68 protein-coding genes and 4 pseudogenes (2 of these 72 cut by a window edge) are annotated in these 54347 nt (G+C 51.3%); 14 read left to right on the top strand and 58 right to left on the bottom strand.

What is annotated here, in order from left to right; genetic code table 11:
* From KGP26_RS29175 to KGP26_RS29155, 5 genes and pseudogenes are all read left to right on the top strand, one after another.
* Nucleotides 1-55: the 3' portion of a sulfotransferase gene (locus tag KGP26_RS29175; protein WP_223498414.1), read on the top strand. Its footprint begins 956 nt before the window's first position; the window shows 55 of its 1011 coding nt (coding positions 957-1011); the start codon falls outside the window, past its left edge; it ends in the stop codon at nucleotides 53-55.
* A gap of 48 nt (nucleotides 56-103) precedes the next feature.
* Nucleotides 104-922, top strand: coding sequence for a 3'(2'),5'-bisphosphate nucleotidase CysQ (gene cysQ, locus KGP26_RS29170; protein ID WP_223538567.1), 819 nt, complete (start codon nucleotides 104-106; stop codon nucleotides 920-922).
* A complete protein-coding gene (chrA, locus tag KGP26_RS29165) occupies nucleotides 919-2079 on the top strand; it encodes a chromate efflux transporter (RefSeq protein ID WP_223498415.1) in 1161 nt (386 codons plus the stop codon). The genes cysQ and chrA overlap by 4 nt, the downstream gene beginning before the upstream one ends.
* A gap of 136 nt (nucleotides 2080-2215) precedes the next feature.
* Nucleotides 2216-2722, top strand: a pseudogene (locus tag KGP26_RS29160) (IS6 family transposase); the annotation flags it as partial.
* A 90-nt stretch (nucleotides 2723-2812) separates the two neighbouring features.
* Complete coding sequence (locus KGP26_RS29155) at nucleotides 2813-3787, top strand: IS30 family transposase (protein ID WP_223498416.1); 975 nt, start codon at nucleotides 2813-2815, stop codon at nucleotides 3785-3787.
* 37 nt (nucleotides 3788-3824) lie between these two features.
* Here the strand turns inward: KGP26_RS29155 and KGP26_RS29150 are convergent.
* The 15 genes and pseudogenes from KGP26_RS29150 to KGP26_RS29080 all read right to left on the bottom strand — a co-directional run.
* A pseudogene (locus KGP26_RS29150) lies at nucleotides 3825-3935 on the bottom strand (IS6 family transposase); the annotation flags it as partial.
* Between the two features lie 55 nt (nucleotides 3936-3990).
* Nucleotides 3991-4686, bottom strand: a complete 696-nt coding sequence (locus KGP26_RS29145) for an IS6 family transposase (protein ID WP_223498400.1) — start codon at nucleotides 4684-4686, stop codon at nucleotides 3991-3993.
* Between the two features lie 57 nt (nucleotides 4687-4743).
* Nucleotides 4744-4995, bottom strand: a pseudogene (locus KGP26_RS29140) (transposase); the annotation flags it as partial.
* 144 nt (nucleotides 4996-5139) lie between these two features.
* A complete protein-coding gene (locus KGP26_RS29135; RefSeq protein ID WP_223499798.1) occupies nucleotides 5140-5634 on the bottom strand; it encodes a GNAT family N-acetyltransferase in 495 nt (164 codons plus the stop codon).
* A 992-nt stretch (nucleotides 5635-6626) separates the two neighbouring features.
* Nucleotides 6627-7709 (bottom strand): Replication protein, encoded by a 1083-nt coding sequence (locus KGP26_RS29130; protein ID WP_371822220.1) that lies wholly within the window; start codon nucleotides 7707-7709, stop codon nucleotides 6627-6629.
* Between the two features lie 272 nt (nucleotides 7710-7981).
* A complete protein-coding gene (locus KGP26_RS29125; RefSeq protein ID WP_115160188.1) occupies nucleotides 7982-8248 on the bottom strand; it encodes a replication regulatory protein RepA in 267 nt (88 codons plus the stop codon).
* Between the two features lie 145 nt (nucleotides 8249-8393).
* Nucleotides 8394-8861: a phospholipase D family protein gene (locus KGP26_RS29120; protein WP_223538561.1), complete on the bottom strand. Its 468-nt coding sequence runs from the start codon at nucleotides 8859-8861 to the stop codon at nucleotides 8394-8396.
* Nucleotides 8862-9074: 213 nt separating this feature from the next.
* Nucleotides 9075-9812 (bottom strand): type-F conjugative transfer system pilin acetylase TraX, encoded by a 738-nt coding sequence (traX, locus tag KGP26_RS29115; protein WP_223499800.1) that lies wholly within the window; start codon nucleotides 9810-9812, stop codon nucleotides 9075-9077.
* A 1-nt stretch (nucleotide 9813) separates the two neighbouring features.
* Nucleotides 9814-15060, bottom strand: a complete 5247-nt coding sequence (gene traI / locus KGP26_RS29110) for a conjugative transfer relaxase/helicase TraI (RefSeq protein WP_223499801.1) — start codon at nucleotides 15058-15060, stop codon at nucleotides 9814-9816.
* Nucleotides 15060-15716: a hypothetical protein gene (locus tag KGP26_RS29105; protein ID WP_223499829.1), complete on the bottom strand. Its 657-nt coding sequence runs from the start codon at nucleotides 15714-15716 to the stop codon at nucleotides 15060-15062. The genes traI and KGP26_RS29105 overlap by 1 nt, the downstream gene beginning before the upstream one ends.
* Entirely contained in the window at nucleotides 15703-16269 is a 567-nt protein-coding gene (traE, locus tag KGP26_RS29100; protein ID WP_223499802.1) for a type IV conjugative transfer system protein TraE, read from the bottom strand. The genes KGP26_RS29105 and traE overlap by 14 nt, the downstream gene beginning before the upstream one ends.
* A gap of 14 nt (nucleotides 16270-16283) precedes the next feature.
* Nucleotides 16284-16589 (bottom strand): type IV conjugative transfer system protein TraL, encoded by a 306-nt coding sequence (gene traL / locus KGP26_RS29095; RefSeq protein WP_065684418.1) that lies wholly within the window; start codon nucleotides 16587-16589, stop codon nucleotides 16284-16286.
* A gap of 149 nt (nucleotides 16590-16738) precedes the next feature.
* Nucleotides 16739-17089, bottom strand: a complete 351-nt coding sequence (gene traA, locus KGP26_RS29090; protein WP_223499803.1) for a type IV conjugative transfer system pilin TraA — start codon at nucleotides 17087-17089, stop codon at nucleotides 16739-16741.
* Between the two features lie 64 nt (nucleotides 17090-17153).
* Nucleotides 17154-17483: a TraY domain-containing protein gene (locus tag KGP26_RS29085; RefSeq protein WP_245398332.1), complete on the bottom strand. Its 330-nt coding sequence runs from the start codon at nucleotides 17481-17483 to the stop codon at nucleotides 17154-17156.
* A 252-nt stretch (nucleotides 17484-17735) separates the two neighbouring features.
* Nucleotides 17736-17894 carry a TraY domain-containing protein gene (locus KGP26_RS29080; RefSeq protein WP_223538575.1) on the bottom strand — a complete coding sequence of 53 codons (159 nt, stop codon included), beginning with the start codon at nucleotides 17892-17894 and terminating at the stop codon, nucleotides 17736-17738.
* A 295-nt stretch (nucleotides 17895-18189) separates the two neighbouring features.
* On the opposite strand from KGP26_RS29080, the gene KGP26_RS29075 reads away from it, so the two are divergent.
* Nucleotides 18190-18969 carry a helix-turn-helix domain-containing protein gene (locus tag KGP26_RS29075; RefSeq protein ID WP_223499806.1) on the top strand — a complete coding sequence of 260 codons (780 nt, stop codon included), beginning with the start codon at nucleotides 18190-18192 and terminating at the stop codon, nucleotides 18967-18969.
* Between the two features lie 237 nt (nucleotides 18970-19206).
* Here the strand turns inward: KGP26_RS29075 and traM are convergent, their stop codons facing one another.
* Nucleotides 19207-19602: a conjugal transfer relaxosome DNA-binding protein TraM gene (gene traM, locus KGP26_RS29070; RefSeq protein ID WP_223499807.1), complete on the bottom strand. Its 396-nt coding sequence runs from the start codon at nucleotides 19600-19602 to the stop codon at nucleotides 19207-19209.
* A gap of 421 nt (nucleotides 19603-20023) precedes the next feature.
* On the opposite strand from traM, the gene KGP26_RS29065 reads away from it, so the two are divergent.
* Nucleotides 20024-20506 (top strand): transglycosylase SLT domain-containing protein, encoded by a 483-nt coding sequence (locus KGP26_RS29065; RefSeq protein ID WP_223499808.1) that lies wholly within the window; start codon nucleotides 20024-20026, stop codon nucleotides 20504-20506.
* A 391-nt stretch (nucleotides 20507-20897) separates the two neighbouring features.
* Here KGP26_RS29065 and KGP26_RS29060 read toward each other — a convergent pair whose 3' ends face one another.
* Complete coding sequence (locus tag KGP26_RS29060) at nucleotides 20898-21761, bottom strand: LPD29 domain-containing protein (RefSeq protein ID WP_223538560.1); 864 nt, start codon at nucleotides 21759-21761, stop codon at nucleotides 20898-20900.
* Nucleotides 21762-21826: 65 nt separating this feature from the next.
* Nucleotides 21827-22492: a hypothetical protein gene (locus KGP26_RS29055; RefSeq protein WP_223499811.1), complete on the bottom strand. Its 666-nt coding sequence runs from the start codon at nucleotides 22490-22492 to the stop codon at nucleotides 21827-21829.
* A 260-nt stretch (nucleotides 22493-22752) separates the two neighbouring features.
* On the opposite strand from KGP26_RS29055, the gene KGP26_RS29050 reads away from it, so the two are divergent.
* Entirely contained in the window at nucleotides 22753-23013 is a 261-nt protein-coding gene (locus tag KGP26_RS29050; protein ID WP_223499812.1) for a hypothetical protein, read from the top strand.
* Between the two features lie 31 nt (nucleotides 23014-23044).
* Nucleotides 23045-23212 carry a hypothetical protein gene (locus KGP26_RS29045; RefSeq protein ID WP_223499813.1) on the top strand — a complete coding sequence of 56 codons (168 nt, stop codon included), beginning with the start codon at nucleotides 23045-23047 and terminating at the stop codon, nucleotides 23210-23212.
* A 46-nt stretch (nucleotides 23213-23258) separates the two neighbouring features.
* Here KGP26_RS29045 and KGP26_RS29040 read toward each other — a convergent pair whose 3' ends face one another.
* The 16 genes from KGP26_RS29040 to KGP26_RS28965 form a co-directional block, all read right to left on the bottom strand.
* Nucleotides 23259-23519: a hypothetical protein gene (locus KGP26_RS29040; RefSeq protein WP_371822222.1), complete on the bottom strand. Its 261-nt coding sequence runs from the start codon at nucleotides 23517-23519 to the stop codon at nucleotides 23259-23261.
* Between the two features lie 88 nt (nucleotides 23520-23607).
* Complete coding sequence (locus KGP26_RS29035) at nucleotides 23608-23955, bottom strand: hypothetical protein (RefSeq protein WP_223499814.1); 348 nt, start codon at nucleotides 23953-23955, stop codon at nucleotides 23608-23610.
* A gap of 59 nt (nucleotides 23956-24014) precedes the next feature.
* Nucleotides 24015-24383, bottom strand: a complete 369-nt coding sequence (locus KGP26_RS29030; protein WP_223499815.1) for a hypothetical protein — start codon at nucleotides 24381-24383, stop codon at nucleotides 24015-24017.
* Between the two features lie 740 nt (nucleotides 24384-25123).
* On the bottom strand, nucleotides 25124-25483 hold the full coding sequence (locus KGP26_RS29025; RefSeq protein WP_050313121.1) for a type II toxin-antitoxin system HigA family antitoxin: 360 nt from the start codon (nucleotides 25481-25483) through the stop codon (nucleotides 25124-25126).
* Nucleotides 25484-25487: 4 nt separating this feature from the next.
* Nucleotides 25488-25790 (bottom strand): type II toxin-antitoxin system HigB family toxin, encoded by a 303-nt coding sequence (locus KGP26_RS29020; RefSeq protein ID WP_050313120.1) that lies wholly within the window; start codon nucleotides 25788-25790, stop codon nucleotides 25488-25490.
* 126 nt (nucleotides 25791-25916) lie between these two features.
* Nucleotides 25917-26738, bottom strand: a complete 822-nt coding sequence (locus KGP26_RS29015; protein WP_223499827.1) for an N-6 DNA methylase — start codon at nucleotides 26736-26738, stop codon at nucleotides 25917-25919.
* 92 nt (nucleotides 26739-26830) lie between these two features.
* Nucleotides 26831-27076: a hypothetical protein gene (locus tag KGP26_RS29010; protein ID WP_223499816.1), complete on the bottom strand. Its 246-nt coding sequence runs from the start codon at nucleotides 27074-27076 to the stop codon at nucleotides 26831-26833.
* A gap of 43 nt (nucleotides 27077-27119) precedes the next feature.
* Nucleotides 27120-27554 (bottom strand): hypothetical protein, encoded by a 435-nt coding sequence (locus tag KGP26_RS29005; protein WP_223499817.1) that lies wholly within the window; start codon nucleotides 27552-27554, stop codon nucleotides 27120-27122.
* Nucleotides 27555-28244: 690 nt separating this feature from the next.
* Complete coding sequence (locus tag KGP26_RS29000) at nucleotides 28245-28451, bottom strand: hypothetical protein (protein ID WP_115160158.1); 207 nt, start codon at nucleotides 28449-28451, stop codon at nucleotides 28245-28247.
* 101 nt (nucleotides 28452-28552) lie between these two features.
* Nucleotides 28553-28873, bottom strand: a complete 321-nt coding sequence (locus KGP26_RS28995) for a theronine dehydrogenase (protein ID WP_223499818.1) — start codon at nucleotides 28871-28873, stop codon at nucleotides 28553-28555.
* Nucleotides 28870-29220, bottom strand: a complete 351-nt coding sequence (locus tag KGP26_RS28990) for a conjugation system SOS inhibitor PsiB family protein (RefSeq protein ID WP_223499819.1) — start codon at nucleotides 29218-29220, stop codon at nucleotides 28870-28872. The genes KGP26_RS28995 and KGP26_RS28990 overlap by 4 nt, the downstream gene beginning before the upstream one ends.
* A 39-nt stretch (nucleotides 29221-29259) precedes the next feature.
* Nucleotides 29260-31293, bottom strand: coding sequence for a ParB/RepB/Spo0J family partition protein (locus KGP26_RS28985; protein WP_371822223.1), 2034 nt, complete (start codon nucleotides 31291-31293; stop codon nucleotides 29260-29262).
* An 87-nt stretch (nucleotides 31294-31380) separates the two neighbouring features.
* Nucleotides 31381-31590, bottom strand: coding sequence for a DUF905 family protein (locus KGP26_RS28980; RefSeq protein ID WP_223499821.1), 210 nt, complete (start codon nucleotides 31588-31590; stop codon nucleotides 31381-31383).
* Nucleotides 31591-31645: 55 nt separating this feature from the next.
* On the bottom strand, nucleotides 31646-32203 hold the full coding sequence (locus tag KGP26_RS28975; protein ID WP_223499822.1) for a single-stranded DNA-binding protein: 558 nt from the start codon (nucleotides 32201-32203) through the stop codon (nucleotides 31646-31648).
* A gap of 947 nt (nucleotides 32204-33150) precedes the next feature.
* Nucleotides 33151-33726, bottom strand: coding sequence for a methyltransferase (locus KGP26_RS28970; protein WP_223499823.1), 576 nt, complete (start codon nucleotides 33724-33726; stop codon nucleotides 33151-33153).
* A 45-nt stretch (nucleotides 33727-33771) separates the two neighbouring features.
* Complete coding sequence (locus tag KGP26_RS28965) at nucleotides 33772-35148, bottom strand: DUF3560 domain-containing protein (protein ID WP_223499824.1); 1377 nt, start codon at nucleotides 35146-35148, stop codon at nucleotides 33772-33774.
* 700 nt (nucleotides 35149-35848) lie between these two features.
* On the opposite strand from KGP26_RS28965, the gene KGP26_RS28960 reads away from it, so the two are divergent.
* Nucleotides 35849-36424: a hypothetical protein gene (locus KGP26_RS28960; RefSeq protein ID WP_223499745.1), complete on the top strand. Its 576-nt coding sequence runs from the start codon at nucleotides 35849-35851 to the stop codon at nucleotides 36422-36424.
* 4 nt (nucleotides 36425-36428) lie between these two features.
* Here KGP26_RS28960 and KGP26_RS28955 read toward each other — a convergent pair whose 3' ends face one another.
* Entirely contained in the window at nucleotides 36429-36587 is a 159-nt protein-coding gene (locus KGP26_RS28955) for a hypothetical protein (protein ID WP_223499746.1), read from the bottom strand.
* Nucleotides 36588-37003: 416 nt separating this feature from the next.
* On the opposite strand from KGP26_RS28955, the gene umuD reads away from it, so the two are divergent.
* The 3 genes and pseudogenes from umuD (at nucleotide 37004) to KGP26_RS28940 (ending at nucleotide 39237) form a co-directional block, all read left to right on the top strand.
* Nucleotides 37004-37426, top strand: coding sequence for a translesion error-prone DNA polymerase V autoproteolytic subunit (gene umuD / locus KGP26_RS28950; RefSeq protein ID WP_223499747.1), 423 nt, complete (start codon nucleotides 37004-37006; stop codon nucleotides 37424-37426).
* 11 nt (nucleotides 37427-37437) lie between these two features.
* A pseudogene (gene umuC / locus KGP26_RS28945) lies at nucleotides 37438-38698 on the top strand (translesion error-prone DNA polymerase V subunit UmuC).
* Entirely contained in the window at nucleotides 38695-39237 is a 543-nt protein-coding gene (locus KGP26_RS28940; protein WP_223499748.1) for a hypothetical protein, read from the top strand. Before umuC ends, KGP26_RS28940 begins: the two are co-directional and overlap by 4 nt.
* Nucleotides 39238-39653: 416 nt before the next feature.
* Here the strand turns inward: KGP26_RS28940 and KGP26_RS28935 are convergent, their stop codons facing one another.
* The 21 genes from KGP26_RS28935 to KGP26_RS28830 form a co-directional block, all read right to left on the bottom strand.
* Nucleotides 39654-39935 carry a helix-turn-helix transcriptional regulator gene (locus KGP26_RS28935; RefSeq protein ID WP_223499749.1) on the bottom strand — a complete coding sequence of 94 codons (282 nt, stop codon included), beginning with the start codon at nucleotides 39933-39935 and terminating at the stop codon, nucleotides 39654-39656.
* Nucleotides 39922-40245 (bottom strand): type II toxin-antitoxin system RelE/ParE family toxin, encoded by a 324-nt coding sequence (locus KGP26_RS28930; protein WP_059202210.1) that lies wholly within the window; start codon nucleotides 40243-40245, stop codon nucleotides 39922-39924. Before KGP26_RS28930 ends, KGP26_RS28935 begins: the two co-directional genes overlap by 14 nt.
* Nucleotides 40246-40363: 118 nt before the next feature.
* Nucleotides 40364-40669, bottom strand: a complete 306-nt coding sequence (locus KGP26_RS28925) for a hypothetical protein (RefSeq protein ID WP_223499750.1) — start codon at nucleotides 40667-40669, stop codon at nucleotides 40364-40366.
* 370 nt (nucleotides 40670-41039) lie between these two features.
* Nucleotides 41040-43130 carry a DEAD/DEAH box helicase gene (locus KGP26_RS28920; RefSeq protein WP_223499751.1) on the bottom strand — a complete coding sequence of 697 codons (2091 nt, stop codon included), beginning with the start codon at nucleotides 43128-43130 and terminating at the stop codon, nucleotides 41040-41042.
* Nucleotides 43131-43144: 14 nt separating this feature from the next.
* Complete coding sequence (locus tag KGP26_RS28915) at nucleotides 43145-43498, bottom strand: DUF1870 family protein (protein WP_223499752.1); 354 nt, start codon at nucleotides 43496-43498, stop codon at nucleotides 43145-43147.
* A gap of 44 nt (nucleotides 43499-43542) precedes the next feature.
* Complete coding sequence (locus KGP26_RS28910; protein WP_223499753.1) at nucleotides 43543-43749, bottom strand: hypothetical protein; 207 nt, start codon at nucleotides 43747-43749, stop codon at nucleotides 43543-43545.
* Between the two features lie 260 nt (nucleotides 43750-44009).
* Complete coding sequence (locus KGP26_RS28905; RefSeq protein WP_223499754.1) at nucleotides 44010-44273, bottom strand: hypothetical protein; 264 nt, start codon at nucleotides 44271-44273, stop codon at nucleotides 44010-44012.
* A gap of 42 nt (nucleotides 44274-44315) precedes the next feature.
* Nucleotides 44316-44636, bottom strand: coding sequence for a hypothetical protein (locus KGP26_RS28900; RefSeq protein ID WP_223499755.1), 321 nt, complete (start codon nucleotides 44634-44636; stop codon nucleotides 44316-44318).
* Complete coding sequence (locus tag KGP26_RS28895; RefSeq protein WP_223499756.1) at nucleotides 44633-45082, bottom strand: hypothetical protein; 450 nt, start codon at nucleotides 45080-45082, stop codon at nucleotides 44633-44635. The genes KGP26_RS28900 and KGP26_RS28895 overlap by 4 nt, the downstream gene beginning before the upstream one ends.
* Entirely contained in the window at nucleotides 45083-46411 is a 1329-nt protein-coding gene (locus KGP26_RS28890) for a ParB/RepB/Spo0J family partition protein (protein ID WP_223499757.1), read from the bottom strand.
* 2 nt (nucleotides 46412-46413) lie between these two features.
* Nucleotides 46414-47262, bottom strand: a complete 849-nt coding sequence (locus KGP26_RS28885) for a ParA family protein (protein ID WP_223499758.1) — start codon at nucleotides 47260-47262, stop codon at nucleotides 46414-46416.
* A 48-nt stretch (nucleotides 47263-47310) separates the two neighbouring features.
* Nucleotides 47311-47649: a hypothetical protein gene (locus tag KGP26_RS28880; RefSeq protein WP_223499759.1), complete on the bottom strand. Its 339-nt coding sequence runs from the start codon at nucleotides 47647-47649 to the stop codon at nucleotides 47311-47313.
* A 159-nt stretch (nucleotides 47650-47808) separates the two neighbouring features.
* Nucleotides 47809-48279, bottom strand: coding sequence for a hypothetical protein (locus KGP26_RS28875; protein WP_223499760.1), 471 nt, complete (start codon nucleotides 48277-48279; stop codon nucleotides 47809-47811).
* A 151-nt stretch (nucleotides 48280-48430) separates the two neighbouring features.
* Nucleotides 48431-48751 (bottom strand): hypothetical protein, encoded by a 321-nt coding sequence (locus tag KGP26_RS28870; protein ID WP_223499761.1) that lies wholly within the window; start codon nucleotides 48749-48751, stop codon nucleotides 48431-48433.
* Nucleotides 48748-49215: a hypothetical protein gene (locus KGP26_RS28865; protein ID WP_223499762.1), complete on the bottom strand. Its 468-nt coding sequence runs from the start codon at nucleotides 49213-49215 to the stop codon at nucleotides 48748-48750. Before KGP26_RS28865 ends, KGP26_RS28870 begins: the two co-directional genes overlap by 4 nt.
* Before the next feature lie 41 nt (nucleotides 49216-49256).
* Nucleotides 49257-49766, bottom strand: coding sequence for a hypothetical protein (locus KGP26_RS28860; RefSeq protein ID WP_223499763.1), 510 nt, complete (start codon nucleotides 49764-49766; stop codon nucleotides 49257-49259).
* Nucleotides 49756-50442, bottom strand: coding sequence for a PspA/IM30 family protein (locus KGP26_RS28855; protein WP_223499764.1), 687 nt, complete (start codon nucleotides 50440-50442; stop codon nucleotides 49756-49758). The genes KGP26_RS28860 and KGP26_RS28855 overlap by 11 nt, the downstream gene beginning before the upstream one ends.
* A 247-nt stretch (nucleotides 50443-50689) precedes the next feature.
* Nucleotides 50690-50965 (bottom strand): homeobox domain-containing protein, encoded by a 276-nt coding sequence (locus KGP26_RS28850; protein ID WP_223499765.1) that lies wholly within the window; start codon nucleotides 50963-50965, stop codon nucleotides 50690-50692.
* Nucleotides 50966-51006: 41 nt separating this feature from the next.
* A complete protein-coding gene (gene radC / locus KGP26_RS28845; RefSeq protein ID WP_223499766.1) occupies nucleotides 51007-51486 on the bottom strand; it encodes a DNA repair protein RadC in 480 nt (159 codons plus the stop codon).
* 987 nt (nucleotides 51487-52473) lie between these two features.
* Nucleotides 52474-52731 carry a hypothetical protein gene (locus KGP26_RS28835; RefSeq protein ID WP_223499767.1) on the bottom strand — a complete coding sequence of 86 codons (258 nt, stop codon included), beginning with the start codon at nucleotides 52729-52731 and terminating at the stop codon, nucleotides 52474-52476.
* An 80-nt stretch (nucleotides 52732-52811) separates the two neighbouring features.
* Entirely contained in the window at nucleotides 52812-53240 is a 429-nt protein-coding gene (locus KGP26_RS28830) for an antirestriction protein (RefSeq protein ID WP_223499768.1), read from the bottom strand.
* Between KGP26_RS28830 and KGP26_RS28825 the strand changes: the two genes are divergently transcribed.
* Complete coding sequence (locus KGP26_RS28825) at nucleotides 53239-53448, top strand: hypothetical protein (RefSeq protein ID WP_223499769.1); 210 nt, start codon at nucleotides 53239-53241, stop codon at nucleotides 53446-53448. The two genes, KGP26_RS28830 and KGP26_RS28825, sit on opposite strands and share 2 nt — an antisense overlap.
* Nucleotides 53449-53632: 184 nt before the next feature.
* Here KGP26_RS28825 and KGP26_RS28820 read toward each other — a convergent pair whose 3' ends face one another.
* Nucleotides 53633-54277 (bottom strand): hypothetical protein, encoded by a 645-nt coding sequence (locus KGP26_RS28820; RefSeq protein WP_223499770.1) that lies wholly within the window; start codon nucleotides 54275-54277, stop codon nucleotides 53633-53635.
* A 49-nt stretch (nucleotides 54278-54326) separates the two neighbouring features.
* On the bottom strand, nucleotides 54327-54347 hold the 3' end of the coding sequence (locus KGP26_RS28815; protein ID WP_223499771.1) for an IS66 family transposase. It continues 1551 nt past the right edge of the window; only the last 21 of its 1572 coding nucleotides appear in the window; its start codon lies beyond the right edge, outside the window; it ends in the stop codon at nucleotides 54327-54329.

Raw genomic sequence — 54347 nt, 5'->3', positions numbered from 1 at the left:
GGAGACTCAAGCCTCTTTGATTAAAGAAATTAAAGCACGGCAAGCCTCCGTTTAAAAAAATGTAGCTCAATGTAATCCCCTGATAGAGCATAAGGAACACAGAATGACTAGTCGAAGCAAAGAGCGTTTTATGTTGGAGTCTGTGATTGAAATTGCTAAAGAAGCAGGAGCCGCCATTCTTAATATCTATCAAAAAGGCGATTTAGGAGTGACAACAAAGGAAGACGACTCGCCACTTACATTGGCGGATATTGCAGCCCATCAAATAATTGTGGACAGACTCAAAGAAATATATCCCAACCTCCCGATCCTGTCCGAAGAAGCACCTAAACAGGATTTTGAGGAACGCCAATTTTGGGATAGCTATTGGTTGATTGATCCTTTGGACGGTACGAAAGAATTTGTGAAAAAAAACGGAGAATTTACCGTTAACATTGCGTTGATTCAAAATAAAGTACCTATTCTGGGCGTGGTGTATGCCCCCGTGTTGGACATATGCTATTTCTCATTAGAGGGGTTAGGCTCCTTTAAGCAGGTCGGTCATGGGGCTCCAAAGCTTATACAAGTTCAGATCCAAGGCGAGGGGAATTCCATCAAAGTCGTAGCTAGTCGTTCGCACAGTGATGAAAAAACCGTTTCGTTGCTCCAAAAATTAGGAAATTGCGAATGTCTGAGCATGGGAAGTTCTCTCAAACTGTGCCTGGTCGCAGAAGGCGCCGCTCATTTCTATCCACGTTTTGCACCCACCATGGAATGGGACACGGCTGCAGCTCATGCTGTCGTACTGGGTGCCGGTGGCGTCGTGTGGGATTTAAACCGTGCACCTCTGGTTTATAACAAGTCGAACTTGCTGAACCCCAGTTTTATCGTCCTTGCACCTTCCAACCTTGATATCTTGAATAGCCTGGGTGATCTGCCATGAGTGAAAAACCCTCTCTCTGGTCGTTGTTCTGCGTGTTCTTACGGATTGGAAGTACCGCTTTCGGGGGCTTCATGGCTCTGATCGCGGTCGTGGAAAATCAAGTAGTGGAACGTCGAAAATGGATGAAATCCGAAGAGTTCTTGGATGGACTTTCCCTAGCAACGGTATTGATGGGAGCGGTGGCTGTGAATACGGTAGTTTATGTCGGGTATCGACTACGAGGAGGTACTGGAGTCCTTGTTTCTATGCTGGGGATCATCCTACCATCGTTTTTCTTGATGCTTATCTTGACCTGGGCTTATCTTAGCTATGGAAGTATCCCTACAGTATCAAAACTGTTTATGGGCTGCATTCCGGCTGTTGCTGCAATTATTCTAGTGGCCGCGTTGAATATGGGGAAGAAAGCGATCCTCGGACGAAAGGAAGCTATTCTGACTGTGATTGCAGCGGCATTGATGATTTCAGAAGGGAGCTTCTGGATGTCCATATTGGTTATAGTGGGATCAGGTGTGTCCGGTATATGGTTGTTCCGAACGCCTCTATCCCAAGACACCTTTGAATGTCCTTCAGTTTCCCCAGAGAAGATTTCTCTTAAAGGGATCGCTGTTGCTTCTCTGCTCTCTGTTCCCTTCCTCGCTGGAACTCTCACTGCCAAGCTATTTTTAACATTTGCCGGGATGAGTCTGCTTTTGTTTGGGGGGGCGTACGCATTCATTCCTCTGATTCATCAAACCGTAGTTGAAACGAATGGCTGGCTGACTCAACAAGAATTCGTGGATGCAATTGCTATGAGTCAAATAATGCCCGGACCGATTGTATTAAGCACCGTTTTCATCGGATATAAGCTTGCCGGAGTATGGGGCGCTATGGCCGCAACCGTGGGGATCTTTTTACCTCCAGCCTTATTGATGGTCATCGCTACTTCCTATTTGAACAAGATTAAAACGTCATTGGCAATTAAAGCAGTATTGAAAGGAGTTAGACCAGCAGTGATCGGAATGATTGTCTCAGCGGTAGTGGCTGTTGGAGCAACGGCTCCTTACACCGGGGTCTCGGTAATGATTTTTGGAACTACGCTATTTACTCTTCTCAAATTTAAATTGGATGTTGTTTGGATAATTCCAACTGCAGGCCTGTTGGGCCTCTTGGCATATTGAGGGTTCTTGTGCAAAATGGCGTCTGAATCGATCACGGTTTGGCATGCCTCCGATCAGGGTTTGGCATCCTGCCGAGGCTCTGTCGCGTTAAGGCGGCGTCAGGTAATATGCTGTTTTTTTGTAATGTTGCCTATTAATGTCTCTGATCAGAAATGCCTTTAAACGCTTGCATTATCCCATCGATATCATCGCGCAATGTGTTCGTTGGTATCTGGCTTATGCCCTTAGCTTGCGCAATCTCGAGAAAATGATGGCTGAACGCGGCATTGCTGTTGACCATGCCACACTGCATCGCTGGGTTATCCGTCTGGTGCCGCTGTTGGACAAGGCCTTCCGCCGGCATAAACGTTCGGTGGGGCGTCGATGGCCAATGGATGAAACCTACATCAAAATCAACTGTCAGTGGAAGTATATGTACCGGGCTGTTGACACATCAGGCCAGACAATCGACTTTCTGCTCACTGCCAAACGGGATGCCGCCGCCGCATTGCGCTTCTTCCGCAAGGCCATACGTCATCATGGCGAACCTGAGGTGGTCACTATCGATAAAAGTGGGGCCAACACAGCGGCTTTGGCCACGCTCAACGTCGACAAACCCGATGAGGAAACGATTACAGTGAGGCAGAGTAAGTACCTGAACAATCGCCCCATTCCCAGTTGAAATGCAACAAAGTGACCCACTGGCTAGACCCGGATAAAATCACCGTTCTGGCCCTACTGGAGATCCCTTTGCATGCAGGGAAAACATCTGACTCAGAAAGAGCGGTTCTACATCGAAAAACGTCGTGATGATGGGGTTAATCAGGCCACCATTGCCAGGGAGCTCCAGCTTCCGCGCTCTACCATCAGCCGGGAACTCAGACGCAATACCGACGCCGCTTTCAACGGCGTTTATTCCTGCAGAAGGGCAGAAAAACTGGCCAGAGGACGGCGTCAGAAAGCACGTCCGGATAACGTGGTTAACCAGTTTGAACCGCACATTCAAGAATTTATCAGGCATGCGCTATCTACCCACACTTCACCTGAAGTCATCAGTGGACGCCTGTTCCTGGAATTGGGTTTATCGGTCAGCAAGAACTCGCTCTATCGCTATATCCAGCAGGAGCGCCAGGCCGGCGGAGACCTGTATCAACAGCTCCCCCATCGGGGTAAGCGGTATAACTATCAGACCGACCAGGCCAACCGTGGTCCTATTCCCAACCGCGTTGGCATTGAGCACCGGCCTGCCGAAGCGGACCTCAAACAACAGCCCGGACACTTTGAAATTGATACCATTTTTGGCAAAGACCAGAAGTCATTCCTACTGACCGTGGTCGATAAAGCCGTCAAGCTGGTCATCATTCGCAAACTGCCCAACAAGCGTGCAGAGACGGTGGTCGCCGCGTTCAGGGACATCGTCGCCAATACTTTCTGCGAGTTTAAAACCCTGACCGCCGATAACGGCCCTGAGTTTTCGCAGCACGAGGAAATAACGAAAATAACGGGAGCCACGGTCTACTTTGCCCGGCCTTATCATTCCTGGGAGCGTGGATTGAATGAGCACACTAACGGGCTGATACGGCGGTTTTACCCGAAAGGAACAGACTTCAATCAGGTCACCCATCGCAAGGTCGCAGCACTCGAACACCTGCTCAATACGCGAGGGAGAAAATGTCTGGGCTATCGCTCTCCGAATGAGGTATTTTTAACGCACTTACAGGCGGCATAATGCCCTACCGTTTTGTTGCGTTTCGACTGGGAATGGGGCGGCGGAATGCCTTGTCCAACAACGGCACCAGACGGATAACCCAGCGATGCAGTGTGGCATGGTCAACAGCAATGCCGCGTTCAGCCATCATTTCCTCGAGATTGCGCAAGCGGTTCTGTCGCATTAACGGGCACAGGCCAGCCAAAGTGGGTGTTGCCGATTATTTAGGCAGCCAACAGATAAAATTGTTCCGCAGGTGACAATACCTCACTTTCCGGATGCTGATATTGTCCTTTGCGTATCATGTGGATCAATTCGATGCCCGCCAAAAGCCCCTGTGCCCGTCGAAACGATTTGAATCCCAGCATCGGTCTTATCCGGCGTTTGATATTGCGGTGATCTTGCTCAACCAGATTGTTTAGGTACTTACTTTGCCTCACTGTAATCGTTTCCTCATCGGGTTTGTCGGCGTTGAGCGTGGCCAAAGCCGCTGTGTTGGCCCCACTTTTATCGATAGTGACCCCCTCGGGTTCGCCGTGATGACGTATGGCCTTGCGGAAGAAGCGCAATGCGGCGGCGGCATCACGTTTGGCAGTGAGCAGAAAGTCGATTGTCTGGCCTGATGTGTCAACAGCCCGGTACAGATACTTCCACTGCCCGTTCATTTTGATGTAAGTTTCATCCATTCGCCATCGACGACCCACCGAACGTTTATGCCGGCGGAATGCCTTGTCCAACAACGGCACCAGACGGATAACCCAGCGATGCAGTGTGGCATGGTCAACAGCAATGCCGCGTTCAGCCATCATTTCCTCGAGATTGCGCAAGCTAAGGGCATAAGCCAGATACCAACGAACACATTGCGCGATGATATCGATGGGATAATGCAAGCGTTTAAAGGCATTCCTGATCAGAGACATTAATAGGCAACATTACAAAAAAAACAGCATATTACCTGACGCCGCCTTAACGCGACAGAGCCCATCCTGCAACATCGCCTTGTCGAGGCTCAGATCAGCAACCAGCCTCTTCAGCCTGAGATTTTCTTCTTCGAGCTGCCGCATGTGCTTCAGCTCTGAAGGGGAAATCCCGCCGTATTTTTTACGCCACGTGTAAAAGGTGGCATCAGAGATACCCAGTTTACGGCAGACTTCAGGCACCGATGTACCCAGCTCGGCCTGTTTCAGGGCAAAGACAATCTGTTCTTCGGTGAATCGTGACTTTTTCATCGGCACAACCTCCACTCAGGGGAGTGTTTATCATGCCGGAATTCTGTTTCTGAATGGAGCAGGATGTTGGGGTAGGGTCAAATTTCCGATGTCCAAACTGACCCCATGTAGTCCCTTAGTAACATTGTGGCGATCGTCCGTCGTTTATTCTGACTCCAGGCAAAGAAACTCAGAGCCTCTTTCAGACGTTCCCATAACGTCAAAGCCTCGCCGCTTAAGCATCCCTGCCATCTGGACTGATCCCGGATAACACTTGGCCGTTACGATATGAGAACGATATTCATCGAGTGCGATGGAAAGCAGTCGGGTACCACATGCTTTACCCCGCATTGATTTTGTGATGTTGATTATCCGGATTTCGGTACATGGTCTGCCAGCCAAATCCTGCGCTGCGCATAGCCATAAGAAACCCACTTTACTGTCATCCGATTTGCGGAGCAGCATGAGAATGGTATGACCGGTGTACTGGCCAGAATCATTCATTTGAATGACTTGGCGGATCTGTTTTTCAAAAATCTTGTTACTTTTCGGTATCAGGAGCTCCTGATGTAAATGTCCATTTCTTGCGCTGTCTTCACATTCACTCATGAAAAATGGAATGTCTGACAGCGAAATCATTTTTGTATAAAAATCATTCATTAATATGTCCCTTTTAATGATGCTTATTTTACGGGTATATCACACAAGTGTTTATAAGCACAGTCGTTTATATAACGTACAATCCGGACTGGCGAGCAGTGCGCAGCCGGTCTTCTGAATGCCGCATAGCGGCATGAAGGCGCCAGCAGGTATTACCTATAACTCTGCTGATAATTGGCGCCGATAGCCCGGCGTAGCCGGTTCCGGTTTGATAGGTTTCACCTATACTACCCCTCGCCCTGTAGAGCCAAACCCACTAATAGCTCCACTAAACTCTTTTTGCGCGGTCGGAGTGGGCACGGCAAGGCGTAGCCGCCGCCGGGGCGTATCTCCGCGTTAGCGGGCCTTTAGGGCCGCTTACGAGCGTGTAATCTAAAGCTCCCGCAACACTTCCTTCAGCCACTCGATTATTAGTTACAACACCCATTTCAAAGCCACTGCTGTTCCCGGCCTTTGGCCGGGGCGGCGGCGGCTTTGCAGTGGGTGGGGAGTTGTTTGTAGCCGAGGCTGGCGACGATGTGTTTTGACCACAATGGTTTACTGTTATCGAGCAATTAGACTCAGCGACATGGCCCGCTTTAGCGGGAGCTACTTTACCGGCGTAGCCGGTGGGGTTCTTGTTACAAGAGCTGCGTGTTTGCTCGGTATTTGATTTTCCAGGGGTGTTCTGCCTGAGCAAAGCGAAGGAGGTATCATCGAGCGCTGTTGAGCGCGATGACATCCCCTTTTTTAAAAGGCTTATTTTGTTATGGATTAACGTTCGAAAATAAGGATATCAGTACGTTATGGTTCGAAATTAACTGTCTTCTTCGAAATTAACTGCTGTTGTTAACGCTCCCGAATATCTGGATCCGGAAGAGGATGGCCAACCCGCCTCATTTTCGCCATCACCGGCGCCCACATCCCTTGCAAAAACAGCAATTCCTGAACGCCAGGCAGCACAAAACCCGCGTCGGGCTGGACACGGTTTTTTCAGTCTGGGTTTTTGGTGACTAGAGTTTGCCGGCGCGTTCCAGCAGTCGTTGATAATAGGCTTCCGGATCGCTGTGAAGCAGCCCCGGATTATCGCGCTGGAGCGCCATTTCCAGCTGCACGACCTCGTGACGCATGGTTTTGTTCGACCAGGCGACATAAGCTTGATACATCAGGTTCTGGGCCTTTTTGTGGCCTTTGCCATCAGCTTTGATTTTGCTCTGTAGACCGTCCAGGAGCAGATCGAGACGATCACCTTGCTCAAGCGTATCGAGAGCATCTTCGAGCTGGCCAACCACCTGCTCTTTCTTGCGAGCCAAATCCGGGTTGACCACCCAACGTCGGATCTGCTTGAGCCGGTTACGCAAGGAGTGACGGTTCTTGATATCGATACCAATGTGCTCGATACGCAGTAAATGGCGCTCATATTTGGTGCGCAACGTTTCCGTCAGGCCGTTCTTGATCGCCCAGGTACGGAATTGGCCGAGCCACTGACGGATTTCATCGACGGCAATACCACGGCTAGTGAAGAATCTTTCACTGAGCCAGACACGCAACGGCTTGTTCTGCCCACTGTCGGTATCTTTGCCATGCAGGACGATCGCGTACTGCAGCTGTTCCATCACCGACAGTGCATTAAGCGCCACATCATAGGCTTTGCGCCCACTGTCGTAGACATGCAAGACACCCATGTAATGCGCCAATTGCTCCATCGGAGCCATGATTTCGAAAGGATAGTCGCTGTCCGGGTTAAAGTCGCAGTTGGCCGCCATCACCTGTGACAGAGCCGTCAGCGCCTCACAGGCCTCGGAACGTGCGTGAACGCGCATCGGTTTGGGAACGTAATAGGGATCGTTGCGTTTGGTATACGGAACATACCCATTTTGACGCAGCTCGACCAGGTCGGGGTTGCGATGCCAATTGTGACTGCTGACACGGGCGACCACTTTCGACGCCATGCCACGCGGTACGGCACATCTCAGCCCTGGCTGATAGCGGCGATGGATTTTAGACGTCCCTTTGCGTAAGGCATTAGCCTCCCCGCGGCGGGTACGATTGGGTTCGATTATCGGAGCATCAGACGCGTAATTCAGGCTAGTCAAATAGCCCTGCGCTTATGCTGCACGATAGGAGTTGAATTTTTTTTGGCACAATTCTATACTCCCTGCATAGAGCAACGCTTCTATACAGTTTTGAGTGAGCCCCGTTAATCTTTCCGACCGCCAAGTTAGAGAAGATTATCGGGGTTTTTGCTTTTCAGAATCCGGAGAACTTGCTCAACGTCTTCTGTCCCTGCCACCATACTGGCGTGGCCAACCTAAAAATATTTAAACGATCAGCACATTAGCACTGAGTGAACCAACGATCAAGAAGGTCACCCCATTACCAAACATTCTTTGCGTTCCACTTCACGTTCTATCAAGCGTTCGATCAACTCAGCTTGAGTCAACCCATACTCTTCACATAGATCGATCAAATGATCCTTCAGTGGCTTCCGTACAAATATCTTAACTTCTTTATGGGTTGATTTCTTTCTAGCTACGGATGCTTGCTGCTTTTCTGCAGGACTCAAAGGGTTACCTTTACGATACACACGTTTTGCATTCGATGAAGGAGTAACAATACCTATCGCCTGTGACATCTCCGCCTCCCCAAGGATCTAAAAAGGATCGATTAGGCAAAGACTACTACAGTTTCCGACAGTTAGCAGCAAATGATCGTGATCTGCGACTCATGTTGGCGCATGAGCAATGATGTTCTGCAGATCTGATGGCTTGAAGAAAGGATCAGTAATTCGAATTTAGCGGTGTGCCTTCAGCCCAAAGGCGTTCAAATTCCTGCTGGTAGGCGCGCGCCACAGCTGTTTCGTCGCGGATCACCACCACATTCTCGGCATTGCGACTGAACGCTGATGCTGTGTAGTTCGCAGAACCGGTCTGGACCGTCCGCCCGTCAACCACCACAAATTTCGAATGCTGCTTAGCATATTTACTGTTCAAGCGAACGGGGACCCCTTGATTGGCCAGAAAAGTCACAGCACTGTACGGAGCACGGCTGTCTTTATCGTCTGCCAATACGCGTACCTGGACACCACGCTGCTGCGCATCCACCAGAGCCAGCGCCACCGGTTTTGAGGTAAAGCTGTATGCAGCCAACTCAATACTACTCCTGGACTGCGCCAACGAATCAAGTACCAGGGTCTGCGCCTGCCCGGGGGTAAACGCGGCTTCGACGGTAGCACTAGCAGGTTGCATTACGAGTAGGGGCCCGCTCAACAAGGTCAGACACACCAGGCTGGGCAATGACCGTCTGCTGACGAAATACAATTCCATGAGAACCTCTTGTTATTGAAGTACCAACTGAAACCCCGGAAGAGAAGAAAACTTGTTTTTCCTCTTTTCCGGGGTTGGACAACGGAGCAACGCGAAGGCGTCAGGATGGTGTACCCTATCTTTCTGGCCGTTGCGTTACATCGCAATCAGTCCCAATACCGCCAGATGTACGGTGTAGAACAGCGGAAAAAATTCCCGGGGCCGGAAGCGGGTGACCAGACGACAGGAGCGGCTCAGCACTGTCAGGATGACGCCCGGTATCACTAGCCCCGCTATCACCATCGCCGCACCGTCGCTGGCGTTCAGCGCCAGCATCACCAGCGCAAGACAGCACGCCAGTCCGGTGCGCGTGGTGCGCCTGGCCGTCATGCACACCCCGCAGGCCAGTAACAGCATCATGATGCCGGCAAGGCCATAGCTGCCGCCCGAAAAGGGATACCACACCAGAACCAGTCCCAGCGACAGCGGCCACACGCGGGGACCGTGCTGCTGCATCAGCGCCAGCGCCTGCCCGCTGACCGCAAAGGCAAACAGGATATTGCCCTCATACGGCTGCAGCCCGGCGAGTATCCAGCCGCCCTGTGCCACCACAGCCCACCCCCACAACCGGTTCAGCGACGACTGACGGATGCGAGGATGGCGGGCCAGATTCATCGCCCAGACCAGGCCGAACAGCGGGAAAGCACCCCGTCCAAGTAGCCGTAGTGCGTCGTTATCGAGCCCGAACAGCAGGCTGGTGTGGTCTGCCACCATCAGTAGCAGCGCCACGGTTTTAATCAGGTCGGTTTGCCCCGGTGTCCAGATCAGCAACCGTTGCAGCCAGTTGTCTGTAACCACCACCAGGGGGAAGAACACGTTATCCTCTGCCCGCATCTCAGTCTCCGCTCAGTGTTTTTTCCCGGTCGAGGTCACGCACCACCTCGCGTTCCATCTGTTGCAGGCGTTCACGTTGCACGTTCTCATGTGCCACCTGTGCCACCGCGTCATCGCGGCGGCGCTCCTCATGATTGTCCGGTACCCTGACCGCGTCAGGGGTGGGTTCCTGCGTCCCTTCCAGTTCACGCGCCACTTCCCGTACCGGGTCTGTTCCTTCTCTGCCCTTATCACCGCTGCGCGCCATTTCCCGTACCGCCTGCGCGGCCCGTTCTTCCATTTCGCGGCGTTGCTGTTCGGCCTGCGCCTGCTGCGCCACCACCTCTGGCGGCAGCTTTTCGCCATGCTGTGAGCCGGTGACCACATCGTCCGATACGCCATCAGCCCAGATCCGGCCCCCGGTGATGGCACCGGGGTTCCAGGGACGCCCCTCGCTGCCAGGCAGACGCACCACCACGCCGCTGTGTGGATTTTCCCGCGCCAGCTTCAGCGCAGCCGGCATATCGGCCGCCAGCAGTGATTCCCCGTTACGGCTCACCTGCAGGCCGGCAAAGGTGGCTGCCTCACTGCCCATCACGCGGCCTTCGTCCGTTAAGCCCCGCACTTCACCCTCAACGGGCATCAGCGAACTCAGCCAGATACCTGCCGGCTTACCGTTGCCGTCAAAGGCAGGCAAAGCCACATGCGGCTGCGGATATTTACGGCCAGGCGAGATGAAACGCGCCATCGACCCGTCCGGCGACAATCCGGCCTGGCGCAGCACTGCGCGTCCAGCTGCCACCTCTCCCAGCGGCTTTGCCGTGCCCATCAAACGCTCGGCATTACTGACTGCTCGATCACCGCGAGGCTCCAGAATGTCATGCGCCGTACTGCGGGCGCGGGATTTTCCCATCGCCTCAACCCAGGCCGCACGGTTGTCGGTATACACCTGCGCATGCTGCTTCATACGGCTCAGCGCCACGTAGGCCGATTCGAAGCTCGCCATGGCTTTTCGTGCCCCTTCCGTGCCCAGCAGGGCAATCGCAAACGGCTCACTGGCCCCCTGCGCCCCGTGTGCAGTGACGGCGTAGGCTAGGTCGATATGCTGTTCTGCCCGCTCGGCAGCGGGGTTCACCGTCCGGGTCTGCTGCCCGTCTGTCAACGTGACCCTGTCACCGTCAATCTCGGATATTGTCCAGACGCTGTTGGCCACAAAACCACGCTCATTGTCGCTTTTGGAGAAACGCATCCGGTCGCCGGGCGATACAGTGAGAGTATCCGGGCGATACAGCGTCACCCCCTCTGTCGCAGCCTGGGTGGGCGACAGCGAGCGGGTGTTGCCCTGTTCATCTTTCAGGGTGACCAACTGCCCATCCTTATCCAGGCTGTCAATCCGATAGTAGGTGTTGTCCAGCAGCACCAGATTGTCTTGCGCCGCCTGCCAGGTGGCCATTTTACGCAGCTCACCGTCACGCAGGTTGGCGGAGGTCAGTACCGGTAGTCGGGCCTCCTGCTCACCCAGTTCACCGGCCGCCTGACGAGCCTCATGTATCTGCGCGTTCAGCGCCCGCCGGTCGGCGTTCAGGGTCGTCACCACGATGGTCTGTGCCTGCGCCTGCGGTGTGCGCCCGGTGTAGTCCCGTACAATGGCTTCATAGAGGGTGGCGGGCTGTGCGCCGGGCGTCAGGCTCCCGTCGGCCAGACCTTTCTCGATGGCCTTCTCCTGCGCCGCGCCGAACTCCACCACCGAACTCTCCGGCTGCCAGGCACCCGCCTGACGCGGCACCTGTGCGGGTGCCACCTGCTCAATGGTGTTGAGGGCGCTGTCGATGTCCCGGTCAATCAAACTGTAGACCGCCGGTTTCAGGGCAGGAGTCTGGCGAACGATCTCCTGCATCACCGCGACGTCGATGGCGCTGCGGTTTTGCAGCAGACGGAACGGTTGGCCAGGTGCGATGGACTGCAACTGATCGGTGTCGCCACTGGACACCGCCCTTCCGCCGCCCCCAGCGATCAGGCCATAGGCCCGGGCCATATCGGCATTGCCGACCATTGAGCTTTCATCCACCAGGAACAGCACGTTGCGAAAATCCGGCTTTTCGCCGCCGCGCAGCTGCTGTTGCGTGTCGTGAATAAACGCAGCGAGCGTCTGCGACTCCGGCACGCCGGCATCGCGCATTTCGCTCACGGCTCGGTGGGTGGGTGCCACGCCAATGACGCGGGGCCGCTGCTCCTCCGGCAGTGTGCCGATAGCCGACATTACCGCCCGGAACTGGGTCGTTTTCCCCACCCCGGCGTAGCCCTGTACCAGGGTGAAACGGTCGGAGGACTCCAGGATCATCCGCGTGGCATTGCGTTGCCCGGATGTAAGCCCCTCCATCTGCGCCACTGGTACACGATGCATCAACGGCGCAACGGCATCCTTACCTTCCAGCACATGGCGGATAATGCTTTTCTCAGCGTTATAGGATGCACGGGCAACCAGCAGTTGCAGACCGTTCCCCGGTGAGACCGGCACCGACATCAGCGAACCCTCCCGGGTTTGCTGGTCTATCTCCCGCTCAATCGCCGCCAGTCCTGGCCCTGTCGGCGCTGCCTCGCTGGCCTCCGCCATCAGCTGCGGTTTTGTGAAGGCAAGGTTGCGACTTTCCAGTGCCGGGATGGCCAGATGAATGGCCTGCTGAGCCGGGGTGTGCAGCGCGTTTTTCTGGTGTGTGAGCGCCTCTTCCAGTCTGTCATGCCCGGCGGCTTCCTTGATTTGTGCCGACACCACGCTAAAGGCCGACTGTCTGGCCAGTTTCTCCGTGGTTTTCGCTTCGGTTTGCGCCGAGTACAGCCGCACCTGCGGACCGCTCAGGGCCAGCTTGTTGAGGGTGGTGGTGTCCATCTCCCGCAGGCTCAGCGAGGCAAAGACCGTGGCGTTATCACTCACGCTGCGCCCGGGCGATCCCACCCAGCCTTGCCCGACTTTCGGCGCCGTAAACGGGCTGTCTCCGGACGGCAGCGTCACCGTTCCCTTGCGACCGGGAAGGGTCACGGCTATGCCTTTATCATCAAAGCCGGTGACGGTCACGGTATCGCCACCCTTAAGCCGTGCGCCTGGCGTTTTGCCCAGCACCGCCAGTCGGTCCCCTTCCGACACCGGGATTTGCGTGGCACGAAGCAACGACCAGCTGCTGTCGAGCGATGCCAGCCGGATCACCTGACTTTCACCCTGCACATTGCGCAACGTCAGGCTGTTATTACGGGCGGTAACGCGGTCAATCACAAACCTTTCATGACGTCGCGCCTGAGCATCCCAACGCTCCATCACCATCCCGTCGCGGTAGTGGTCGCGCACCTGCTGATGGCGACTGTCCAGCCACACCGGCTCGAGCGCGGTGATGGTGTGCTCTTTCTCGCCCAACACGCGTTCTGCACGCAGGGCATCACGCACCGCACCTGTGAGCGCCGCCTGTTCGCGGGCACCAGTGACCTGTGCCACGCTGTGTTCTCCCGCCCGTATACTGCGGGCAAAGTCGGTGGCCAGCCGGTCATAACGTTGACGCCGGTCAGGCTCGCTGATGACGTCCACCCGGGTTTTCTCCCCCTGCTGCCAGCTCAGCGTATTCACGCCCGTTTCTTTCATCACTGTCAGGGCGCTGCCGGTGCCGCTGCGTTGCCCGCTGTCGGTCATCAATAGCTGCACGTTATGACGCAGGGCACCATCGAGCAGCGTCAGCGTCTCTTTGAGCGTCAGCTTTTCGGCCTGGTCGACAATCAGCGTGCTGCCCGGCAAAAATGTCATCCCCTCCGTCAGTGCCCGCCGGTCGGTAATGTGCTCCCCGCCAAGGCGCTCATCCTGCGCAAGGCTGCGGGCCGAGCGGCGATCTGCCGCCACTATCTGCACCTCACGCCCCTGTTCGTGCGCCATCATGGCCAGCTCTGCTACACGCTCACGCTGGCCAGCGGCCCCCCCTTGACCGGCCACAATCGCCACCGGCAGACGGTCCTGCGCCAGCACACTGACCGCGTCAGAGTAAGCTCGGGTTCGGGGCTGTGCTTTATCCGCAAAGGTATCAATCGGCCCGGCCCGCTGCAGGTCGCGGGTCAGGGCCGCCACCGACAGTTCGTCGAGCACATGAATGTTTGAGGTGAACAGGCCTTTTTCTTTATCGAGCGGAATAAGCTGTTCGTTTTTAATCGCCGACTCGATGCCCTCGCGCGCCTGCGCCACTACCCCCGGCTGCGCGGGCAACTGACCGATTGTGGTAGCCAGCAGTTCAGAGTAAGTGAAGCGCGCCCGCCGGTCGCTCAGCATGCCGATGGCCAGGCCGACCGACGCACTGATGTCGACGGCCTCCACGGACGGGGCCGGGATGTCACCCGCCTGCGCACGCTGGTCAGCGTCCTCGCGGTAGCCCCGGATATCGAAGCCGGTGGCTTTCAGTGTGTGCATCCACTCGCTCATCCGTTGCTCTGGATCGACCTTTTCTTTCGGGCGCCGCGTATCCAGCGCGGCCATGTCGCGTGATTTTAGCGATGCATCTTCCCCTACGGCCTCCTTAATCGCCTGAGTGCGACTGGAGAATTCGACGACCGGTACGTCTTTCAGCTCCCACATGCCGTGCTTCCCCACGACCTCCGTCTCATAGCCCAGCGCCGTGACATCCTGATGCAGTGTGGCGCGGTAAATTTTGCCGAAGGCTATCTGGTTGGCGTACACGTTTTCGATGAAGCCGGTTTTGCCGACCTTATCGCTGCTGAGCGTCCGCCAATCATCACCGTACCGGGTGAGGTTGGCCACCACGGCATGGGTGTGCAACAGCGGCTCCTGGTCACGGCTGGTATCGTGGTTAAACAGCGCCATCACCAGATTGCCGGTCAACTCGGTCTGACTTTTACCGTCGGTCATCACCCGCGTCGAGGCCAGTGCCTCCACCTGCTTCACAGCGGTATCCACCGCGTGGTTGTGTGCGTCAATCAGCCGTGTGTCGCCGCCGAGCATGGCCATCACTGAAATACTTTTGGGGGCTGAGAAGGTCAGGTCATAGCCCGGTCGGTGCTTGTTGGCACCCTCCTGCATACGGCTGAGATCACTCCCGTCCGGCAGGCGGCCTTCCAGCAACTGGGTGAAGGTTTTCTGGTCCACTTCCCCTTTAAGCCCCAGCTCAGCAGCCCCCTCGCCCGCCCAGCGTTCTCCCATACTGCCAATGACGTAGTAGTTATCCTTGTCGGTGTAGTAGTTTCCGGCGCTGCCGGCCGATTTTACTGTCGCCAGACTTAACATCAGAGGTTATCTCCTGGTTCGAGGTCTTTTTCAGGCGAACGATGCACATTGATGTTCACCTCTTCACGGCGCTGCATATCCTTCCCTGACAGCCTATCTTGCTCAGCCTGCCAGGCTTCAAAGGCATCCCAGTCCACCACTTCGCCGCTGACATCAATACCGGGCGGCAACTTTTCAGCGTCTTCGGCTTTGGTGGCCAGCTCTTGCTCGGTACCGCCAACGCCCACCGCTGCTGCCGATGAACCGGATGTAGCCGCAGGTGCGCCACTCGTCGCTGGGCGCTCCATGGGCGCAGCAGGGGCAACCGGCGCGACAGGGACGTCCACAGGCGCGGGAGGTGCGCTGGCTACCACTGACACAACCGCTTCAACCGGAATATCCGGCGTAAACAGCACTGCCAGACTGCGAGATTCGTCTTCGCGTGCGGCCAGGGCGAGGTTCAGACGCGCATCCGCCTGCTCATCCAGGGTGCGCGGGATGAATTCGGGTGCGACCTTCGGTCGTGGCTGGTACTTCAGGGCCATCTTCACTGCCGGATAGGGTCCCGGTAGCGTGACATAACAGGAGAGATCCGGCAGCGTCTGGATGTCGGAGTAGCTGACAAGCGTCACGCGCTCCATGTCCTTGCCCAGCGTAATACGGCTATTTTTGTGCATCGCTAATTTCTCCGAAGTGAACCAGCCAGCTAACCCCGTCCTGGCGTTCGAACTGCAAGACGTACTGCTTCAGCTCAGGGTAAGGTTTGGAATCGCCAATCCAGGTCTTCAACTGTCCGCGAACGTCAACGCGGCTGCTGCCCGGATACACCTTCACGCTGGTCATGTAGAAGGCCGAGTTAACGTTGTTGTCCTTGATCCGCGTGGCGTCTTCTGCCAGTTTGATTTTTAACGCATTCTGGGACGCCGGACGGACATACATCAGCAGTTGTTCGTGTGAGGCATCCACGGTTTCCGGCGTGACGTTGACGCGCAAGGCAATGAGAGAGAGGGCCATTTGTTGCAGGTACGATGCATCGGCCTGATTCTGTGATACGGCGAACGGTGCGTTGTAGAGCATCGGCGTAACCGCCACCTTTTGTTCGTTCTGCAGGCGATAATTATTAATCCCCTGAATGACGTTGGTACTGAGGCTCAGCAGCAATAGCGTCCCCAGCGAGAGAAACCCGATGGCGATAACGCGCTGTGTACTGAGGCGTGCTCCATGATCCATCTGAATAATCCTGTCTATTTGATCCACTGCCGATAGCAGGAGTCTGGTACGTCGTGGAAAATGCCCCTCAACAGGGAAGTCGGCATATACCAGTACACCAGGTCCCGCAGCCATGTACTGCCACGCCCTTTTTTCAGTTTCTTAATGGCCAGATACGCCAGGACGCCCGCGACAATCCCCAAAAGGTAATGCTGCGACCAGATCCCCCATCCCAGGCAAATAATGGCCGGGATGAGTTCGTCCACAGGCAGACCAAACCAGCGCCCTTGATTGGTGAGCGTTTCGGGGAATCGGTATTTTTTGAGAGACTCGTCTGCCATTTAAATAGGCCTCCGGGTAACTGGTGGGCAGCCGCGAAATCTCTGCCCACCAGAATTCAGGCAAAGCAATCCCGTGAACGCGAATAAACGCATTCGAAATTAAAAAAAATTAATAAGCAGGGACGCTTTCTACTTCCACTAACGCGGAATTAATACCCGGCGACAGACATACCGATGGCGACAAACACCGACAGAATGGCGAAGCCGGCAAGGAACTTGAGGTTCTTGGTGGTCATATACATCACCGCCCCGACCAGCACCTCGGCCAGGATGACCCATTTCACCACGCTTGAACCGGACCCAAAGGTGCTCTTAACGGTACCGTCGCCGCTTGCCATCAGGTCTTTACCGGCTCCAGCTGCCATCACCGTTTCTGGGAAGGCAGCCGACACCGCCGCAATCGGCAGTGCGAACTTCAGCGCTTTGAGAAGACCAACTTTACTGAATTTCTTTTTAGCAGCGGGTGCCTGTGCTGCATTCATCACAGAGATTTCTGTCATTTCATTATTCCTTCAACATAACAGTTAGATTTAAAAAGCGGTTGAAATTACAAACTTCATTACCTCAGTTGAAATTATTGGGTATCACCTCCACCATTTCTGCATTGTAAAAATCGGGAAACTTCTTCAGATGATCGTGAAGCCGTTCCCGTACCTCATAGGATTTACACCAGCCACTGCGATTTTTCGCGTTGATGAGTTTAAGGTTTGTTTCATCATCAAACCTGACGGTGGCATAGTGCTTCCGTGAAAAATCCGGGCTTTCCATGACGCTGAACATCGGAAAACGGTTAAGGTGATCTCGCACACGGAAGAACACCTCAAACCCCCGGCTTCTCCCACTACGTTGAACGGCAGCGCTTAATAAATCTTCCGTTGCCGTATCAAGTTTCACTCTTACCGTTTTCCCAAGAGCAGGAGCGCTGCTATATCTCCTCACAACCCCCTCCATTCTGTTTTTGACACAAGGTGATCATAACTCAGAAGCACCTCCGGACGTTTGTCCCAAAGGCCCCGCCCTTTAACATAAAAGTAATAATTTAATTACCACTCATTCAGCAAACTCTTATTTTTAATTATTTCAAGTTAAATTAAATAGATTCCCTGGCACTGCAAAAGGCCATGGTTGTTTGCCACGAAAAATTAATTACTTATCGTTCCTTAAGAATCTTTTACCTTCAGACGCAATATCTTCGAAGTTAATGAGATGGTCAGTTAAACGGAGTAAAGCCTCTTGTGTTTTACTGCGTCCTGTTCGTAGAGCCGACTCGGTAAGCAGACGATTTACGTTGGGACTCAATCTCATCACAAGCTGTACTGCTTTCCATTGTTCATCAGTCATAGTTGTAATTCCAAACTGAAACTAAAGGTATGAGTGGTAATTAAACATAAACTTACAAACATGTGAAGATCTTTTGAGTGTTTTTTTCTATTAATTTGAGCCTGTTTTGAGAATATTAATATAAATCATACTCATAAAGCACATATTGGTTCCCATTTCACCTATGATGCAGGTGTAAGGTAATGCCTGATGCTAGTGCCTGTATGAGCATCTATGCTCAGGAAGTGCTCAAAAACGAAACAGGAAGAGTCTTAAGCGCATGAAAAAAAATATAAATTACATAGAAAAAATCAGTAACCTGCTAACCCAAAAAGGTGTCGGGTACAGAAAGCATGCGTCGACAATGGCAACAATACTGGGGCTGCAGTACAACAGCGCCAAACAAAAGCTAGATGGCAAGAGGGGTATAACACTCGAGGAGGTAAGAAATATATTCAAATATTTCAATGAGCCTTTTGAAGGGCAAAGGGTACATAATTGTGTTTTTATTATGAACAACATCCACAAGCGATGCGTTATAGAGGTTAATGATAGCCCAGTGATTAATACCGAGGAAAATGAGACTTATGCGGTGAAAAAAGACGGTCTTTTTGTAATTAGCACAAAAAATGAGAACCCTCTTGATGTGGAAATATACAAGGTCAATTCAATAGACTTCTTGCCAGCTCCAAAAATTGCATTATTAGACAACGACCGTGATACTCTTGAACTTCTTAAGCTAGTTACAGCCCGATATGGGATAGAAGCAGATACGTATCAAAATAAAACCGAAATTATTGAGGCTCTAAGCAATAATCAGTATGAAGCATATATACTTGATTGGTTGCTTGATTTTGGTGAAACATCTGAAAGCGTAGTCAAAAAGTTAAGAGAAAAAACGGCCTCCTATAGCAACATAATAATTTTAACGGGGCAACTGAACCATTATGAAAAAAATATCGGCGATATGATTTTAAACTATGATGTAAAATTAATAGAGAAACCAGCAAAACCATTCATTATATCATCACTATTATTATCAACTTTATTTTTTAATTAATTCAACAAGGGTAAATATAAAGAATGAAGAACCTGCGCCATCTACTGGTTTTACACGAATTCTACGCTTGAGTGATTTCACGTAGTTTTTAATAATTGTTAACTGTAACGGCCTGACATCGAAAACCGCCCGACCTGCAATCAAGGGCGGTTTTCAACCCACATTAGGTGATTCTCACCGAACCTGAAACCCAGATTAAATGATAATGAGCCAGCATTATTAAATTTATTACATCAATCAAACATCATCTTCACCACCCTCATCTTTAGGGAAGAAGTTTGATACAATTTGGTCTACATCTTCGCGGATTGTTGTGACCATATCTTTAAATATGAACTTCTCGTTCCCTTCTAAATATGGACTGAGAGACACCATGCCTAAAAGCTTACTTGTCGCCATCTGCGATTTCAGCACATTCTCCAGCAACGTCTTATTAAAGAGGGCCTGATTGAATCCTGTCTCTTTATTGTTCATCTGGGCCTCATAGACCCTAAGCCCCAGTTCAATGAGCATCGTGGTGACACTCGAAAAACTGACATCTTTATCCTTAGCACCTTCCTGACGGCGTTTTTCTACTATTGCCATTATCTTGTCTGCCACGTCATCGCTGGCGTACACTTGGATCTTAGCCACGGCACCTTTCCTTATATTATTGTGGTTTTATTTGACACTGAAATATCAAAAACATGACGAATCGCCAAAAAATCGAATCGCAAGTCGAATCTAGATATACAGCAAGTCATGTAGCGAATCGTAGCAGGGGTCGACTCTAGGGTCAATTCGCACTAACAGTCTGATTTATAAAAATCGATTCGTCTACGACTTTTCACAGAGTCATAGACGAGTCGCTTAGATTCGTTGGCGATATATTTAGACTTCCACATTGGAATCGAACGGAATTAATAATTCCTAACCCACTGTTTCAACAACCAAATCAGCAAAAAGTAAATTTTGCGTGGGGTGTGGTGATTTTTGTGGTGAAGAGTGCATATATATTGAACTGCGAACTTGTATAGATTAAAATACTACCTAGAAATCAGACCGGAGGAAGTATATGAATAAAATGGCCGCTTTGACTGTATCTCTGCTTTTTTCAGGCATGGTAAACGCATCGGATTGTTTTGATTTGGCAGGAAGGGATTACAAAATCGATCCAGACTTACTCCGCGCAATAGCCTGGAATGAGTCCAAGTTCAATCAATATGCCGTAGGTAATAATTATGATTCTAGTGTTGACACTGGTATCATGCAAATTAACTCACAGCATGATCAAGAGCTCTATAGCTATGGCATAACGAGACATCATTTAAAAAATGATGCCTGTCTTAACATCTATACAGGTGCCTTTTATCTTGCTATAGCTTTCAAAAAATGGGGAGTTTCCTGGGTTTCTGTTGGTGCATATAATGCAGGTTTTAAAGACTCTCCGAAGCAAGCATACCGTAGATACATATATGCAGAAAAAATCCATAGAACTTACAAAACAATTAAGCTTAACAAGAAAAAGCCTCTTACTTATCCGATAGCTAAAAATTAGCACATTCTCTTATCCACATATGCACATGAGATAAAGCCAGTGAAATACTATCCTTTCATTAGGGTGGAATGAACGTGAGCGATTCCTTCACCTCTACAAGGTGAAAGAATATCGATTGTGTATATGTGGATAAGTTATCATGCCAACAGCACATTCTCAGACGATGACAATAGGTTTTTCATTGTCATCGTGCAAGCCAGGGAGCCCCTCTGGGGCAGCGGCAGGATGAAAATTTTTGTTATTTTCATCCGGGTGGGAGGGGAATAAACTGATACTCTCTCAACGGGGGTATCACTTTAAAGGGACGCCGAGAAGTATTACAGAAATGCAATTCTACATCATAAAAAAACCGGAACGAGGAGGTGCCCTCCTCATTCATGGGTTGAACTGATTAGGCGGTCAACTGCGCTCTCATTCTGTTTATTTCATCTTCGACACCATGACCATGCCAAAAATCACGAAAACCCACACGCCATAGCTCACCAGATTTATAGCGTTCAATGTTGACATTCTCAAATCGATCGCCAAACTTGACATTGAATTCCTGGATGGCTTTCTCTGTTAGAGCGTCGCTATACTCTCTCTTTGTGAAAAGATAATTAACACCGCCATAAACTTTATTGAACGGGGACTCACAATATTCATAGATATCTTCCATGCTGTTAAAGTGGCCATCTTTATACTTACCAATAATGGCTTTAATCTCATCCTCTTTAGGGCCATCTGTCCAACTAATATTGACACTAGAAGTATGCCTTTTGCGGACACTAAACTTTACGCCTGGGCATGCTTTTTTCAACTCCTTCCGAACATTAGCAGTAACTTGAGTAATTCCTTTTTGTTCTTGTGAAAGCCCGATATATTCAGGAGCTTTTTTTATGCGTTCAACTTCATCTTGAAATGCTTTTTGAGCCCGTTTTTTTTCTGTGTTTCTCCTTTCTTCTTCATCGCGCGCATTGCTTAAAATTCGCAGGACTTCATCTTGGCCCAGAACTTCATCATGGATCGTCCACTGAACTCCATACAAAATGCACTCATGTAATTGATGCGTCATTGTCCCACACTCAAAAGCAATATCAAAAGTTGCGTTACCACCTGTTGCCATTACACCGCCCAAACGATGGGTTACTGTTTCCGGACTTTGTTTACCCTGGATCATGTATATGACACCACGACCGAGACCATATAGACTTGTGCTGACAACTTGCCCGACTACAACCACCTTTTTTTCGATCCCAATTTTCATAACACCCATGGCTTTATCTCCTATTTATTGGCCTGCTTTCTCAGGAACGGGCCGTTGATTACATTGTTTAATGATCACTCTGTCGCAAACATCTGTGCTTCCTCTTCGATGAAGTCTGCACATTCACGGCGGTAAATTTCATCGAATATCTGTACTATCTCAGGATGCCCCCTATAGATCGGAGCAACAATTTCCAATGTCATTACTTCGGCGATTAACCATAATTCATCCGCTTTACTTAGGTTTCCTGCGTTAAGCTCATCCCTGGCGGCGTAATTTGTTCTTTTCACTTTCGTGGTCAGAACCTCAATTTCTCCCGTTGTTTTTATCGGTTCACACCACTCAATTTTGGTACCTATCGTCCCACCCAATACCGCCCTCCCATTGCGGTCCGTAATTTGGACGTACTGAGCCAAATAATCCAGAACTGTTGTATCACCCAGTACGTCCGCATCCTTGTACTGCCAGGCGTTTTCACTGTGTACTTTATTTACCTGATTTACGGCATCCGTAATTGTTGATGCTGTAAGTACGTAGAAACTGATCTGTTTTTTCTCAAATGCCGCATCATTTGGGAACGTAGCCAGGCCTCTAACAAGCACCTTAAACTGTTTATTAAAGATATCTTCCCTGATCGAGACACCCTTTTCATAGGGTGACGGAATGAATTTAGGGGTTGCCTTTTCACATATCCTGCTAGTCCCCGTCGCGCTGTTGACCTTGACGTTTTGTGTGTGCATGTTATTTGTCCCGTTAGTGTTTATTGTCACATCCCACTGAGCCCCTCGCCGCAACCGCTAAACTCACCTTCCAGGAATGAGGATGAAGTCAAATTTGGCGACAAAGCCGCAGCGCAAGCGACCACAGGGAGTGCGAACGGGTGCCGGCGACAGATTTGACTTCAGACGCCTGGAAGGTAGTTTTTAGCGGGGCGAGGGACTCAGCGGGTGTGACTGACACGGTAGTAACAATATGCACACACCCGACACGGCGAAATGCCGTGGCGACCTTAGCGCCCTGCAGCTTTTCGCAGGGCAGTGAACGCGCTGGCCACCGGCCAGCTGCAGCCCTTGACCTGGCCGTTAGCCATCATACCCTAGCCGTCAGGCCCGAAACCCGCGCTTTTGCGGGGTTCGGCGGAGCTTGCTCGGCGTCTTCATGCCGGGCTAGCGCAGTCGGGGTGACGACCTGGCGCAGCCAGGAAGCCGAAGGGGGCCAAACCGCCGTTGACCTGATTTTTGGCCATGCATCTGTTGATTAAACTATGTGGTATTACAAAGGAAAGTAGTTTGATGAAAAGGAAGAAACTTAATATCAATACCTTGTGTTCAATTCAGTGCAAGCCAGCCCGCCATACGCTGAGAAAATGCAGTAAAAGAAGCCACGGCGGCGGCGCAGCCGCAGCAGTTGCTTATTATGGTTTTTGCGGCGCCGACGTTGGCACCATTCCAAACTTGTGATGCATAGCCGGGAAAAAAACCGCCCACTTAGGGGCGGCACGTTAAATCAGACAAGCGCCCGTTTTAGTTCAAGCGCACGTAGAAGTTGCCCCCACTCGCTCCCACACATCGCGGGAACCCTAACAGAGCGGCCTTTGTGACGACAGCGAGCGATATGACGGCCCCAGGCGCGCATTTCAGGAGTAAGGTCACTGGCGGCAATGTCATCGCGCAGAATACGAACCTGTTTTTTCGGTTGCTCGTTTTGGATCTCCAATTGCTTTACATACAGCGCAGATGGTGCAATGATTGAGACTTCAATATTCATGGCTTTATCTCCATGTTGATTATTGGAAGCTGGTCTAGCTTTCTCAGGGGTAAACCAGCTAGAGAAGGCAGGGGAAACCCTGCTTTTTTCATTTCTGGCGTAAACCAAATTCCTCCTTAACGCTGGCCAGAATTTTCGCGTGGCTCAGGTCTCTGTGATCCCGCATCTCGAAGTAACGAACTCCGATCCGGGTGTAAATTTCGGTAACGTTGCCGCAATACATCTCAGCCAACATAAACGTTTCACACTCACCGTTTTCGCTGCATGACCAGTTAAGCGGGGACATCATGCCCAGCGCGTCATGGAACCGATGAACGTCAATTTCAACCGGCTTTTTCACCGCTGCTTTTTCACGGCTCTGCCAATAGGCGCGCTCGGCTTCCGCGTTGGCATTCATACCCAGAGTGGCGCAAGACTCGGTCAGATTTAAATACATGGTGCTTTTTCCTTCTAGTGAGGGGTGGCAGCAATACGCCGCCACCGGGTTAAAAAAAATCAGTAATCGGCGGCCAGCTCGGCCATCAGTTCATCACTTGAGGCCTGTGCGCGTTGTTCTTCGGCCAGTGTCAGCATGATCCCCCGCTTCGTTGCCGCCCCCATAAACACCGGGCGATCTGTTAGCGGTAATCTTTCCATCCAGTTCATCGCCATGGCCAGTAAGCGCGATTCGTAAATTTCGTAATAGCTGCCACACCCTTTATTGGCCTCTTTTTCCAGCCGTTGGATCACCACGTCAGCGCGGATCACGTCAAACGGGTGATGTGAGTGAATGTTGCAGACAAAACCATCAAATCGAGGTGTTGTCCTTTCACATATCCTGCTAGCTTCCGTCGCGCTGTTGACGTTGACGTTTTGTGTGTGCATGTTATTTCTCCCCTTAGTGTTTATTGTCACATCCCACTGAGCCCCTCGCCGCAACCGCTAAACTGACCTTCCAGGGATGAGGAGGAAGTCAAATTTGGCGACAAAGCCGCAGCGCAAGCGACCGTAGGGAGTGCGAACGGGTGCCGGCGACAGATTTGACTTCAGACGCCTGGAAGGTAGTTTTTAGCGGGGCGAGGGACTCAGCGGGTGTGACTGACACGGTAGTAGCAATATGCACACACCCGACACGGCGAAATGCCGTGGCGACCTTAGCGCCCTGCAGCTTTTCGCAGGGCAGTGAACGCGCTGGCCACCGGCCAGCTGCAGTCCTTGACCTGGCCGTTAGATATCAGACCCTAGCCTTCAGGCCCGAAACCCGCTTTTTATGCGGGGTTCGGCGAAGCTTGCCCGGCATGTTTTCGCCGGGTTAGCTGAGTAGGGGTGACGACCAGGCAAAGCCTGGAAGCCGAAGGTATCCAGACTGCCGTTGATTTAGCTTTTTGTTCACCAGGTACATGGCCATCGAGAACAGAAGAAGATAACCAGGGAAGAGAAGTCACCAGGAAGGAAACCAAAGAGGAAGAGGAAGATATCCAGGAGCGGCAGAGAGAAGAACGGCGCCGCAGGCGCTGTCCTTTCCTTGGCTTTTTGCCGCCCTTGCTTTCGCGCCGTAAAGGGGTAGATCTGGGCAGCAACCACAGGAGGAATGTTCTACACCTGTGGCTGCCTGTTGTGGAAAATCACACGCCGACCAGACTTTCCAGCGGGATATTGAATTGCTTATGCAGGTTACGGATCATTGGCAAGGTGAGTTTTCGCGTACCGTTGAGAACTTCATACACACGGTTTGCCCTGCCGATCGCTGGCTCCAAATCTTTGACCGTCAAGCCCTGTTGCTCCATCCGGAATTTTATCGCCTCGATGGGATGAGGTGGCTCAATGGGATAGTGCTTCTTCTCATACTCTTCAATCAGTAGGCACATGACTTCAAAGAAGTCCCCTTCTGCCGTATCCATTTCTGGTTCGTTGTCAAAGAGAGGGGAAACGGCCTTTAAGGCTGCCTTGTAATCATCTTCGTTACGGATCGGTTTGATTTGCATCGTTCTACTCCAGTTCTACAGTTTCAGCATCGATGGCATCGTATTTGCGGTGCGTGCCGATGAATTTCACAAACATCCATCCCCGCTGGTAGGCAATCGCTACGATTAACCTGTAGTCGTTTCCTTTGATATTGAATACCACCCGCCTGTTCTTCAGAATGCTGGCGCTGCGGTACTGTTCTTTAATTTCTGCCGGGGTTCGCCAGTTCGCTTTGACGGCCTCATCCACCCATGCTTTCAGCGGCTGTTCGGCATCGGGATATTCATCCCAAAAATCTTTTAATGTCTTAACGGATATGATTTTCATTCTGTTAATTATAGTCCCAAAATGGGATTAATCAAGATTTCAGTCCCACTGCGGGACTCATTTTCCCAGCATTAAAGCGGGGAGGTTCTCCCCTTCCCGCCGTGCATAACATCTCAAACTTCTGTTTTAAACCGTCGTTTTAGCCATCAGCTGCATAACCTTTGCCAGCGCATCCCATTTCTGCCGCAGGGCCAGCCGGTCTTTCCATCCGTTGATATAATAAAGCGGCGTAAAACGAACCCGGGTGAATTTCATGGTGAGCGCATCACCGGTGATCACCCTGGCAGGGATCCCCAATAGGCTCAACTGGATGAAAGCCATATCTGCGGCAACAGGATCAATATCGATGCACTCAACATACAGGTGTTCGGAAGGATTTAACCCCTCTTCCAGCATGCATTGAGCATAGGCAAGCACCATCCCCGCTGCGCCGCATGCTGGCTCATGCAGTTCGATCCAGCCCTGTTTCTGGACGACTGCCGCAATATCCCCTGTTAACATTTTCGCCATCATCAGTTGGATATTATACGGCGTAAAAAATTGGCCCATCTTATCGGAGCCTAGTTCCAACTCCATGAATATCGATCCCAGAAAGTCATGGAACTCCCCTTCCAAGGCTGTGACCATCAGACAAAACAGTTTGTTCATATTGTCCTGATCGGCAGCCGTGTAACAGTCGCAAATCCGGCGGCTGCTCTCGATGTTCTCCGGCGTTCGGATGCGAGCCATATCCAACTCACTGGCCGCCAGTGTTATGAAGTCACGAAACACGTCCCAGCGCCGCATATTTTGCGCTGTGTGAGCAAAGGCACTGATAAACTGCTTTCGGGCCACATCTGGGGTGATCATGCGCACGGGGTGGGCAGGTTTTTCGATCAGAGTGGGCTTGGCTTTTACGGGGACGCTTTCAAACGCGCTACACAAATCAGTGAAACTCAGTTGTGACATAGGCTTATCTCCATGTTGGTCGTTGAAAGCTGGTCTAACTTTCTCAGGGGTAAACCAGCTTGGTTGAGAAGGCAGGGGAAACCCCTGATTTTTCATCTATGCGTGTTATTTTTCAGGCTCAATAGCGCCTGTTTTTTTCGCTCGATTTTCCAGCCCTTTGTAAAACCAACCAACCAAGTCAGCATGCGGTCAAGACGGTTGAACCTTACCCCATAGTGATCGTTGGCATGTTCGGACATTGCTACCTCTTCTTGTGCGCTATCTACGGCACGATGCCAAAGACTCCAACACTTTGCAGGGGACTTAGAAACAGAGGCGTTGCCGCTAGTTTTTTTCATTTCGCTTTGTCCTGTTTGGTGGTAAATGCTAATCACTGTGTTGTTAACAATGATACTGTTGCAAATGGCCATAGAGGGGTAATGTGTACGTACGATCGGCATTCCAGATATCGCCATCACTTGTCACTTCCACGAACTCGCCGTTTTCCAGACAGCGCCACAGATCGCCATCAACGGTAAAGTGATAACCGGTGCTGCTGATACAGACGTCTTGGATAGGCACCTGCACCTCCACGGCATCCACAACAAAGTTGCTTTCCATCGGCGCAAGCAAGCCGAATTTGAAAGCCGCATCCAGCCTGCTCTTTGCAAAGAGAAAATGCTGATGACAAGTGCTAAAGCCTCCACGAGCGCTGTAGGCGGTGTATTTCACGACAAAACGGCCCAGCTCTTGATTGGCGAAAGCACGTTGGTCTTTTACCCATCTTTTGGGAGGATCTTGCGTGGCGGTTTTGACGTTGACGTTTTGTGTGTTCATGCTGTTTTTCCCCTTATCAGGTAGTTAGTCCATCTTTCGGTTAGGTCTCACGCGGCAAATGGCGTAAGGAGCAACAGGCATGGGCAGAAAACAAAGGGCCGTTTACGGCGTTTACCTTCCTTTGTTTTCTGAACGTGAATGGTGCTACAAACAGCCATCCGCGAAGAACTAAACGAGAGAGGGATCACCAGGGGCAACAGTATGAACACACCCGGCACGACGGAACGGCGGGACGTCCTTGGCGCCCTGCCGCTTTACCGCGGGGCAGTGAACGCGCTGGCCACCGGTCAGCTGCAGTCCTTGACCTGGTCGTTAGATATCAGACCCAAGCCTTCAGGCCCGAAACCCGCTTTTTATGCGGGGTTCGGCGAAGCTTGCCCGGCATTTTTTGGCCGGGTTAGCTGAGTAGGGGTGACGACCAGGCAAAGCCTGGAAGCCGAAGGTATCCAGACTGCTGTTGACCTGATTTTGGGCCAGAGAGATGCGACACCAACAGAATGGAATGGAAACTATCGGAGAAATGACAATGAGAAAGACAAGGTAAAGAGTGTTGTTCAGGAAGAAGAGAGGTTTAAACAGCAATTCGGGGATAACAGTTCACCAGGAGAAGAAACGAATGAGGCAGGAAAGTACGGGAAAAAACGGCACCGCAGGTGCCGTCTGTTCTTGACCTTCCCGCCCTGGCCAACGTCATTTTGCCCTGGTACCCGACTCAGGCTCAGACTCAAAGGCAATCACGCAACCAACGATCATGGAAACGGCCCAGATCACTTGAAAGGTGATATGCACCAGTGCGCTACTGTATGACAACAGCATGCCGGTGAATGGGATAAGCAACAACAGGGTGCTATAGATAATGAACTTCCCGCCAACGCTTTTTCGCTGTGCTGGCGACATTTTTTGCACTCTGGGGTTGTTTGCGATCTTACGTCTTAGGTATTTCCACATACCCACCTCCCTCTTAGCGACTGAAAATAGCATTGTATTCAGTATAGTATTCATTTTCCCTTGAAGTAATCAGGCCGGTTTTCCAGCTCGCGCGCTATCAGCTCATCAGCAAACAACGGCGCGGCTTTGACCACTCTGCGCTCGAGATTGCGCTGACGTGCTTGTGCTTTGCGCTCCGGACTCCAGCGGCGTATAGGCTTCACGTCCAAAAAATCCAGAGACACAGCATAGTCACCCCCCGGTACAAACAGGGCCATCACACTAGCTGGCGCACGCGCACCGGCAGGAACATCTTCAAACACCAATATTTCTTCACCGGGGCAAGGTCGATGAGGGTACGCCCACCGCAGCGAATAACGCCATTCATTCACCGCCGGTCCTCCAGTTTATTAGGCAACATTAGCTCGTCCAGCCACTGTTCTATCTCTGTTCGGTTTTCCAGCTCGCCATGCATTTCACCGACAATTGCCCATAGCGGTTGCCCGTACTCAAATGACTGGCAGAGTACATTGGTAAAGCGCTTACTCCATGCCTGTACCCCGCACCATTCTTGCCGGTGTTCGCAATCGATCTGCCAGCAGTCAGGCAAACCCAGCGCTGCGATCACCGCACTGGATAACCGCAAGCGTGCCTCCTCGCCGCGTTCGCGGTACTGTTCAAAATCGGTGGCGGTAAAGGCTTGCAGCTTGGCTAACGTGAATTTTTCTTCTTTGGTCATCGTGTTATCAGCCGCCCTTTCGGGCGGCAGCTCCAGTTATCAGGCTGCGTCAGTGGTGGCTGTTTCGTCGGAATGGGTTTCGCCTTCAACATTTTCTGCGTTGGCAGGATCGTCGACAGGTGCCTCTTTAGGTTTAGGCGCGGTCATCCACACTGGCACCCAACGGTTACTTGCCATCCGTTCTTCGGCCAACTCTGCGGCGTCCCCTTTCTTCATCTTCTCCGCATCACTTGCCGCACCGGTGAAACCCGCTTCATTCAGGAACTCGACAATTTGTGGTTTTTTCAGGTGGTCAAAGAAATTGGCTTTTGTCGGTTGCCACCAGTCACGCAGTTCGAAATCAAACGCCGTTTCCACCGCATCGAGCGGACTGCGTGTCGTATGCCCACATTCACGGGTCTGTACACCATCCAACCCGCAAGCCGCACATAAACCGAGGATGGAAAGCAACTGCTCCCCTTTCAACGTAAAGAAGGTGGTAAAGTCACGATCCCAACCTTCCGGCAACATGGCGGTGACACGATCGATTTCTGCTTTGAGAGCAAGATAAGCGGTACCCTCTTTGCCTGACGGCGCATTTTCCAGCAAGCTATGGTGTGAGCAACGCAATGACGCTTTGAGCGCAGACGTCGAACCGTAATGATGTGATAACAGGTCACGGCACAACGTCCATGCCAGCAATGCAACGGCCTTCGGTATCTGTTGTACTACCGCTGCCTGTACCGCAAGCGTCCGTTCCGATGACATTTTGGTCAGCAACGGTAAACTGATGTCGTCCACCGGTTCGGGTTGGCGGGTATAAGTGATACCTGATGATGTTCGAGTCTCGTTGTCTGCTTTGGCCCCCTCTGTCCCCTCCTTCTGTTCCCGAAGAAGAACCCCGCGCTGAATGCAAACGTCATCATCCTCAAATGACACGACCACCCCAGCCTGTGCTTTCTGCTCAGGTGTCCACGACCGGATCGCTACAGCCGATTCAAGGTCTTCAATCTGCTGTTGAATCTCATATTCATCGTCGTGGGTGTCAACCTCTTGCAGCGCGGCTGTCAGCGTGTCTAGGCGGGCCTGTTCTTCTTTGGTAAACAAAGGTGCAGGGGTAGGCAAAAAGCCGTACGTCTGCGCATCCTCTCCCCAGCGTTCTACTTGATCCATCCGATGCAGACACCATGCCCACCCTTCGTTTTCCTGTAGGGCATGGGCAACTATCTCCAGCTTGTTAACGAGGTGTGTATCAAGCAGGACTTTATCGACATAGCCGCCATCGTCCTCGCTAAACAGATCACGGCGGATCTGGCTGTCCTCAAAAGCATTGGCTCCGACAAATGCAAACTTCCCGCTACCGCTGATCTGGACTTCACTGGCGGTTATCAAGCTGCGTATTTGATGAATTTGGGGCTTGCCGTTGTAGCTGTTCTCTTTGGCCATATCCAGAACCTGCAACTGGCGCTCAGGGTTATTCTCCAGCGCCAACACATGACAGTGCTCGGTTGTGAGTTCATCTTTAGCCAATGCATCAAGGATAGAAGGAGCCAACCCGGCCAATTTCAGCATGCGCTGGACGTGACGGGCACCATACCCCAGCAGATCACCGATCTGCGCTGGCGTATTCCCCTCTTCAGAAAGTGTACGGAAGCCGATGATCTGTTCGGCGGGGTGCATTGATTTACGCTGGCCGTTTTCCGTCATCGATGCGGCAACCGCCAGTTCGCGTGGAACTACCTTCACAGGCACAAAAGGTTGATCGGCATCGATAAGCCCTTCGCTCACCAACAGCGCGGTAGCCTTTTTACGGCCACCACCACCGACAACGCCCAGTTGGCCGTCAGGCAGCGCAATAACGATCAGGTTTTGCAGTATGCCGACCCCCTTGATGCTGTCGGCCAATCCTCTGACTTCTTTGTCCGTATGCGGAACGATACGTGTGTTCAGTTCGGTATCGGCCAATTGAGAGAATGGCACCAGAACAACCGGCGTACTTTCGAGCAGGGTAACTAGTTCTTTAGACACGGCTTTTTCTTTCGCCTTACTGCTAGCTTTCTTAGCTGTTTTTGCTTTAGACTCGGTAACTGACATAGTTGGTACTCCTTATGTGTTGACTACTGTCTGCCGGACGGCTCACGTCCGGCACCCTTTTGCTTACTGCTTTTTCACACCGCACTGCTAGATATAGCGATTCAGCCAATACCCGGCATCTTGTGAGAAATTCCAATCGCGCCAGCTCATTGCGCCATCGACGCGAACAACAAGCCGAAAATGCGTCCCCTGATCGTCCTCGATGGCAACATTGCTGTAGGCTGCTGCTACAACGTTGGCCTGTTCACGCGTAAACGGGCCGTCTGTTGGTAACAAGACGTGCTGTTGGTCAGCCATTGGCTATAAACTCCTGTTAGTGATGCCCTGCTTGCACAGGGCGAAAAGGTAAATCCTAAAACGGGATGTCGTCTTCAAAATCCATCGGCGGGTATTGACCACCTTGCGGCTGCGATGGTGGCGCTGATGGTGCTTGCGCGGCATCTGCTCCCTTTGGCGACCCTTTCCCTTTAGTCGAGCGCTTGCCCTTGGCCGGTGCGCTGCTGGCTGCTGGCTGCGCGGCAGCCGGAGGTTGTGCAGGTACGTTGCCGCTAGTCTGGCGCTCGCCGCCGCCCAGCATTTGCATGGTGCCATTGACCTTCACCACGATTTCGGTGGTGTACTGATCAATACCCTGCTCGTTCTGCCACTTGCGGGTTTGCAGTTGCCCCTCGATATAGACCTTTGAGCCTTTGCTCAGGTATTCCCCGGCCACTTCGGCCAGCTTTCCGAACAAGACAACGCGATGCCATTCGGTTTTTTCTTTTTGTTCGCCCGTTGCCTTGTCGCGCCATGTTTCGGAGGTCGCCAGAGACAGATTGGCCACCGCGCCCCCATTGGGCATATAACGAATTTCGGGAGCCTGACCCAGATTGCCGACCAAAATCACTTTGTTTACGCCACGTTCTGCCATGATGAATCTCCTTATTTCCGTTGAGCTTTCGCTTTTGAAAACCATCACCCGTTGAGTTGTCGGGGCCGCGGTTTTGATGTTATTGCGGGGACCTGCTGGACTTTCCCGCTGGGTATTACCTTCACCCGTTTGAGAGTCGTTCGCCGCGAGGGCGTAAACGAGCACGGCCCGGTGAAGATGTCTGGGGGGAGCGGGAAATTTTTTTCGGTCTAATGAAATGGCCGGAAAAAATTTATTGCGAAAGGCATGGCCGGCCCCTAGACAGCAAGACGGGTTGTGCTTGTCTCAGCCCCGGCGAAAGAACTCAAATGGGTGAAGATATCCAGGTAATGAAACGAGCAGGAACCCGTCGCAACGACGAAACGCGCGGGCGCGAAACGGCGTTGCTCCTTAGCGCTCTGCAGTCATTTCGCAGAGCAGTGAACGCGCTGGCCCTGGCCAGCTGCAGGGGTTGACCTTGATGTTAGATAGCAGACCCAAAGCCTTCTGGCCCGAAACCCGCCTCAAGCGGGGTTCGGCGAAGCTTACCCGGCATGTTTTGGCCGGGTTAGCTGAGTGGGCTGACGACCTGGCTATGCCAGGGAGCCGAAGGTATCCAGACTGCCGTTAATTCTTGTCCATCAGCTGCTGGCCAGAAGCTACCAAAGGAATAGAAGGGCTATCAGGAAAATAAGGAAATGAAGCAGGAAGAAGACAAAGAGGAGAGAGAAGATACCAGGGAAGTAGAAGAGGAGTCAGCTCACCAGGAGCGGCATAGGGAAGAACAGCGCCGCAGGCGCTGTCCTCTCTCTGGCTTTTTGCCGCTGACCTTTCCCCGCCGGCGCCCATGAGAAACACAGGACCGGCACCAGGACGCGAAACAGGTATTCACCCCAGCTCGACGGCTCAACACCCCGACCCAGGCATAAAGGGGGCATCCGTTCACCCCCTGTGGCTGTGCGATATTTTCAGGCCGCCCCCAACCGCACTATCGCGGTAGACGCATCGGTAAACGCAAACGCCCCACGCGGCAAAGGCTCCCAATGGTCAGAAAGCGGCTTGAGCGATTTGTTTTGCCGTGGCCCGTTCAAGCACACGGCGGTCAGCACGCCACCGGGTATCAGCAACGAGCGGGCATGCAGAATATGTTTGATATCCGCGCCCTGGTTGAACGGCGGATTCATGATAATTCGGCTGTAGTTTCCCTCTGAAGCATGCGGCCAGTATTCCAGGAAATCACTGCAGATCACGTTGATGCCTTCAAATTCGTTTCTCAAGTGCTGGCAAAGCTCGGCGTTAATCTCTACGGCATCACATACCGCAGCGGGTGCCACTTTCCTGATAGTCCTTACAATCGCGCCGGTCCCCGCGCTCGGCTCCAGTATGCGATCCCCATTGCTGATGTTGGCCAGGTGAACCAGACGGTCGCAGATCTCATCTGAGCTAACAAACAATTGTGAACAGGCCGGAACCTCAACCACCGAGGCGCTACGTTCAATTTTTCCGCGCATCATCTCGATACGCTGCTTAAGTGCCAAATGCATCTTATACCCTCTATGGCTCCCCGGAGTTGATCCGGGGAGCAATTTTTATTTGTTCGGGATTTCAACGGTTTTCATGTCGCTGATATACACAGATGACAGCGTGCAACCTTGCGTCATCACTCGGCGGTAGCGATAGGCTCCGTGGGTGTCGGTGGCCTCAACGGCCCGAACGCCCTTGTAATCACGGTGTTTCGCGGCCCATTCGGCTTTGGTCATCGTCACACATCCCTCGTCGGGAACATTCACGTTCGGCGGACGTTTTACTGTCTTACTGGCAGCTTGTGCCTCTTCCTCTGTGGGGGCTTTATAATCGGTGATGCGATCAACGGTGAGTTTCATCGTGCCCTTGTACCCTAAAAAATTGTGCCACGGCGTTTCCAGTGAGGTGACTTCTCCGTTTCTTTTGTTGATCTTGAGGATAGGCAGCCATTCCTCCCTGCAAAGCACCTGACCGCCGACTTGAAATTCTTTCGCGCTCGTTATCACGCTGCCGCTCTCGTTCAACATGGCCCGTTCGTAGCTCAAGCGATTGCGGTAATGTGTCGCCCAGCGTTGATAATGGCGGATAGCCCTATCATGGCAAGGGATCGCAACATCTCGGGCCTGTTCGGCCGTGATAATATCTTCATCCAACGCTGAATACAGACTCATGCGCCCTTCGTACTGGCTTTTATCCTGTGGTCGGGGGTACTTCTCCAGGCTAAAACATGCGTAAATACTTTCGTAATTGCTGATTGCGATGGCCATCTTTAAATCCAGGTTATCGGAGCGCCAAAGTTTCAGAAATTTTTCCGAGTCTGCGATATTTTTTTCTGCCTTGCGCAAGTCGGCTTCAATTTTTTTGATCCGGCGATAGCGCACGGCTGGCAGTTCTTTATATTTGGCGTGGGCCAAGGACGCCGCAGCCCTTTCTTGCCAATACTCTGACCGTTCGAACAGCATGACGGCCTTTTGCATACCGTTTTCGATTTTTGCGGCATGCCTGCGCGCTTTTCGCTCGCTATGATGGCCAACAAGGATCGGCTGCCCAAAGGGAACCGCCGAGGCCAGCTTATCGACCGCCGTTAAAACCTGGCTGGATTCTGCCGCGCGTTTCTCGCTGTAACCGCTGAAGCGTTCGGCGCGTTCGCTCTGACGCTCAAACAACGTGCTATCTTCATCCTCGATGTCACCGGCAAGGCTCATCAAGACATCTTCGCGGCCCGGCGTCCACGCAGGCGCCACGAAGAAACGCTGTTTAGGTGCCCATTTGAAACCCGCCTTGCTCACTGTCGCGTAGGTTTCTTCATCGAGACGATGGAGGGGATACAGGCGCAATTTGTTGTCATCGGGGGAATAGGTCGCCCGATACTCATTGCTGTTGAATTCATGAGATGCCTCTGTAGGCTTCGCTGTCGCGCCCTGGACGTTTTGTTGTGACATGTTTTGAATCTCCTTATGTGGTTAAAGTGATGCTTCTGTGAGTATTCGCCGTCGCAAACTGGCCCAGACCACAATCAGGAGCGCTGGCAAGGCCGCCGCAGGCGTTCATACCAGCCTTGCCAGAAGGAGCGATGGAGTGTGGTCTACTGCCTAGCGACGGTCGGAATAACTCACGGAAACTCACCCCACAGCTGAGGGTGAAACAGGGCACAATGCGGAACGGCGCAGCAGCAGCGAAAGCCGTTACGCGCTTCTGAGCGACGGCAGCAGTATCGCCGTCGTGGTGAATGCGCTGGCCAGTGGCCAGCTGCAGGGGTTGGTGTTGGACAGCAGACCCAAGCCTTCAGGCACGAAACCCGCATCATGCGGGGTTCGGCGAAGCTTACCCGGCATGTTTTGGCCGGGTTAGCTGAGTGGGCTGACGACCTGGCTACGCCAGGGAGCCGAAGGTGGCTCCAAGAAACACCCATCAAGCTTGAAAGACCTATAGGGTTGAAAGCGGAACAAAAGTAGAGGAAAGAGAAGTGAAATGGATACAAAAAGGTAAGAAAAGTTAGGAATTCAAATTGGCATTGAGGACAAGCACAACCGTTCTCGATTGGAAAAGCGTTGCAACTATGGACAAACGATTGTCTCTTTCCTCTGATGTTCGATCTCTATGTTACACTGCTGTTTTTCCAGAGTTTAGTTGCGTGGTGGTATGAAAAAGCGTGAGTTTGATGAATTGCTTACCGGCGTAGGAGTTTTGACCGTCGATGCTTATGCTCAAGAAATGAAACAACTTTTTCCAAATCTGATACTTCCGACACTTCAGTTTGAGGTTTGTAGTCCTGCACATGCCGAGCTTTCTAAATCATGGCGGGATACATCAGTATATAAGGATGGATACGGATGTTGGTCTTGGGAGACGATTTATCACAAGTCGAAATATTCAACCAAAAAGTTTGTTGTGGCAGTATCGAGCAACGGCAAATTTGGTGGACTCTTTTCTGGAAAATTATCATCAAATGAAGTAGAGCTGCAGTTTGTACATCGTGATGTTGACTGCCCCTCACTCAAGGGGTTCATGATCCCAGCGTCTGTGACGTTTTCGGCTTTTTTAGGTCTGGCCATGTCTCGCGACGTTCTTTCTGTGTGTGAGCCAGCTAAAGCGATTGTTGACCGGTATGAAACGAGTATGAAAGGAGATGTTGCTTTTACATACAATAATCAAAAGGAAGTGCTTCGGATGAGTGTTCCAGTTGATGAGGTTGTATCCCCACCAACTGATCAGTAGAGGACTAACTTTTATTAGTGTCTTGCGCCGCTACAGTTGGTTCATTTTCGACGTACAGCACTGCTCTCTTATCTTCTGCGGAGAGATTTGGATATAGAGTAACACCTGCTTTACGCATAGCATCTAAGCGCTGCATTGGTGTCATATCTTTAAATTTTGTCATCTCATCTACCCTCAAGCTCATGCATAACGCAGATACCGCGTTTAAATAATTCTATACGGATTACCAAATTTACTCAACCAAAGGTTGAATACTCCTTGTACAGGGCTTTGCACCCAGAAGCGAAGCGGATATGCGTCACTGACATCTTCCTTCACGACATAAGGTAGTTATCCACATTAAGGGTGCATATCCGGCGTAGAACCCTGTGAATAACCTCGCCACCTCGCGTCTTAAACCGCCGCACCAGAGGTGTACGTTTTTCACTCAACAAGGATTGGTCAACTACTGCCTGGCAACTTTATTCCTTTGAAAAGCAATGCGCTGCTTTGACACACCATTATTTCTACCGATCCCACTTGCAAGCCCTATAGGTAACATCAATAATACACTGTATAAATATACAGGTAAATGATGTTATGACGATTGAAATTTTTAAATACTCACCAGGCACAGCCCCACTCGCACTGCCACTTTTTGCTGACTCATGTGCGGCAGGGTTCCCAAGCCCGGCGCAGGACTACATCGAAGCTCAGTTGGATCTCAACGAATTTTGTATACGGCATCCCTCCGCAACCTACTTTGTGCGGGCAGAAGGCGAGTCAATGGTAGAAGCTGGCATTCTGTCTGGTGATCTGCTGATTGTTGATAAGGCGGTCAAACCCACGCATGGCGACATTGTGATCGCTGCAGTCGCCGGTGAATTCACTGTCAAACGGTTGTGTACTACTCCGCGTCTTTGCCTGCAGCCAATGAATCCCGCCTACAGCCCGATATTTGTCGATCCGGACGAACTGGACATATTTGGTGTGGTCATGCACGCCATCCATACGCTTCGTTGAGCGAGGTGCCTATGTATCTGCTGTGTGATGTCAATTCGATGTATGCCAGCTGCGAACAGCTCTTTAGGCCTGATCTCAAAGGAAAACCGGTGATCGCTCTCAGTAACAACGACGGAGCGATTGTGGCGGCCAACGCGCAAGCAAAGAAGCTGGGAGTTAAACGTGGCACACCGTACTTTCAGGCCAAAGCGCTGATCGAGCAAAACCGCATAGCGTGCTTCAGCTCGAACTATGCGCTCTACGGCGACATGAGTTCACGCGTCATGGCCACACTTGAAGCTCTGGCCCCCCGGCTTGAGATTTACTCGATCGACGAGGCGTTTTTGGACGTCACCGGCATCAATACCTGTGAGCCTTTACTCAATTTTGGCCGTCGCGTACGGGCAACAGTGGCACAGCAAACCGGGCTGACGTGCGGAATTGGCATAGCGCAAACGCGTACGCTAGCCAAGTTGGCCAACTACGCAGCAAAGACATGGCCAGGAACGGGGGGCGTGGTTGATTTGAGCGATCGCCAACGGCAGCGCAAGCTCATGGCACTGCTGCCGATCGATGAAGTGTGGGGCATCGGCCGCAAGCTCTCTGCCAAGCTAAAAATCATGGGGATAGAAACGGTGCTGCAGCTGGCCGACGCCAACCTACAGTTGATGAAACGTACGTTTGGCGTGGTGGTAGAACGTACAGTACGTGAACTCAATGGTACGCCGTGCATCTCTATCGATGCGCTGCCGGCGAAGCAACAGATCATCTGCAGTCGCAGTTTTGGTGAGCGCGTCACGCAGCTGCAGGACATGCGCCAGGCAGTCTGCCAATATGCAGAACGGGCAGCGGAAAAGTTGCGCCAGGAACGCCAGTATTGCCGTCACGTCAGCGTTTTTGTGCGCACCAGCCCGTATTCCAACGATCCGTATTATGGCAACAACGCCAACCAGGTGTTGATGTTGGCCAGCCAGGACACGCGGGATATCGTTGCTGCTGCAATGAAAGCTCTCGACCAGATTTGGCGCGATGGCTACCGGTATCAAAAGGGCGGGGATCATGCTCAATGATTTCTGTAGCCGTCCAGGTCAGATCGATATGTTCGACGACACACCGCCACGGGCCAACAGCGATAATCTGATGAAGGTTGTCGATCGCATTAATGGTACGGGATTGGGTAAGATATGGTTTGGCGGTCAGGGGATTGATAAAGGCTGGCGAATGAAGCGCGAGATGCTCTCCCCTGCCTACACGACTCGATGGAAGGATCTCCCCAGGGCAATCATTAAATGACCTATAGCAAGGAAGTGCTGGCACCCTATGGAATTGTTCAAACTGGCCCCGAATTTGGTACCTTTGGCGAACGCCGCTGCCTATTTGAAATACCGCTCGCTACAGGGCGCACGGTCTGGATGGATCAGCGCCTGACAAAGCAATCAGACTATTGGATCGTGCTTGTCGAAAAGCGGCCCTTCCTGCAGGCCTGGGCACGTGCTCACCAAGAACGTCACCTGGCAGTCGGCGATGAGTCCATCTGGCGCCAAGACAGAAAATTTGCTAGCGCTGATGATGGATTTTCGCCTGGAAGGGAAAACCCTGTGCCACTGGCAGAATGTGGGGGAGATTACGTGGTTGAAAAGGGTCTTCCCGCTCTCAGGTTGTGTTTTGGCAATGGTGTGACCAGGACGATCTGGCTGCTGGCCAATGGCGTGGAACGTTTTCCCGTCAAGGTTTCGACTGCCAGGACTGCACAGTTGATCCACCGTGGCGCAGGCGTAAAATCTACCTGCCCGCTATCCATTAGTGGGCTTTACGAAGTGATTTATCCTTGAATAAGCGTAACTCGGATGCTGATTTCCGCCCTTGCCATCAGACCATAGCCGAAGGCCCGAAACCCGCGCTTTTGCGGGGTTCGGCGGAGCTTACCCGGCAACGAGCCGGGTTAGCGTAGTCCGGTTGACGACCCTGCGCAGCTGGGGAGCCGAAGGGGGCCATACTGCCGTTAACGTGTTTTGCCCTGGGATCGCTGTCAATCCATCTCGGTAGATCAGCGATCGGCGACCAGATAGACCTCACACGAATTGACAGTAAAGTTAGGAAGAACGAAATGAGGAGGAAGAGGAAGAAGAGCGGCATGTGTAAGAACGGCGCCGCAGGCGCCGTCATCACCCTGCTTTTGCCGCCAGGTGTTGACCGCCCAGGGCAAGGCATGACACTGAGGCCCAGAGAGTCCGAGCCTCGTCGTCAATCAGAACGAAATGGTCACATGCTCAATGCCGCAGGCTTTTGCATAGCGGGCAATGGTTTCAACACTCGATTTCGTCACGTTGTTTTCCATCCGGCTGACGGTCGAGGCATTAACGCCCATGGCCTTGGCAACTTGAGCGCTGGTAAGTCCTGCCACATTGCGCCACTCGGCCAACGTCGCCTGTAGACGCTCTTTGCGAATTTCATCCTCCATCGCTGCCTTGTACTCACTGTTTTCCATCATTTCGGCCTGAACCTGAGCATGAGTTTTATACTTTGTCATTTATCATCTCCTCGAGTCGCTGCATTGCCAGATCAATTTCACTTTTTGGGGTTTTGGGTGTCTTTTTAATAAAGATCCTGAGCATAAAAATGCGCTCCCCTTTCTGATATACCCATATCCCGCGAGAGATATCTTTTCCCATCGAGCGGATCTCATAGAGACCATTACCCAGTGGCTTGGTATCCGGCTCTCGCAGTTGCCGGGGGTCACTCTCCAGCTTGCCGATGATCCGGGACAGTTTCGCGGCAACGACCGGGGGTAGCTCCTTCAATTCCTTTTCCGCTTCGTAGTGATAGATTACCGTGAACATCATTCCATCCCTGTGCCTTAACTATTATTGCATTATAATGCAATTTGCATTGTGATGCAATTTCTATGACCTTTGCCTCATGTTAATTCAGCGGCGGGATCCCACCGCTGAACCACGATTAGGCCAAACAGTTATAGGTCACACGGTAATCGAGATACTTAGTTCCACGCATGATTTCTTCGACATGCACAACGTTATGCGCCACATTATTGATAATCATGATCTGCTCGATTGCGGCGTGTAGATGGCTACGCTCTATCTTTTCGGGCACTACAGCCAGTGATGTATCGGGAACGTTGACGGGCATCCACAAATTGTTATCAGCACCCGATAAAGGGGTATCGCAGAAGTGGATAGATGGCGTTCCTTTGAGCACGGTTAGAATGACAGTAAGGGTTTTGCGGCTATTAACGGGAATATTCATGATGGCTCCTGTGAGTATGGCGTATTGCCGAAGAGGAAATGGCCTTCCATTTCCTACAAAGGTATTATGCAATAAAACCCGTTAAATATCAATTATGATATCCTATGGCATCACTAATTTCGCATGCGAAAATGATTGAATGGAAGGCGACAAGGATATTGTGGAAGAGATCGGCTCGATCAAATCGCCGGAATTGCGTTGCCCTATGCAGCTCTGCGCGCCCCCTTCCTGCCAGGCGAATTTTTGCGGAGCCTGCCAGCGTACAGCAATGTTAGTGCCGCCGGTCGAAGACAAGCGACACTGACAGCGATGGCTGAGAGTTTCGCATGCGAAATATCACATCGCCCTGGGTACTCGATGAGTCTAAGATCTATGTGCCGCTTGGTGTGTCCTGGTTAGGCTCTACTATCTGAATGTTATACAACTTTTCCAGCTCTCTGATTTTTGCCAGGCGATCCTGTTCCAGGGTCTTTATTTTGTAGCGCCGTCTAATGACTCCCCGAAAGCTGTTCATGGATGGGGTAACACGCCGGTTATCCCGTAGCGTTTCGGCCAGCTCTGCCAATTTAGTAAAAAACGAGCGGTCACGCTCTCCAGCTATATCTAGCTTAAGCCCTGTCTGTATCAATGCGCTCACCTGTTCCTCGGTAAGTTCATTGTTGAGATACTTTTTACGCTGGTACTTTACCCAATCGACCAGAGCGGAGCCCTTTGTTACCTCACCAGAATCATTGACCTCTGTTTTTAGTAGACGCAGATTGGCCTCAAAGTTGTGCTTGGAGATATCAAATGTAACGCCCAGGGAGTTGAGAGCATCTTCCTGATAAGCAGGTAATGTACCGCTTCGGTGAGCCGCCCTTCGCGCCTTAATGAACTGAAGGAACGGTCCGGTTGACGCATCAGAAACTGTATTCCCAGCCTCCAAATAGGCGCGTAACTCTTCAAGGTTCTGATAAAACAACTCCTGATTGTAATCCCAGATGAAACCCAACTCATCGAGAATACGTTTTTTTTCGGGATCCAGACGGTTACGTGCGTACAGCGCTCGCATGTGTTTTACCCATATCCCAAAGCTCCCCGCGTTCGCAGTTAATACGCGGCTGTGCCCGTTAATACTTATAAACTCTTTCAGCTGTTCCACGCGATCGAGGAACGTCTTATTGAAGGATGTATAGACTTTTAGATAGATCAAATCTGCGAGCTTATGCACATCAAAACTGCTGTCGTCCGTATACCTGAAAAATGACGGTAGTAACGTGTGACCTGGTGTGCTGCTGTCTGGGGAATACAATTTAATCGCGCGATGTAGGAGTTCATCGTTCTCTGAGAGCGAGTTTAAAACCTGCATGATGGCAGAGAAATCGCTGTACTCTACCGCGTTATCACCACTGAGTACCGGCAGGATGATATAACCAAAGTCCTTGCCTGGGTACTTGCGCATTGCCCTACCGGCACATTGGATGATATCAATCGGCGATGTCTTGCTGCTGCAGAACATGGTGGCGTCGGTTGCCGGAACATTCATCCCTTCATTCAGGCACCGGGCGTTAGTGATCACACACGAATCACTGTCCTTATAAATGGCGAAATGGGCATTACGGGTATAAGGCCCCTGCAGGCTAGATACATGGGTGACCGGGGTATCGAGTACATCGGAAAAGATGGTCGCCGCCTTGCTCGCCTCATCGATCGTGGCATGGTAGGTGATGACTTTTTTTAGCCCGTACTGCTCCATTGCTCGCTTAAGGGTGAGCGCAATAGCATAGGTTTTGTGTTCTGAGGTGGAAATGGTTTTCTCTTTCAGATAGCTGCGAACTTCATCATCGGTGACACAGGCGACCAACAGTTTATAGTCGCTGATAACGCCGTCTTCAATGGCTTCGCGGATCTGATAGGTATAAACGAGTTTTCCGTAGAGTTCTTCATTGTCCATACTGAAGAATTCTGTATCGTCATCTTTCTCATTGTAGGATGCGTGCCGTGGGGTAGCGGTCATCCCGAGGCGCTTAATGACGTTCGGATAGCCTGTCAGTGTCTGGTTGAATAACGTACTCAACTTTCCTGCAGTCCGATGCATCTCATCGTAGATCACCAAATCGACCTGGATGCCACTCTCGGCCAGCACTGTGAGCAACACTGGCGCGGAGTTGTAGGTCGTGACTATGGCCCTTTTTCCCGGATGTTCTCCCAGGAATACCTCTGGCTCAATCGCATTTTCACTGTGATATTGAAACACGCGCCGATCGGTTGTTTGCCGGTATTCGTCAGCAATCTGGTCAACTAACATAATGGTCGGAGCGACAATCACTGTCACCAGGGCGTGGAGTCGATCTGCGATCATGGCTCCGGTATATGTTTTGCCTGAACCACAGCACATGACAACAAGTGCATTGTCAGCCGTGCTCAGCTCCTGGACAGCGAGTTCGGTGGCTTTCTCCTGGAAATACTTAGGTGTAAACATCAGGCGCTCATTATTCAAATCAGATTGGCAATGCCGGCAGACAAGCATTCTCCTGCAACAGAGTTGGTGATTTTCCACATTACGACGTTGCGCTTGCCTGTGGCCTTCTCAAACTCATCAATCGTCATGTAAAAATTCAACGTGATGCGTTCACCTTTGCGACGAAATTCCTCAAAGCGGTCTTCGGTCATGTTGTCGCGCAGGGTAGCGAAATCGGTGATCTCATTGGCTACATCATCAGGGACAGCGCGAGAACCGTCCTCCCACCGCTGCCAGGTACGAGTTGTCACCTGACCGATATGCTCGGCGGCCTCACTGCATTCCAAAGCGAGGATCTGACGGAGCGCTTTTAATTCTTTGTTTGTCATAATACGGCCCGATAGCAAGCCGCCCTTCAGGACGGCTGCAATGATTATTTTTCGATGATATTGAAGATTTGGCGCAGCAGGGATGCATGGTTATAGCTTTCTTTGTCGATGCAGGTAAAGTCACCGCGCTCAACGTTGAAAACTTCGCCATTGTGATTGACGTTATGAATAGCGTGGTGCTCTGCCAGGGCTTCTACTTCGGCAAACTTATCTGCGGGAACATCATAAGCGATGGTGATAGTCGTGGTCATTTTTCGTCTCTCTCTTTAGAGGTGATCCGAGCTAATCCCGAACCATGGGTCTAGTATAGGTCGCGAACGCGACCACCGCAAGAGACATACTTCACAACTTTAGGGGGCTAGCTAACGACTGAGGATAAGCAGCCGGGAATTTCGCATGCGAAATCGAGCTGGCAAGGTCACCACGACGTTTACCTGGTGAACCCAGGCTGTTGAACCCGAAAATCCAGAATCGCACTTAGCGCGGCACTGAAGAGCTATACGGGATTCTTTTACATGTCCTTTCTTAATGCCCGTTTGCCAACGACATAAGCGCCGATCGGACCACAAAACCCAATCACAACGTAGATGCTGTCCCACACGCCGCCTGGATATTGTTTGGTCATCAAATAACAGCCGTACATTGCCGCCGCGTACAGGACATAAACATAAAAGGTCCACCGGAAAAAGCGGCGTCTAGTATGCCTAATTTGATAGAGCAGCTTCCACCCGTCCCTTGTCTGATCCTCAAACACCTGTTTCATTTTTTGGCTCACCGGTCATTTTTCCTTAAATTGACTTTTCGCATGCGAAACTTTTTACGCTCGTCGATACGCTTTCAAGACCTTTGACGTCAGTTGGTAGTAAGGTGTCGCCCAGCGGCCATTGGGTATTGTCGAGTATGTAGGCTTATCTGCCCTTTTGTCACAATACAGGATTTCAATCACACCGGATTCGGCGAGACGTCTGGCAACGGCGGCAACGTTCGTATCGGTAATATCAATTAATGAAGCTACCGTTTCTTTTTCCAGGATTGTTTCGCCGCGATCGAATGCATCAAGTAGGCAAGCCAGCATCGATGTAGCATAACCAATCCTGCCGGTATCTTTCAAAATACGATCAAGCTCTAAGAACGTCATTTAGGTATTCTCTTTTTACGCGTGCGATAGTGAGCGTCATTTTCCAGGGCAGCGTACAGCCAGCCGGCTGCTACATCGCGATCAAACGTGGGCGGCAACAAACTCAAGAGCAACTCACAGTCTTTTGATTTTATGGTTAACGTGAGGATTGAAGCGCATGCGGCCCACTCAGCATGTTCTTTAGGCATCCACCCGTTTTCCAGCAGCATTGACATGGCCGCCTGCATCCCCCAACGGGGAGTATTGTTTTTAATCCCCCATTCATTGATGGCAGCCCCGGTAAGCGGCCTTCCCCGATCTTGGAGAAAGCCGTTTTTTATGGCGGTATTAACCAGAACGTCTGCAGCTTGTGCAGACGTCAGTTCTGTGGTCATCACCCATGTTTTTACAATTCGCGGTAAGAATTCTTCCGCCAATTGTGCGAAGGGTGTCTTAGTCGTAAGCATTTAGACCTCTTTAATCCCCAGGACCGTCACCTCTTTTGCCTCGATGCAGACTTCACCAACAGGGAGTTTGATCCAGACCAGACCAAATTCGTCCGGCGTTTTGTCCATTACCAGGTAGCCTTCTTCGCCGTCGACCATGACCATGACGCGTCTGCTCGTTACTACTGGTGAGGTAGTAGTCGATGCTGCGAGACTGGCTGATTGATGGTTGCTCTCTATCCTCTCAGTCTGTTGCTCATCGCTGCCTGCGCTAACAGAACTGGTTGCTGTCGGTACAGCTGGTTGCTCAGACGCTCCAGGCAAAATGCCGCTTTCAGGATCATTGGTCTCAACCTTCGCCGGTTGTTGGCCACCGTTATCATTCGCCCCTGGCTGGACGGCAGCGGCCCCTGTAGGCGCAGCCACTTGCTCAGCCCCCCCAACCTCATGGCCATTACTTTCGGATGCCTGGGGCTGTTGACCATCGTTCTCACCCGATGATTGTTGTTCGCTGGTACTCTGGCCATGCTGTTCTCCAGGCTTTGGAGGAACAACCGGTTTCCCTTTCAGCAAGTTCAGTTCTTTAATGGCGTTCCCGCGTGTCAACTTTCCATCGCGTAACAACGCCACCATTTTTTCAGCCCTGTCCGGGTCGATATCGCTGATTTGGCTAAGGGTATAAACCATATCGAGATCTTTGGTGACCTTATCTTTCAATAAGGATTTCACCACTTCCGGCGCATCCAGCAATCGCATGTGCTTGCTGACAAATGTCTGCGGCTTGCCAAGCACCTTTGCGATTTCTGCCTGAGTCATGTTCCAGGTAGTTTTCAGCTCATGCATGTTGTCCGCAGTGGCTAAAGGTTTAAGACCGGACTGGTGAATATTTTCAGTCAGCTGAGTAATGATCCGATGTCGGTCATCCTTCGGTGGGGGACCGACGTAAATATCGATATACTTCTCGCCACGTTTCTTTTCTGATCTCCATCGAGTTTCCCCAAATAATATCCGATAACCTCGTTTGTCACGGGGATAGCAACGTGGTGGTGAAAGGACCCCGACTTCATTGAAACTATTGGCCATGCCTTCTATCGTAGCCTCGTCAAAGTCTTCCTCCGGACGGACCTGTTTAACCGCATAGACTTCATCGATCGGCACGCGAATAATCTGGCCATTCGGTTCTAACTCAGCACGCGCCACATCGCTCAACACGCGGTGGTCCAGCTGTTCCGTTGGCAACGCCACCTCACGTTCCTGCAGGCCTGGTGCTGGCACCACCTCCGGCGCGGAGGTGGCCTGCTGGCGTTGTTCTTTTTGATCCCGCAGCTTATTTTTAAATCCCTTGGCCATGATTAGCCTCCAGTTCGTGCAATGATGGTATCAACCAGGCGATCGTAACTGGCCACGAGTGGGCTTTCTGGATCATGCTGTTTAATCGTAATTGAAAGCTCGATTGCTTCTCGCACTTTGGTTGCTACAAATGGCATCACTTCCAACAGGTATTCTTCGCTAAATCCCTGCTCTTCAAGGATCTCAATCAACATTTCGAGGTTTACCGTATCAACCTGCGCATAACGCCCTTCTAGCATGGGTTTTTTATAGTTTGATACCATAGCGTGAGTGACGAACACCCCGAGAAGTTTCAACTCTGGGTGATAACGTTTTTTGATCTTCTTGAACGTACCAATGTGTTTTTCAACGCCCAGCCGTGCGGTTCTCTCCAGCAGGGTTGGGATCAACAGGTAATCAGCGACAACGTGATTGGCTAACAACGTGTTTGTCCATACCGGTGATGAGTCGATGAGAATGTAGTCATAATTTTCTTTCAACGCTTCAAAGCGCTCTTTAAAGTCAAAAATGCAATCAGCATGCCGGTTATTCACTTCATTTAGATCTTCTGTAGCCCCCATAAATCCCCGGCCGTCTGGCAATGTAATAGGGTTAAATGGTGTATCCGGACCGGCGTACAGACGTGACATGTGTGCTTCACCAGGCACAAATGTTCGCCCTAATGGATTTTCATCAATTTCGGGTGGCAACCCGTCCGGGAACTGGCGTGATGTCAGGCCTCCCATCCAATCGCCATCAACACAACACGTCCGTTTATTGCGGGCCTGCAGCTCATTGGAGATCTCTGTTGTTGAGAAGGTTTTACCAATCCCGCCTTTTTGTGAACAAATTACAATTACTTTTGCAGCCATCTTTGCGTCCTCTTTAAAAATATTTCGCATGCGAAAACAGATAAATCGTTACTGGTGCGGAGCCTGATTGCTATTCAGCTCTCTTCGTTTATTGCCAGGTGCGATGAGTTCGGCATGGATGGCCACGAAAGAATAGCCATATATGTTTGAACCGTCTTTCTCGTACATTTTGTTCTTGATGGTAAAATCAACCGATATTGTGTCACCCAATAAGTACCGATCCGCGATGCGTTCGGCAGCGCTATCATAGGCAATGAGTTCCAGTTTCGTTTGCTGATCACCACGATTGCGCAGCTCGGCGACAGTGAATAAACAGTATTGGGATTCATCACGTTGGATCAGTTGCGGTTGTACCAGTAAACGGCCAACAATGGCATTGTGTTGCATGTTGCATCTCCTATGAGCCGGGCGTTTCGCCGAAGTATCAGGTGGCCTTCCACCTAACGTCCATCAATCTATCAGGATGAAATTTAAATATCAATAAAGATATTTAAAAATCATCATCTTTCTCACATGCTTAACGGTTCCACAATTTCGCATGCGAAATTAAGCAATGTAGGCGACAACTTTTCCTGATTTTGAATCACAAGCGCTGATAAGGGCGTAGCCTTTCTCGGCGAGTTCCATTGTCAGTCTTTCAATTTCCCGCGCCAGGTGCTCCTTTCCACGCGTTGAGAACTGTGACGGCTTACCGTATTCCTCGACAAAATGGGCGATGCTATCCGCTTTAACCTGGACTTTGCGGTAGCTTTCTAAGAGTGGAATACGGGTAATTTTTATCATCCGGCAACAGAGGTCACCATGATTGATAATGTCGGATTTGTAGGGGGTGACATCTTTGGCGTTGTAACGCAGGGGTAGCAACGCTTCAATCTCATGAATTTGGTCAGGGTACAACCTACCTTCAACGAGAGTAAAACCGCGAGTTAGCAGCTCGCCGACTTTGATATCTGATTTGACGGTGGGCAGCCATCCTTTGGTGCCCTGGGAGATATGAAACAACTTCTGGTTCAACATAATGTTGATGCTCCTGTGAGACGGGCGTTTCGCCAACATTCAGGGGATGGCCTTCCATCCCCAACACGAACATTATGTCTCAAGGCCAATAAGATATCAATTTTGATATTTTATTATTTCGCATGCGAAACTTTAAGTCTTACCTGTGCCGCTATTTTAATGCGCGGAGTTGGTCCTTTTCCTCCTCAAGTGAAAGGATCGGCGTGCTTCCCCTGGACAACATTTGGGTTTCATTGATGATTCGTGACCGGATATCGGCGAACTCCCAGTGTGTTAGTCTTCCGTCAATCATCGCGTCAGAAACAACCGCTTTGGTCTGGGAAGACAGGCGTGGCCAGGCCAACGCAATCTCCCTGTATTCTCCCGCTTCAAGTTCCCCGCGAATGTAGATTGCGGTGCCAACACCGGTTAGAAGCGGCAATATGAGCGCCACTGCCAGGTGATCTTTGACGAACGTTAACGCCCTTTTCATTTGGTCTGGTCCTTCAGTTCAGATGACGGCTGGTTCAGGATAATCGTGGTACCCGTTAACCAATTGCTTCCACAACGGATAACTGTCTTGTCTGATTTTTCAAACCAGTCCCCCCCGCCTTTTGAACAATCGGGAATTGCCTCATAAGTAGGAATATCAAACTTCTGATAAACGGTCCCCATGAATGAGGGGTAACTATCGCCATTGATCAACCACAGCCTTTCAACTGTTAACAAAGCTACACAAGCAAAGAACGCTGCGTAAACCCATAGCATTATCTTGCCAAAGGCACGGCTAAAGCGGTTCCGAGAAGTGCTCAAATGACTCACAAGGTACAAAACGGCAATAAACAGGGCGACATAAAAGAATCCCAAAAAAGTCGACCAGTTACGTTGGAGCAGGCCAAATCCGACCCCGAGGGACAAGAACATGCCGATATTAATTTGAAACCAAAATCCTTTCATTGAACATCCTTGAAAGGCCCGCACCAGGCGGGCCAAGTTAGTTATCTCATTTTACTTTCGATAGCGGCTAACTCAGTTTCCAATCTTTTCCACTCCTGGTCAATGAGTTGGAGATTGTACGTCGAGTCAACTACTGATGAAATATCGCCACTCATTTTGATGATGTCATCGCTATTGACCATATTCAACTTTACTAATCTCGATCGCATGGCTTCAAGATCAGACCGATTAGCCAGATCAGTATTAGCGAGACAAATTTCTATCTTCAATATTTGCTCCCGTAACCAATCGCTGTAATCAGAGCGCCTCACAATTCCACTGGCAATGTCCCGCTCTTTCGCCTTGCGCTCTATTTCGCTTATTTGCAGGCTTTGTTGCTTTTTGCTAATCGCCTCCTGCTTTCGTTTTTTTTCTTCTTGCCAGTCTTCATAAGTCGGCAGAATGACCTTAGTGATAAAAAACAGCACAATGATCAACACCCAAAGCCAGCCGTACATAGGCATAATGAGACCGATTATATCTTCAGTAGCGTTCGGAAAATTACTGGGCATCACTGCCTCCTGAAGACGTTTGTTTTTTCAGTTCTTCAAGACGTTGATCTATGTGGGGAGTGCCTAACATATCGAATTGTTTCTTCAGATCTTGCCCTGAAACCTCCTTGGCCATTGAATCTAAAGCAGCTGAATCCGCCTCCAGCTTATCGACTTTGGATCGTATTTTGGTCATGTCGATGGCGTTATTGCCAACCCCCCCCATGATCCGCGACACCTTGCCACTCGTATCTGCAATTTTAGCCCGGGCATCGAGCAGGGTGACCTCGTTTTTCGCGTCTTCATACTCATCGCGCAGCGTGGCGAGTTTGCTTTTCAAGTCCTCGACCTTTGGATTCAATGTCTCCAATGCATTGCTATAGAAGGCAACATTCCTCTCGTATCGTTGCACGTATTGTAAAGCTGTTCTGGCCAAATCATCGCGATCTGCCTGGACGGCGCGATGTGCTCGGTCATTCCAATCGGAGACTGCTTTTTTGCTGGCTTCCAGCTGTTTTTGAAGAAGGTTCTGCTGGCCAATTACTGCAGCAACAACCTCTTCGGTGCTACCGATTTGCACCTCAAAATCTCTCACCATTTGCCGAGCGAGCAGTGCTGGGTCTTCCATCTGATCAACAGCATCATTAGCATTCGCTTTTAAGATCCGTAACAAACGACGTAAAATAGACATAGCCATTTTTGATACTCCACATATTTTAAATGGTCAGGCAGACGGTGGCGTAGGGCGCCACTCCTGCCGTTCTTGAACGCAGGACATAGAGTTAGACTCGTTACATAGCAGACTCCTTTGAGCCAGGCTTCACGCCGTATATTGGAAGCGGCCTTCCGCTTTCAATCTGATAAATGGGTTTTCTTGCTATTCACTTCGTATCAATAGTGATATGTAATTACCTCCATAGTTTCGCATGCGAAATTTTGCAGCCTCACTGACGATGCAACCAAAAATCGCCATATCCAGCTGACAACCCGAGCAAACACCAGACTGGGTAGGGGATCGTTTCTTTGTTCGTAAACCAGTTTTCAATCTGCCCAGGGCTTAAACCAAAGGTATCTGCAAGGCTGGTTTTTGTTTTGCTAGCCTGGGACATCACACAAGCAATTTCAGCGCCTGTAGGTTCTTTCCACCCTGCAGTAAAAGGACAAAAACATTCCTTTCTGACCTGCAGCTGCTTTACGTTGTAAGCACTATGAGTTTCCATTGTTATCTCCGGAGAGGTGCCGCCGCAGCGGCACTTACAATTTAGATCCAGCCCCGTTCTGCGAATGAGGTGGTTTGACCATGGCCTATGACAACGTGGTCGAGGGTTCTTACATCAACCAGGGCCAATGCATTGGTTAGTCCAACCGTTATGTCGCGATCTGCCTTACTAGGTTCAGCTAATCCTGATGGATGGTTATGTGCAAAAATGACGGCGGCAGCATTTAGCTTGATCGCTTCTTTCATTACTTCACGAGGATGCACATTAACGGTGTTAATCGTGCCAAAAAACATACGTTTAAACTCTATCAAACGATGTTGATTATCAAGAAAGAGGACAGCGAACACTTCCCGTTCTTCAGACTCAAGTTGAAGCCGCAAGAAGTTGGTAACGGTCGCAGGTTGAAGGAACATGATGCCTTTCGCTTTAATGCGAGCATCAAGGATCGCAATTGCCTTATGGATGTAATACTCCGCCAGGGCTTCAACGTGCGTTGGAAGGGGGATAGGACGCTGAGACATTGTTTCTCCTTTGAGAATTGGCGTTTCGCCGGTACTAGATGACGGCCTTCCGTCATCTGTTGAGAACAGTATATCAAAGCCAATATTGAATATCAAATATGATATTTAACGGCGTTGATAATTTCGCATGCGAAAGTTTTTCAGAGGCAGCTCGTCGGCAACATCGAATAACAATGCATGCATGGACGCCAGACTTGCATGATTACAAGGGCGGGCCTGGCCCACGGACGGTTTAAAAATCCAGACACACTTTGTGTTGTTAAAAAAACATCACCCGTTGAGTTTCCTCGTCGCGGTGTTGACGTTTTGAGGGGACCAGCTGTTCTTCGCCCCCGGTATTTCCATCACCCGTTTGAGAACCTGCGCCGCAAGGGCGTAAAACGGCACCGGCCGAGGCAGACGTCCAGGGGCAGACACCAAAGTTTTTGACTGCAAAAAGTTTTGTGGCTGTGCTTCAGCTTTCCCCTGGATGGCCAGGAGGACTGTGGCGTTATCAGCCTAGGCGACAGGATCATAAACGGGAGACGCACCGGTCAGAGGGTGAGCTGGGACCCGCCGCAACGCCGTAAGAGCAAGGCGAAACGGCGTTGCTCCCTACACACCGGCAGGGCTTTTATTGCCGGGGTGCAATAAGCGCAGGCCACGGCGCGTCAAAGCGGCGCATCCGGGTACGGATGCTGCGAGCTGGGGTTGCGTCAGGATGGACGCCCGCAGGGCGGAGACAGGTTCACCTGGCTCCGTTCACGACAGCCGACCGGACGCCCATATCGAATAGCTGGAAGAGGTGATAACAATACGTAGACGTCGGAAAACACAGCGAAGGAAACAGAAGGTGATATAAACGGACACCAGGTGATGAAAGAGGCAGACGAAGGCGGAGCGCGGCGCCGTAGGCGCGGCAGCAGCCTTCGCGGCAGGCGTAAGCCTGCCAGGGTGTTTTCGGCGGTAGACAGGTGGCTTTCACCTCCTGCCTAGGCGATTAGCGAATTAGGGTTTTGGATCTTCACGACTGTCGAGCACACGCTCTACTGCATCCTCGACTACTGACCAGTTGATCCCTTCATTAGCATCATAGCTACTTGTTATTTTCATGGCCGCATGGATCTCATCCCTAGTTAGATCTTCTCCCCACACTTTGGACAAAAAGTCTTCATCAAACCAGAGTGAAGCCACGCACAAGTCATCTAGCGAATAATTGTTTTGCAGCCGGGTTATCAGGCTGCCTACTGTCATTTCCATTTCCATACTCTTTCCTCATCCCGCGATCAAGGGCACTATTCTTTGAGGCAAGCAGCGTTGCTGCCTGCCTTGGCCTTTTCATTTCGTCATTCGAGCGCAGCGCTAATCGCGGCACTATCGGGATGGCTTTCGATAAAGTTCCAGAGCTGGAACTCACGCAGCTGGAACAGCTTGATCTGTTCATCGTCGCTACAACCTTTGAGCGCTAAACACCGATAGTTGATGGCTTGCGCTGTCAAAATGATCCCTGCAACCTCGGCGCTGACGGTACGGTCAAACCAGCCTTCGGCGTTGACCATGTGGTATCGATCGCCCGTGGGCATCATGTAGCCGCCGCCTTGCGGAAGCCGTACAAAATGCCAAAATCCGTCTTCGTAGTCAGGCAGGTGTTTACGTGCCAAGGCGTAGACCTTCAATTCGGCAATCATGAAATCCTCGCCAAACAGGTAGGGCAGGAAAGACAGCCGGTCAATTTCTTCGACATTCAGGGCGGTCTGAGTGTGGGAATAGTGCATGGAATACCTCCGTAATTTCATGTTCCGCGACACCGGACGGTGCCGTGCCGACACGACAGCCCGGCGAACAGCGGCGCAATACAAGGGCGTTACCGCAGGCCGCAGCGCAGCGAACGAAAGCCGGTATTTGTACGGTGAGACCGTGAAAATTGAGCGGTCGAACGACGGGAAAATGACGGCGAAAGTGAGCGAGAACGGGCGAGGATAACGGCAACGCGAACCCTTGTATTCGTCGCAGCCGGGCTACAGTGAAGGCACGGCATCCGGCCGTCACAACACGAATGCTGACCAGGTGGGTTTTCAATTCAGGGCCACACCGTGGCCTGGCAAACAGCGGAGTAGAGCGACACCCTTATCGGGTCGAGAAAAGAGGGGCATTTGCCCCTCCTGCTTCAACTTTTCTTGGTAAATGCGCTGTACGTGTTCATGACACTGAGAACCTCTTGCCTGGCGGCATAGCAAACATCCCGCAGGACATCGCGGTCGAACCAACGGCGTGGCGGATCCCCAGGCAAACGTAGCACATCGGTCATCACACTGTAGCCGGTGATCAGCTCTAACGTGTCATTGATGACAATCAGTCGCACGGCACCAAATCGCGCGCCCTGGTTAATTATGGCATCCAGTACCCGACGCACTTCGTCGGGGTTGGACTCATCAAGCCAATTTTCTTCATCGCTTTCCTCAACGACCAGCTTGAAATGCCGGGTGCGCCGGGAAAACAGGTGCGAATATGGTTGGGGCGTCAACGCCGCCTGAATGCGTTTCGCATCATCAAACATTTGCCGACAGGCCTTGCGCACGGACAATGTAACCACCTCGAGTACGATCCTTATTTCCTCTTTGGTCAGCCATTCCAGGGCAAACGGAAAATTGATCTCTGTATTGTCTCCCGGCACAGTCGGCGGTGTGGCATGGCCGCTTTGGTAAAGCACCATTTCGGCATTTGTTCCTGCCAGCTTCTCGATGGCACGACACACATCGTGTCGGTGATCAGGTCTTTCCAACTGATTGCAAAGACGCGGTAAGAGTGCCATTAAATCAGCCGCATCAAGCGTAAGCGTCTCATCCAGACCGTATTGACGTTTATTCAGATGTGAGGTCGGT

Origin of the sequence: Serratia sp. JSRIV002, from assembly GCF_019968725.1 — a bacterium.
Lineage (GTDB): Bacteria > Pseudomonadota > Gammaproteobacteria > Enterobacterales > Enterobacteriaceae > Chania > Chania fonticola_B.
The sequence above is the reverse complement of the archived record's forward strand: the minus strand, read 5'-3'. Positions and strand labels throughout refer to the sequence as shown.

What these genes read in the sequence shown, in the direction of transcription:
- KGP26_RS28960 (WP_223499745.1), top strand. Translation starts at nt 35,849, where the DNA reads ATGAAAAAGCGTGAGTTTGATGAATTGCTTACCGGCGTAGGAGTTTTG.
- KGP26_RS28880 (WP_223499759.1), bottom strand. Translation starts at nt 47,649, where the DNA reads ATGCAACACAATGCCATTGTTGGCCGTTTACTGGTACAACCGCAACTG.
- KGP26_RS28955 (WP_223499746.1), bottom strand. Translation starts at nt 36,587, where the DNA reads ATGACAAAATTTAAAGATATGACACCAATGCAGCGCTTAGATGCTATG.
- KGP26_RS29040 (WP_371822222.1), bottom strand. Translation starts at nt 23,519, where the DNA reads ATGAATATTGAAGTCTCAATCATTGCACCATCTGCGCTGTATGTAAAG.
- KGP26_RS29065 (WP_223499808.1), top strand. Translation starts at nt 20,024, where the DNA reads ATGAATAAAATGGCCGCTTTGACTGTATCTCTGCTTTTTTCAGGCATG.
- traL (WP_065684418.1), bottom strand. Translation starts at nt 16,589, where the DNA reads ATGGCAGACGAGTCTCTCAAAAAATACCGATTCCCCGAAACGCTCACC.
- KGP26_RS28855 (WP_223499764.1), bottom strand. Translation starts at nt 50,442, where the DNA reads ATGGCTATGTCTATTTTACGTCGTTTGTTACGGATCTTAAAAGCGAAT.
- KGP26_RS28940 (WP_223499748.1), top strand. Translation starts at nt 38,695, where the DNA reads ATGACCTATAGCAAGGAAGTGCTGGCACCCTATGGAATTGTTCAAACT.
- chrA (WP_223498415.1), top strand. Translation starts at nt 919, where the DNA reads ATGAGTGAAAAACCCTCTCTCTGGTCGTTGTTCTGCGTGTTCTTACGG.
- KGP26_RS29020 (WP_050313120.1), bottom strand. Translation starts at nt 25,790, where the DNA reads ATGAAAATCATATCCGTTAAGACATTAAAAGATTTTTGGGATGAATAT.
- KGP26_RS28830 (WP_223499768.1), bottom strand. Translation starts at nt 53,240, where the DNA reads ATGCACTATTCCCACACTCAGACCGCCCTGAATGTCGAAGAAATTGAC.
- umuD (WP_223499747.1), top strand. Translation starts at nt 37,004, where the DNA reads ATGACGATTGAAATTTTTAAATACTCACCAGGCACAGCCCCACTCGCA.
- KGP26_RS29055 (WP_223499811.1), bottom strand. Translation starts at nt 22,492, where the DNA reads ATGCACACACAAAACGTCAAGGTCAACAGCGCGACGGGGACTAGCAGG.
- traI (WP_223499801.1), bottom strand. Translation starts at nt 15,060, where the DNA reads ATGTTAAGTCTGGCGACAGTAAAATCGGCCGGCAGCGCCGGAAACTAC.
- KGP26_RS28980 (WP_223499821.1), bottom strand. Translation starts at nt 31,590, where the DNA reads ATGGCTGACCAACAGCACGTCTTGTTACCAACAGACGGCCCGTTTACG.
- KGP26_RS29080 (WP_223538575.1), bottom strand. Translation starts at nt 17,894, where the DNA reads ATGAGATTGAGTCCCAACGTAAATCGTCTGCTTACCGAGTCGGCTCTA.
- KGP26_RS28975 (WP_223499822.1), bottom strand. Translation starts at nt 32,203, where the DNA reads ATGGCAGAACGTGGCGTAAACAAAGTGATTTTGGTCGGCAATCTGGGT.
- KGP26_RS29000 (WP_115160158.1), bottom strand. Translation starts at nt 28,451, where the DNA reads ATGTCGCCAGCACAGCGAAAAAGCGTTGGCGGGAAGTTCATTATCTAT.
- cysQ (WP_223538567.1), top strand. Translation starts at nt 104, where the DNA reads ATGACTAGTCGAAGCAAAGAGCGTTTTATGTTGGAGTCTGTGATTGAA.
- KGP26_RS28990 (WP_223499819.1), bottom strand. Translation starts at nt 29,220, where the DNA reads ATGACCAAAGAAGAAAAATTCACGTTAGCCAAGCTGCAAGCCTTTACC.
- KGP26_RS28925 (WP_223499750.1), bottom strand. Translation starts at nt 40,669, where the DNA reads ATGAATATTCCCGTTAATAGCCGCAAAACCCTTACTGTCATTCTAACC.
- KGP26_RS28970 (WP_223499823.1), bottom strand. Translation starts at nt 33,726, where the DNA reads ATGCATTTGGCACTTAAGCAGCGTATCGAGATGATGCGCGGAAAAATT.
- KGP26_RS28835 (WP_223499767.1), bottom strand. Translation starts at nt 52,731, where the DNA reads ATGGAAATGGAAATGACAGTAGGCAGCCTGATAACCCGGCTGCAAAAC.
- KGP26_RS28895 (WP_223499756.1), bottom strand. Translation starts at nt 45,082, where the DNA reads ATGCTTACGACTAAGACACCCTTCGCACAATTGGCGGAAGAATTCTTA.
- KGP26_RS28985 (WP_371822223.1), bottom strand. Translation starts at nt 31,293, where the DNA reads ATGTCAGTTACCGAGTCTAAAGCAAAAACAGCTAAGAAAGCTAGCAGT.
- KGP26_RS28920 (WP_223499751.1), bottom strand. Translation starts at nt 43,130, where the DNA reads ATGTTTACACCTAAGTATTTCCAGGAGAAAGCCACCGAACTCGCTGTC.
- KGP26_RS29030 (WP_223499815.1), bottom strand. Translation starts at nt 24,383, where the DNA reads ATGCACACACAAAACGTCAACGTCAACAGCGCGACGGAAGCTAGCAGG.
- radC (WP_223499766.1), bottom strand. Translation starts at nt 51,486, where the DNA reads ATGTCTCAGCGTCCTATCCCCCTTCCAACGCACGTTGAAGCCCTGGCG.
- KGP26_RS29145 (WP_223498400.1), bottom strand. Translation starts at nt 4,686, where the DNA reads ATGTCTCTGATCAGGAATGCCTTTAAACGCTTGCATTATCCCATCGAT.
- KGP26_RS28930 (WP_059202210.1), bottom strand. Translation starts at nt 40,245, where the DNA reads ATGTTCACGGTAATCTATCACTACGAAGCGGAAAAGGAATTGAAGGAG.
- KGP26_RS28900 (WP_223499755.1), bottom strand. Translation starts at nt 44,636, where the DNA reads ATGACGTTCTTAGAGCTTGATCGTATTTTGAAAGATACCGGCAGGATT.
- KGP26_RS28875 (WP_223499760.1), bottom strand. Translation starts at nt 48,279, where the DNA reads ATGTTGAACCAGAAGTTGTTTCATATCTCCCAGGGCACCAAAGGATGG.
- traX (WP_223499800.1), bottom strand. Translation starts at nt 9,812, where the DNA reads ATGCGGGCAGAGGATAACGTGTTCTTCCCCCTGGTGGTGGTTACAGAC.
- KGP26_RS28885 (WP_223499758.1), bottom strand. Translation starts at nt 47,262, where the DNA reads ATGGCTGCAAAAGTAATTGTAATTTGTTCACAAAAAGGCGGGATTGGT.
- KGP26_RS29135 (WP_223499798.1), bottom strand. Translation starts at nt 5,634, where the DNA reads ATGAATGATTTTTATACAAAAATGATTTCGCTGTCAGACATTCCATTT.
- KGP26_RS28820 (WP_223499770.1), bottom strand. Translation starts at nt 54,277, where the DNA reads ATGGCACTCTTACCGCGTCTTTGCAATCAGTTGGAAAGACCTGATCAC.
- KGP26_RS29120 (WP_223538561.1), bottom strand. Translation starts at nt 8,861, where the DNA reads ATGCAACCTGCTAGTGCTACCGTCGAAGCCGCGTTTACCCCCGGGCAG.
- KGP26_RS29125 (WP_115160188.1), bottom strand. Translation starts at nt 8,248, where the DNA reads ATGTCACAGGCGATAGGTATTGTTACTCCTTCATCGAATGCAAAACGT.
- KGP26_RS28965 (WP_223499824.1), bottom strand. Translation starts at nt 35,148, where the DNA reads ATGTCACAACAAAACGTCCAGGGCGCGACAGCGAAGCCTACAGAGGCA.
- KGP26_RS28850 (WP_223499765.1), bottom strand. Translation starts at nt 50,965, where the DNA reads ATGGAAACTCATAGTGCTTACAACGTAAAGCAGCTGCAGGTCAGAAAG.
- KGP26_RS29015 (WP_223499827.1), bottom strand. Translation starts at nt 26,738, where the DNA reads ATGTCACAACTGAGTTTCACTGATTTGTGTAGCGCGTTTGAAAGCGTC.
- KGP26_RS29060 (WP_223538560.1), bottom strand. Translation starts at nt 21,761, where the DNA reads ATGGGTGTTATGAAAATTGGGATCGAAAAAAAGGTGGTTGTAGTCGGG.
- KGP26_RS29075 (WP_223499806.1), top strand. Translation starts at nt 18,190, where the DNA reads ATGAAAAAAAATATAAATTACATAGAAAAAATCAGTAACCTGCTAACC.
- KGP26_RS28890 (WP_223499757.1), bottom strand. Translation starts at nt 46,411, where the DNA reads ATGGCCAAGGGATTTAAAAATAAGCTGCGGGATCAAAAAGAACAACGC.
- KGP26_RS28910 (WP_223499753.1), bottom strand. Translation starts at nt 43,749, where the DNA reads ATGACCACGACTATCACCATCGCTTATGATGTTCCCGCAGATAAGTTT.
- KGP26_RS29105 (WP_223499829.1), bottom strand. Translation starts at nt 15,716, where the DNA reads ATGCACAAAAATAGCCGTATTACGCTGGGCAAGGACATGGAGCGCGTG.
- KGP26_RS28825 (WP_223499769.1), top strand. Translation starts at nt 53,239, where the DNA reads ATGGAATACCTCCGTAATTTCATGTTCCGCGACACCGGACGGTGCCGT.
- KGP26_RS29045 (WP_223499813.1), top strand. Translation starts at nt 23,045, where the DNA reads ATGAAAAGGAAGAAACTTAATATCAATACCTTGTGTTCAATTCAGTGC.
- KGP26_RS28870 (WP_223499761.1), bottom strand. Translation starts at nt 48,751, where the DNA reads ATGAAAAGGGCGTTAACGTTCGTCAAAGATCACCTGGCAGTGGCGCTC.
- traE (WP_223499802.1), bottom strand. Translation starts at nt 16,269, where the DNA reads ATGGATCATGGAGCACGCCTCAGTACACAGCGCGTTATCGCCATCGGG.
- KGP26_RS29035 (WP_223499814.1), bottom strand. Translation starts at nt 23,955, where the DNA reads ATGTATTTAAATCTGACCGAGTCTTGCGCCACTCTGGGTATGAATGCC.
- KGP26_RS29155 (WP_223498416.1), top strand. Translation starts at nt 2,813, where the DNA reads ATGCAGGGAAAACATCTGACTCAGAAAGAGCGGTTCTACATCGAAAAA.
- KGP26_RS28865 (WP_223499762.1), bottom strand. Translation starts at nt 49,215, where the DNA reads ATGAAAGGATTTTGGTTTCAAATTAATATCGGCATGTTCTTGTCCCTC.
- KGP26_RS29025 (WP_050313121.1), bottom strand. Translation starts at nt 25,483, where the DNA reads ATGCAAATCAAACCGATCCGTAACGAAGATGATTACAAGGCAGCCTTA.
- KGP26_RS28860 (WP_223499763.1), bottom strand. Translation starts at nt 49,766, where the DNA reads ATGCCCAGTAATTTTCCGAACGCTACTGAAGATATAATCGGTCTCATT.
- KGP26_RS28935 (WP_223499749.1), bottom strand. Translation starts at nt 39,935, where the DNA reads ATGACAAAGTATAAAACTCATGCTCAGGTTCAGGCCGAAATGATGGAA.
- KGP26_RS29010 (WP_223499816.1), bottom strand. Translation starts at nt 27,076, where the DNA reads ATGAAAAAAACTAGCGGCAACGCCTCTGTTTCTAAGTCCCCTGCAAAG.
- KGP26_RS29005 (WP_223499817.1), bottom strand. Translation starts at nt 27,554, where the DNA reads ATGAACACACAAAACGTCAACGTCAAAACCGCCACGCAAGATCCTCCC.
- KGP26_RS28915 (WP_223499752.1), bottom strand. Translation starts at nt 43,498, where the DNA reads ATGACAAACAAAGAATTAAAAGCGCTCCGTCAGATCCTCGCTTTGGAA.
- traA (WP_223499803.1), bottom strand. Translation starts at nt 17,089, where the DNA reads ATGACAGAAATCTCTGTGATGAATGCAGCACAGGCACCCGCTGCTAAA.